This window comes from Ferruginibacter profundus (assembly GCF_054783275.1).
The window spans coordinates 560,412-618,082 of record NZ_BAAGQW010000003.1 but is presented as its reverse complement, the minus strand read 5'-3'; the positions used below and the strand labels follow the sequence as shown (position 1 = coordinate 618,082).

Below are 57,671 nucleotides of genomic sequence, written 5' to 3'. Positions count from 1 at the left end.
GCTCCATATTGCTGCAATAGCAATTAGCGAAGCAATTAACCCGTTAATAATAGCCCTTGCGTTAATCGGTTTTGCAATAAACCAACGGGTGGCTCCAACCATTTGCATGGTTTTGATTAAAAAGCGGTTGCTGTACATAGCCAGTCTTATGGTATTGTCGATAGAAAAAACAACTAAAATAGTTAGTATAATTGCAGCTATTAAAAAGATGATTGCAGCGGTTTTCACATACTTACTTACTTTAGTAATAGTTTCTGTAGGAAATTGAAATTCTTTAACAACTCCCGGGAAATTATTAATTAATTCACCGGATAAAATATTCAGGCTGTCTTTTTGAACATAATTGGCCTTTATATAAAAGTCAATACTTTCTGGTAAAGGGTTGTTATCTAAAAATTTTTTCCAGGTGGTATCATTTTCCTGGTTCCATTGTTTGGCAGCCATTTCTTTGGTGATATATTTTACATCTCTGGCATAGGGTATGGCAGTAATATAACTGGTAAGGCTGTCAATTCTTTTTTTACCGGCATCGGGGTAAAGCCATGCATGAACCTGTATATTTTCTTTAAGATAATCACCCGATTTTTGAAGATTTAGGAAAAACCATCCTACAATACCAAATAAAAATAATACCAGCGATACACCTATAATTGCATAAGCATAAGTAGGTTTACCACGTTTGCTGCTTGCTTTTCCGAATTGAGCCATACTGTTTTTAATTTATTTAATGGTGTAGGAACACGCTTGCGTCGTGTTCTATCTTGATTAGTAGACCGCAAATTAATTCAATTTGCGGGTATTATGTTATTTTTGCCCACTACAAAACGATTGCCTGCCGTAATTATTTTTATAAATAGAGAAGATATGAGGCGAATGGAGGTGAAATAACTTTTCTTTCACAATTTTATGTGTCAGGCGGTTTTAAACCGCAGGGCGCTTTGCAGGGTGAATAAAGACTTAATGTATACCGATGTATCGGAACTACCCCAATGAAGTTGAATACCACTTTGTTGGAGCAGATTAAAAAAAGAAAAAGAAACATAAATGGAGTATAAGTTCAACGAGATAGAAAAGAAGTGGCAGGATCACTGGAAAGAAAACAAAGTTTATAAAGTATCTAACGATGCTGATAAGCCCAAATATTATGTGCTGGATATGTTTCCGTACCCGAGTGGTGCAGGATTGCATGTGGGCCATCCGCTGGGCTATATTGCCAGTGATATTTACAGCCGTTACAAAAGATTGAAAGGCTTTAACGTGTTGCACCCGATGGGCTTTGACAGTTTTGGTTTACCTGCAGAACAATATGCTTTGGAGACAGGCCAACACCCGGCAGAGACCACCAAAAAAAATATTGCCACCTTTAAAAGCCAGCTGGATAAAATTGGTTTTTGTTACGATTGGGAAAGAGAAGTGCAAACCAGCGATCCCCGTTATTATAAATGGACACAATGGATCTTTTTACAGTTGTTCAATAGTTATTTCTGTAATACCCAAAAAAAGGCGAGGCCAATAACTGAGCTGGTCAAAAAATACGAAACTCAAGGCTGTGCAAAATTTACCGCTGAAGAATGGAATAACTACAGCAAAAAAGAACAGGAGGAGATTTTAATGGATCGCCGTTTAGCGTTTAGCAAATACGGCGAAGTAAACTGGTGCGAAGCATTGGGCACCGTATTGGCCAATGATGAAGTAGTGAACGGTGTGAGCGAACGTGGCGGACACCCGGTTGTAAAAAAGAAAATGCGCCAATGGTATTTGCGTATCACTGCCTATGCAGATCGTTTACTGGAAGGATTGGAAACAGTAGACTTCAGCGAAAGCATGAAAGAAATGCAGCGCAACTGGATCGGGAAATCCCAGGGAGCAGAAATAGACTTTGAAGTGGTGAGTAAAGAGCCTGCGGATTCGAACGCTCCACTCACGTCTCACCAGTCACGCCTCACGGTGTATACCACTCGTCCTGATACCATCTTTGGGGTGGACTTTATGGTAATAGCACCCGAGCTGGACCTGGTACAACAAATAAAAACACCCGAACAAACTGCAGCGGTAGACGAATACATAGCTTATGTAAAAAGCAGGAGCGATGTGGATAGAATGGCAGAGAAAAAAATCACCGGCTGTTTTACGGGTGCGTATGCTATCAATCCTTTTGATGGCAAACAAATCCCTGTCTGGATAAGCGAATATGTTTTAGCAGGTTATGGTACCGGTGCTATTATGGCCGTGCCCTGCGGCGATGAAAGGGATTTTAAATTTGCAAAACATTTTAATATTCCCATCACTAATATTATTGGTGCACATTTTAATGGCGAAGAAGCCAATTCCACTAAAGAAGCCATTTTAGAAAACAGTGGTTTTTTAAATGGTGTGAAGATGACCGAAGCAACAGAAATAGTGTTGCAAAAATTAGAAGAAAAAGGCATCGGCAAAAGAAAAGTGAATTACCGGATGAGGGATGCTGGCTTCAGCCGTCAGCGGTATTGGGGTGAACCATTTCCTGTTATCTGGAGTGATGGTATTGCTGTGCCATTAGATGCAGCAGAATTACCATTGGAATTACCGCATGTAGATAAATACGGGCCGGGAAGGGAAGGCGAAGGGCCTTTATCAAATCTGGTGGATTGGGTAAGTGTGAGCAATGGAAAAAGAGAAACTTCTACCATGCCGGGCTATGCAGGCAGCAGCTGGTATTTTTTACGCTACATGGATCCGCACAATGCTGAAACTTTTTGTGACAGAAAAGCCAGCGATTACTGGAACCAGGTAGATTTATACATTGGTGGTACCGAACATGCGGTAGGCCATTTATTGTACAGCCGTTTATGGACGAAAGTGTTGTTTGACCTGGGGCATATTGGCTATGAAGAACCGTTTAAGAGGTTGTTGAACCAGGGGATGATACAGGGGAGTAGTAGGTTTGTGTATATGGTTTCTCATTTGACTTTTAGCGGTGGCAATATAGAGGCAACAATGAGTGTTTATAATAAGAATCCGTTATTCATTTCAACAGAGTTAAATATTAAACTGTCAAAAGAAAGTAGAGATTCTGAACTTTCTAAAGCTGTCGAGAAGAAAATTTTAGAGCATGCAAATCTGCTTAGTTCAAAGGATAAATTTGTTGCATTTAGTTGTTATAAAATTCATGCAAATGTAGATTTTGTAGATGGAGTTATTCTAGATACAGAGAGATTTAAAACTCAAAAAATTGATTATAAAAACGCTGTTTTTATAACAGAGGAGAATGGACAATTTATCTGCGAAGCTGAGGTAGAGAAAATGAGCAAGAGTAAACTTAATACAGTTAATCCAAGTGACTTGTGTGTTAAATACGGCGCCGATACTTTCCGCATGTATGAAATGTTCCTTGGCCCTGTAGAAGCCAGCAAACCCTGGGACGATAAAGGCATTGAAGGCGTACATCGTTTTTTAAGAAAACTATGGCGTTTGTTTAATGATGAGTTAAAAGGCAAAGTGTGGACAGATGAAAAAGCCACGGATGCTGAATTAAAAATTTTACACCGCACCATTAAAAAAATTGAAGAAGATACCGAGAAGTTTTCTTTCAACACTGCTGTAAGTGCGTTCATGATCTGTGTGAATGATTTATTTGATGTAAAGTGTTATAAAAAAGAAGTACTGGAAAAAATACTGATCTTATTGGTGCCTTATGCACCACATATTGCCGAAGAATTGTGGCATCAGTTGGGTAATGCAGGCACTATTTTAGATGCAACGTATCCAACCTTCAATCCTGCATTGTTAGTAGAAAGCAGTAAAGAATATCCTGTGTCTGTTAACGGCAAAGTAAGAACCAATCTTTCTTTAACATTAGACCTTGATCAAAAACAAGTCGAAGAAATCATCCTTCAAAACGAAACCGTACAAAAATGGCTGGAAGGCAAACCGCCTAAAAAAATTATTTATGTAAAGAACAAGATGATTAATGTGGTGGTGTAATGCCAGGGTGGGTCACCCCATTAGGGTGGCTCACCCGATGTAAGCCAATGCTCTTGCCTATTTTGCAAGTACTCTGCTTCAATTGCAGGGTGAGCCACTCTTAAGGAGTGACCCTCCCGGTGTAAGCTAATGCTCTTGCCTATTTTGCAAGTACTCTGCTTTAATTGCCGGGTGAGCCACTCTTAAGGAGTGACCCACCCGATGTAAGCCAATGCTCTTGCCTATTTTGCAAGTACTCTGCTTTAATTGCCGGGTGAGCCACTCTTAAGGAGTGACCCACCCTGTCTAATCCAATACGCTTACCTATTTCGCAAGTACTTTACTTTATTTCCAGAGCTACCCGCCCGTTGTATGCCAGTACGTTTATCAATTTCGCAAGTACCCTGTATTTTGGCAGGGTGAGCCACCCATAAGGGGTGACCCACCCGGACATTCGAGTATTGTTACAGGAAAAGCAACCAAAGTTGATCCTGTATTCGTCTTTAGCTCAAAATATTTTTGAGATGCCTGTTTCGGAATTATTAAAATCCCCTTTTGTTGCCGGGAATCATTATCATTTAGTTTTTAAAAGTATTGACGGAGTGTTATTATTTAGAGACGAAAATGACCACACTATTTTTTTAGAACGCTTTCAAAAATTTACTGCAATAGCATTTTATAACTGGGCTTATTGCTTACTTAACAACCATGTACACTTTATCGTCAAAGTAAAGCCACTGGAAAATATTGTAATAGCTATTTCCAAAACAGATCAAACAAAACAAACGGTTGCCATGAAAGAATTATTGGCAGTACAAGACAAACCGGAAACTCTGGACGCAATGATAGAGCGACAGGTCAATAGCTTTATGGTATCGTATGCTAACTATACAAAAAATAAATATCACCATAAGGGCGGGCTATTTCAGAAACCTTTTAAAAGAATAGCAATTGATTCCGATGCGCACTTGCAAATGGCAATAATCTATGTGCATGCAAACGTGGCAAAGCATAAAGTGTTTGATAATTATAAAAAATACGTACACAGTTCATATACTGCTATTATTACAAACAATAATTTTTATTGTGCATCGGCGTCAGTAGTACAATTTTTTGGCGGTGTAGAAAAGTTTATACTATTACATGAGGAACAAATAAACTACTACTATCAAAAAGGTTTTCCAAATTCTAAACTGGAGTAGGGTGGGTCACCCCATTAGGGTGGCTCACCCGGTGTAAGTCGATGCGCTTATATATTTCTCAAGTGCTCTGTTCTAATTGCCGGGTGAGCCACTCTTAAGGAGTGACCCACCCTGCCCAATCCAATACGCTTACCTATTTTGCAAGTACTCTGCTTCAATTGCAGGGTGAGCCACTCTTAAGGAGTGACCCACCCGATGTAAGCCAATGGTCTTGCCTATTTCGCAAGTACTCTGCTCTAATTGCCGGGTGAGCCACTCTTAAGGAGTGACCCACCCGATGTAAGCCAACGCTCTTGCCTATTTTTTGCAAGTACTCTGCTTTAATTGCCGGGTGAGCCACTCTTAAGGAGTGACCCACCCCATACTTAAACAGTCGGCGTTTTATTCGCCGACTTTTTTTATTTTACACCCATGCGTTTTGAATTCAGTTTTTACAGTTCGCTGCTGCTGATATTTTTTGTACATGGTCTGGTGTATGCCGTACTGCTATTCAGAAAAGGTATAAAAAATGAATCTTCCTCTGATAAATGGCTGGCTTTTTTTTTACTGCTTTGCATTTTATACATCAGCCCCTGGATGGTAGGTTTTGCAGGCTGGTACGATAATCAGCCTTACCGGGATATTTTGTTTTATGTGCCCACGCAGCATTTGTTGTGGATGGGGCCGGTCATCTTTTTTTATGTACAAAGTTTACTCAACCCCTCTTTTAAGTTTGGTAAAAAAGAAATGCTGCATTTATTGCCGGGCATTTTATATTTACTGTACAGTCTTATAATTTTTGTAACGGATAAACTGATCGTACATCAATATTATTTTTTAGCCGACCAGGCAGACCCTGATTTTGGTTCCTGGTACCAGGCGTTTGGTTTTTTATCTATGTTTATTTATTTCCTGCTTTCTCTTCGTTATTACAACGGCTATAAAAAATTAATGCTGCAGGTAGTGAGCTATGCAGATGTGGTATTGTTTAAGTGGGTAAAGAATTTTTTATATGCTTTTTTGTTTATGCTGGTCATTCGCCTGCTATTTTATGCCGCTTCATTTTTCCCGGTATTTCAAAGGATGCGGTACATGGGCGATTGGTGGCAGTTTTTTTCTTTCGCTATTATTTTTTACTATATCGCTATTGAAGGGTTTTCCAATTCTGTTGAAACCAAAGTGCCCTTTAAATTTAATTTATTAAGCTACCAGCCGCCACGCTTATTGCAATATGCAGCCGCTACCGATGAGAATGAATTTATTGAAGATGCAGAAATAATAGACACCGACATTGAGCCGGCTGGTAAAAAAGAAGAGGGCGATTTGCTAAATGAATGGAAGCTGAAGATTTTAAAGCTGCTGGAAAAAGACAAAGTTTATGAAGACCCCGAACTGTCTTTAACCCAAATGGCCAAACAGCTGGATACCAATCCTTCCTTACTTTCAAAAATGATCAACCAGGGCTTTCAGCAAAACTTTAATGATTGTATCAATTATTACCGCATTGAAGCCGTAAAGCAAAAATTACAATCCGGCGAACAAAAAACACAAACCCTTTTAGGTATTGCGTACGATTGCGGGTTCAACAGCAAAGCTACTTTTAACCGGGCCTTTAAAAAAGCAACGGGACTTAGCCCGAAAGAATGGTTGCAAAAAATATCCACTTGATTTGAGACCAACTTAACTGGTATCAAATCCTGATTTGAGGCCTTTGGTTGTTCACCCTTGCAGAAATTTACATCAAAAACATTATGAAACACATTACTATTGCCTTGGCACTTATAGTTGCATCTGCATTTGCCCTTGCTCAAAAAAATGAATCGCTTTTGATCGCAATAAAAATTAAAAACACTTCTTTTCTTCCCAGGAAGATTACCATTATTTCTTATCAGCCCGGCGAGACAGGAAACGGTACCAATGGCATTTTTTTAATGCCGGGCATTGAAAAAAAATTACAATTCAAAGAAGGTACAAAAATCTATATCGCTAATTCCCGGCAGGTAGATACTGTAATGAGCGGGCAAAGAATAGACACAGGCGTGCCATTTTTAACTGTGAAGAAAGAAGACAATAACAAAGTATTTAACCTTTAAATATATAAAACCACATGAAGTATATCATTTCAGTATGCTCAATCTTTATACTGCTGCAAGCCACTGGCCAGGTAACGAGCCGGGGAAATAAATTTACTGATATTGTAAACCAATATGCTGCCACAAAAAACTTTAGTGGCTCAGTATTGGTGGCAGAAAATGGCAAAATAAGCTATAAGCAATATGTTGGTTTGGCCGACCGGCAGAATAACCTGCCTGTTACTACCCGTTCAAAATTTAAAATTTGCTCCATCACCAAAACCTTCACAGCAGTACTTATTTTACAACTGATGGAAGAAGGTAAGATCGGTCTCAATAAAACTATCGCAACTTATTTTCCCGGATACACAGGCGAAGCAAGAGACAAAGTAACTATACATCATTTACTTACCTACAGCAGTGGAATTGAAAATATTGATCAAAGCAGTGAAACAATGTATGCCCTGCAAATGCCTGTAGATACCATCATCAAAAAATATTGCAGCGGTAAACTGGTAACAGAACCCGGCAAAAAAATGGACTATAAAAATGCCGAGTACATCATTCTTGGAAAGATAATAGAAAAAATTACCGGCAAGCCTTATGCTGTGGTTTTACAGGAAAGAATTTTGCAGCCCTTGAAAATGACGAACTCAGGGATGCTACACAATAAAGATATTGTGCCTGGTCTGACCAGCACTTATTTAGTGGACAGTACAGGGAGCTTTTACAACGATGACCCTTATTGGATAGAAAATTTTTACAGCAGCGGTGCCATGTATTCTACTGTTGAAGACTTGTTGAAATTTGACCAGGCCTTATTCAACAATAAATTACTGAAGCAGGAAACGGTGAAACTGATGACCACATCTTATCCTGAATTATGGGGCGTAGCATATAGTTTTTGGGTAAATGAGCAAAAGTTCGGAAACATAAAAACGAGGGTAATGGACCGCAGGGGGAGTATCAGCGGTGCCAATACAGCCTGGTATCATTTCATCAATGAAAATAAAACCATCATCGTATTCAGCAACAGCAATGCGGCAGATGTGGTGGAGCTGAGAGAAAAAATTGCATCGGCGCTATTTAATTGATTGGAAGCCATTTTTTAAGCCGTCTCCTATAATTTGAGACGGCTTTTTGTTTTATGATACTTCTTTATGTAGCCTCAAATCATCATTTGCAGCGACTGCGCCCTATGGCTGAACCATCTTTGTGTTGTAAATCAACACTAATTTATGAAACAGCTTTCAGCAATTTTGATCTGCCTTTTTTCCCTGCCTGCTTTTGCCCAGCAAAAAGACAGTCTTCCCAAAACAGATACCAGCACTTTTAACCAAACCAAAAAACTGAACGAAGTAGTTATTAAAAGTAAAAAATCATTTGTAGAAATGCAGGCGGATAAAATGGTGCTTAATGTGCAAAATGATATTGTAGCATGCGGCGGCACCTTGTTTGAAGTATTGCAAAAAGCGCCTGGTGTCACCATCAGCAATGAGGAAACCATTAACATGGCTGGCAAAGCCGGAGTAAATATTTTAATTGATGGCAGGCCCACACAAATGAGTGCTAAAGACCTGGCCAATTATTTAAAAGCCACACCAGCTTCGGTAGTGGACAAAATTGAAATTATTATGAACCCTTCTGCAAAATACGACGCACAGGGTAATGCAGGTATTATCAACATCCGGCTGAAGAAAAATATTGCTAAGGGAACGAATGGTAATATCAGCACTTCTTATACCCAAAGCAATCACCCTAACTATAATTTTTCCGGCAATGTTAATCACCGCCAGGGTAAATGGAACTGGTTGGGCAATATTGCGGCACGTAAATCAAGGCAAAATACCAATGGCGCCATCAATCGTTTTGTAAATACGAATGGTACCGATAAAACATTTGCTAATAAAACGGTTGATGAGGACGCCTCAAAAAATATCAGCTTTCAAACCGGCGCAGATTATTATCTCAATAAAAAAAATACTTTTGGTTTTATTATAAAAGGAAATGAGTATTGGAGTAAATTATATACTCCGGGTACTACGTTGATCAATAGCAATAATACCACCGATTCATCATTGCATACTATTAATGACAATCATCAAAGAAACAGCCGTTACAATTTTAATACCAATTATAAATATGAAGATACCGTTGGGAATGAATTAAATATTGATGCTGATTATACTTCTTTTAAAAATAACAGCAGTGGCCTGGTAACTACTGATTTATTAAACCAACAGAATATAAAATATGGCTATACTGCTAATGACCAGGATGTAATAACGCAAATAAAAATTTACAGCATTAAAACAGATTACAGCAGACAGTTAAAACAAATACATGCAAAAATTGAAACCGGGCTAAAATATAATACTGTTGAAACCTCTAACGATTTAAAAGCATTGCTGTGGAATAACAACCAGTTTAAAGCAGATACCGGCCGCACCAATCAATTTAATTATACCGAAAAAATGTTTGCGGCTTATACAGGTTTTAATCAAACCATAAAAAAATGGGAATACCAGGTTGGTATAAGAGCAGAGCAATCCCTGATAAAAGGAAAAAGTATCGGCCTGAGAAATATTGCATTGAATTATCCTGATACATCGTATTTTAATGTATTCCCCACAGCGTTTATACGCTACACCATAAATGATAAAAACAATATCGGTATTTCTTATGGCAGAAGAATTAACCGGCCTACTTTCCAGGACCTGAATCCTTTTGAATACATCTTTGATAATTACAGTAAAGAAAGAGGTAATCCTTATTTGCTACCCGAATTCAGTAATAATTTTGAACTCAATTATTCTTACCGGGGAGCGGTGAATGTTGGTTTGGGTTATAGTCATACCAATAATTCTTTTCAAAGTATCAGTACCCTTAAAGGAGAAGTTACAGAAGTAACAGGTTATAATATCGGCAGTGAAAAAAGATGGTACCTGAGTTTAAATGTAAGCGCTCCTATTGCAAAATGGTGGGATGGCTATTTTAATTTAAATCCTTTTTATAAAGCATACAAAGGCGCCATCCCCGAAGGAAAATTAGATAATACCACCTGGGGCATGAGTTGGTACAGCAGCCAGAGTTTTACTTTACCAAAAAAATGGAAGGCACAGATCAGCAGTTGGGGTAATATCCGCACGCTGGATGGTATTTATAAAACATCCGGGCTGGGTAGCCTTGATGCAGGGGGAAGTAAGTTGATTGTAAAAGACAAATTAAATATTCGTGTATCAGTAACTGATATATTTAATACCCAGCGCTGGAAGCAGCAAGCTGATTTTGGTAACGTACATTTTAATTATTCCCGCAAATGGGAAAGCAGGACCCTCCGCATACAGCTTACCTGGAAATTTGGCAAAACCAATTTTAAATTAAGAGACAGAGAATTGGGTGCACAGGATGAAATTAACCGGATAAAGTAATACATCTATTTATTTGGGGGGCCTTTGCCCACCTATTGATAGCGGGTTAAAAATCAATACAGGCAAGGCTTTTACTTAATCTTACCATTTTATAGATTATAAAAAAATAAATACCGTAAAAATACTGTCAGGTTTTTGTTGGTTACAATTAAAAGGAATACTTTAGTTTCTTGTTGCTTGAAAAAGCAACATCACCCGCAATAAATAAAACCAAACTAAACTTTATGAGGAAGATTACCCTTCTTTGCTGTGCGCTGCTGTGCACAGTTTTTTCCCGGGCACAGGTTACAGGTGTAAAAACTATAGGTGTGGATTATCCTACGATAGCTGCAGCTGTTAATGCATTAAATACTTCCGGCGTAGGTGCCGGCGGAGCCACCATTAACGTTCCCGGAGGCTATGCCGAAACAGCTCCCGCAGGTGGCTTTGTGCTGGGAAGTACAATCTTAAATGCTTCTTTAGGTGCAGCCAATCCTCTGACTATTCAAAAAGGCGGAGCAGGCGCCAATCCATTAATTACTGCCCCGGTAGGAACCAGCACTACAGTTGATGGTATATTTAAAGTGGCAGGTGTGGACTACCTTACCATTGATGGTATTGACCTGCAGGAAAGTGCAGCCAATACTACTGCAACTACAGCTACTGAATGGGGCTATGCTTTTGTAAATTTAAATAGTGCAGCGCCTTTTGATGGTTGTAACAACAATACTATTAAAAACTGTACTATTACATTGAACAGAACTATTGCTACACCTTCTTCAGCTATTTATTTCAGCCATATTACAGCCACCAGTTCTACAGCGCTCACAATTACAGCTACTGGAGATTTACACAGTAACAACAAAGTATACAGTAATACTATAACCAATACCACAACGGGTATAAATTTCACTGGTTTTAGTGCCGCCAGCCCTTATACGCTTTACGACCAGGGTAATGATATTGGTGGTACTTCTGCAGCAACAGGCAATACCATTACGAATTTCGGAGGTACAAACTATACCAGCATTGGCGGTATTACATTTGCTAATCAGAATAATGGTAATGTTTCAAATAATACCTTAAACCAGTTGGCTAACGGCGGCGTAAACACGATTGGGGCACATTGGGGTATTTATACCTTTGGAACCAACTCCGCTTTTACTGTAAATAATAATAATATTACCTTAGGCATAGCGAGTATTAATACCGCCTACTTTACTTATGGTGTTTATTCAAACGCCGCCGGTACCAACCTTACTGTTACTAATAATACAATCACCCAATCTGATCCATCCGGATCTGCTGTAGTTAACTACGGCATATTTTTTCCCAATGGTAATAATCTTACTGCAACAGGTAATACAATTACCCAAACACAGGGAGTTAGTGGAACCACTTATGGTATTTACACAACGGCATTAGGTACTCTTAATGTTAGCAATAACGTTATTAAGCAGACAACTACGGCTGCGGTAACAAGTGGTTTTGCTTCAATTTATTGCAGTGCTACAGCCGTTGCCGAAACTATAAATGGCAACAGTTTTAATAATACGAATGTAAATACCACGGGTACTTATTACATGATCTATTCAAGCAATGGTACACCCAACATAACTGTTTCCGGTAACAGCATTAATGGCAGTTTTACAAAAGCAGGTGCAGGGGGAACTGTATACGGATACTATAATAATGGCAGTCCAACTTCAGGTACAGCTACCATTAGTAGTAACAATTTTTCAAATGTTAATTTAACAGGTGCCACCGGTTTTTATGGTACATTTTCAAATACCAGTACTTCCCAGGTTGTTATTATTACCGGTAACACTGTTTCTAATATAACTACAGGAGCTTCCACAATTTTTGGTTTGTATCATAGCTACGGAGCGGCAGGTAGTCTGTTTAATAATAATACGGTTTCGGGCCTGTCGGGTGCTTCAACAGTTAATGGTATGCAGGTAGGAAGCACTGCAGCATTAGGCATTGCGGTGTATGGCAATAGTGTGAGCAACCTGAGTACAACCGGTGCATCCACTGTTACCGGTCTTCTTTATTCCGGTGGTACAAATGGCAGCGTATATAAAAATAATATATCAGGACTAACAGCTTCCAATGCAGCGGGTATTGTAAATGGTGTAACTATTGCTGCAGCCACAACTGCATTAAATTTTTATAATAATGTTATCGGAGATCTAAAGGCTCCATTAACGTCCAGTGCCACTGATGCTGTAAGAGGTATCAATATCACCGCTACTACTGCTACTTCTAACTTAAACTTGTCGTATAATACAGTAAATATTGCCGCTTCTTCTACGGGAGCCAATTTTTCAACGTCAGCATTATTTGCTACTACCAGTGCCACAGCAACTTCAGCATCACTAACATTGAGAAACAATATTTTAATAAATACCTCTACACCTAACGGTACAGGGTATACTTCTGCTTACAGAAGGTCAAGTACAACCTTAACAAATTATAATACGGCTTCAAATAATAATCTTTATTATCCGGGTTCAGGTTGTACCAATAACGCATATCTGTATGATGGCACAACAGCTTATTTAACTCTTGCTACATTCAAAGCTGCGGTAGGTGCCAGGGAAGCTGCTTCAGTGTCAGAAATCAGTACACCATTTGTAAGCACAACAGGTGTGGGCGCAACCTTCCTGCACATTAATACCGCAACTCCTACAGTTGCAGAATCTGCTGGTATTACTGTTGCTGGTATCACGGATGATATTGATGGTGATGTGCGGAATGCAACTACACCTGATCTGGGAGCCGATGAATTTGCAGGTACTGCACCATCACCTTGTGCCGGTACACCGGCGGCTGGGGTAATTACCGGTAATGTGAATATTTGCCAGGGAAGTTCCACTATTCTCACGCTTACAGGGTATTCATCAGGTTCTGGTATCTCCATTCAATGGCAATCTTCAGCTACTTCCGGCGGCCCATATACCAACATCAACTGTGCTAATGGACCAACATTAAATACAGGTGTAATTCCTGCCGGCACTACAGTTTATTATGTAGCCGTAGTTACCTGTGCTAACGGAGGCGCTTTTGCCACAACAGCGCAATTTGCAGTTACATCTAATGCCACACCTGCAATTACACTTACACCTGCATCTGCCACTATTTGTAATAATGGCACAGGAACAAGTATCACCGCTTCGGGTGCTGCCACATACATATGGTCACCCGCTGCAGGCTTAAGTGCCACAACAGGTGCCACAGTAACTGCTAACCCGTCTGCAACTACTACTTATACCGTAACGGGCACAAGCGCTGCCGGCTGCCCTGGAATCAGTACCATTCTGGTAACTGTAAATCCTGCACCGGTTGTTACAGGTGTAACGGCATCCAGCACTAATATTTGTTCCGGAGCCGCAGTAAACTTAAATGCTACCGTTACCTCCAACTCAGCCCCATTAAGTGTATTATCTGAAGGCTTTGAAGGCGGAATTCCTGCCGGCTGGGCCATTCTCAACGGCGGTACCGGAAATAACTGGACAATCGGCCCTGTTAATGGTACAGCAAGAACCGGTACAAAATGTGCTGAATATAACTGGAATTCAACAAATGCGGCTAATACTTATCTTATCACAGGTGGTGTTACCTTAACCGCAGGCGTTACCTATACGGTATCTTCATGGTATAGAGGTACTGGTACTACGTTCCCTGAAAAATTAAAAGTAACAGTGGGTACAGCTCAAACTATTGCTGCACAAACTACCACTATTCAGGACTTAGGAACAATTACCACTGCAACTTATACACAGCAATCTGCAACATTTACCCCAGGTGTAAGTGGTGTTTATTATTTTGCCTGGAACTGTTACTCTGCAGCCAATGAGTTTTACCTGGATGTAGATGATATCTCTATTACATCTCCTGCACCTGCAGATAGCTATGCCTGGACTTCTACACCGGCAGGATTTACATCTAATGTACAAAATCCTACAGGTGTTGTTACAGCGGTTACTACCACTTATAACTTTACAATAACTAACAGTTATAGTTGTCCTGCTTCAGGTTCAGTAACGGTTACAGTAAATAACCCGATAGCTTATGCAGTAACTGGTGGTGGTGGTTATTGTAACGGAGGCACAGGTGTTAATGTTGGCCTGGCTAATTCGCAAACAGGGGTTACTTATCAATTGGTATTAAACGGAACTACAAACGTTGGTGCTCCGGTTGCAGGAACAGGCGCAGCAATTAGTTTTGGTTTGCAAACTACCATTGGCACATACACTGTTGTGGCTACCAATACAACATATCTATGTACCAGCAATATGACAGGTTCTGTATCTGTATTTAACTTTCCTGCAGTAGTTATTACCCCAACCTATACACAGCCTACAACCTGCGTTACCACTGACGGCGCTATTTCAATTGCATTGAGTGGTGCACCAGGCCCTTATAGTTTTATCTGGACAGGACCTGGCGTTGTAACAAATGCTCAAAACCAAACTAACCTGATTGCAGGTACCTATACAGTGACTGTTACTGACGGCAATGGCTGTTCGGGAAATGCTGTATTAACATTAGTTGGACCGGGAGGTTGTTCAATCTGTCCTACAATTGGCAGTGTAACTACCAATCCAACTCCTTCAGGATGTATTGGTACTCCGGTATCACTTACGGCTTCAGGTCTTACCTCTATGGGTATAACCTATGGTATAGAATTCAGGGCATTTACTACTGCTACCGCCAATCCTTATGCAGGAGGTACTGTACTGGCAACAGTACCTAATGGTAGCCTTACTGGTGGTGGAACAACTGCAACCGGTACAGGTACATTTGCCGCGGCAAATACTTACTTTGTATATGCTGTACTTTCACCAACACCACTTGACCCAACCTGCAGGCCAAGCGTAGTAACTAATTTTACTATTAACCCTACACCTACTGCAATAGCCACACCGGCATCACAAACAATTTGTTCTGGCACTGCCATTACTACAATTGCCATGAGTGGCGCAGTTGGATCTACAACTTATAACTGGACCAGAGATAATACTGCTACCGTAACCGGTATTACTGCAAATGGTTCAGGTGATATTACCGGTACATTAATTAATACCACCACGGTGCCCGTAACAGTAACCTTTACAATTACTCCAGTGGCTGGCGGATGTTCTGGTACACCAATCACTGCAACAGTGCTGGTAAATCCTACACCAACAGTTACGGCTACACCATTGTCACAAACTATCTGCTCCGGCGGAACAATTGCTACCATTGTGAACGGAGGTAGTGCAGTTGCAGCTACCACCTACAGCTGGACAAGGAATAACACGGCAACAGTAACAGGTATTCCAGCCAGCGGAACAGGAAATATCAGTGGGGCATTAACCAATACCACAGGAGCTCCTGTAACTGTAACCTTTACCATAACTCCAATAGCCAATGGCTGTTCAGGCACACCAGTAACTGCAACAGTTTTGGTAAACCCGGTTACAACAGCTATAGCTACACCGGCATCACAAACTATCTGCTCTGCAGGTACACTTACACCAATAGTATTAACAGGTGTTTCAGGTACTACATTTACCTGGACAAGAGATAACACGACTACAGTAGTAGGCGGTATACCAGCCAGTGGATCAGGGTCAAGTATCACTGGTTTCCTCACTAATCTTACAACAGCACCGGTTACTGTAACATTTACAATTACCCCATTGGCTAATGGTTGCCCGGGTACACCAATTACAGCAACAGTATTGGTAAACCCATTGGCAAGTGCAGTAGCTACTCCGGCTACACAAACAGCTTGTTCGGGATCACCTATTACTACTATCGCATTAACCAGTAATGTAACAGGGACTACCTATAGCTGGACAAGAGATAATACTGTTGCAGCAACAGGTATAGCGGCTTCCGGTACAGGTAATATTACAGGTACATTAACCACAACCGGTACAGCAGCGGTAACGGTAACGTTTACCATTACACCGTCATTTGCTGGTTGCCCCGGGCCTTCTATAACAGCAACAGTTACTATTAACCCAACACCTGTAGTAACCCAACCGGTAAACCAAACATTATGTAATGGCAGTACCACAGCGGTGGTTAATTTTAGCGGCGGCATTACCGGAACTACTTATAGCTGGACCAATAATACCACATCAATCGGTCTGGCGGCAGGCGGTACCGGAAATATTGCAGCATTCACTGCTACCAATACAGGTATTGCTCCGGTAACGGCAACAATAACGGTAACACCATCATTGAATGGCTGTACAGGTGCTCCTAAAACATTCACTATTACAGTTAACCCAACTGCAAATGTTAATGCAATTGCTAATCAAACATTATGTACCGGTGCAGCAACAACAGCGGTTACATTTGCAGGTACAGTGGCAGGTACAACTTACAGCTGGACCAACAACACACCATCTATTGGCCTGGCAGCAAGTGGTACAGGTAATATTGCATCGTTTACAGCAATCAATACCACATCAACAGCTGTAACAGCAACAATAACGGTAACACCAACAGCAGCAGGTTGTGCTGGTACACCTAAAACCTTTACCATTACCGTTAACGGGCAATCGGTAGCTCCAACAGGTGCTACAGCTAGCAATATTGCATTGTGTGGTGCAGGCACTGCCGACCTTACCGTACAGGGTGGAGCATTGGGAACAGGCGCATCATGGAAATGGTATAGCGGAAGTTGCGGCGGTACATTAATAGGTACGGGTGCAACAATTACCGGCGTTCCGGTTAACGGCACGGCTACTTTCTATGTAAGGGCAGAAGGAACATGTAATACTACAACCTGCGCCAGTGTAACGGTAACCGTTAATCCGCAGCCAACTATTACATTATCAGCGGCACCGTACACCAGCCTGATGCCACCATTAGTTACAGGCATCACGGCAAATATTACACCTGTGTCGGCAACTAATACCATTGTATGGTTTAAAGACGGTGTACTTATCAACGGAGCAAACATCAATACTTTAAGTGGTATTACTGTTGATCAGCTGGGTTCTTATACAGCAAGGGTTACAACAACAGCAGGTTGTACGGCTTTATCTGCACCATTGGTGATCCGGGATTCTGCGTCAAACAAACTATTCATTCTGCCCAATCCAAATAACGGACAGTTTAAGATCAGGTATTACACCAGTGCCCGTAATTTTGGATTCCTGCGTACCGTAACTATTTACGATAGCAAAGGAGCAAGAGTGTTTACTAAAGCCATACCTGTTACAGCGGCATACAGCACTATGGATATCGATATCAGAAATGCTGGTAAAGGATTATACATTGTTGTGGTAGGCAACAGCGAAGGCAAAGAACTGATTACCGGAAAAGTAGTGGTACAATAAACAAAATTTATCACAGTAATAAAGCTGAAGCTGCTCCTGAAAAGGGGCAGCTTTTTTTATTGCGTAACCACTGAGGTAAACCAAAACATCTGGTAAGTTTTAATTTACATTTCGCTACCTTCAATAAATGAACAGCGTATTGGAAAATGTATTACAGAAAAATCGGTCCGGCTTTCGTGCGGTAGTGGATTTTAATGCTGCAACAGAAAAAATTGCCCACATCAATTTGTCAAAATCCAATACCGAACTTACAGAAGAAGTTTACAGTAATACCAAAAGTTTTTCTGCCTGGATTGATGGTAAACGAAAAGAACAGGGCGCTAAATTTTTAATTGGCGGGTATGCCGAACTGAGGGATATGTACAAACGCAGTTTGCTTTTTGACGAAGAAAAAAAATATGGTATAGAAAAACCTGTGACTGAAGAACCCCGCCGCCTTCATATTGGTACTGATATATGGGGTGATGCCGGTACAAAAATATTTGTGCCTGTTGGCGGCACCGTACACAGTTTTGCTTTTAATAACAATTTTGGAGATTATGGTGCCACCATCATTCTGCAACATCAGTTAGATACCATTGTGTTTTATACTTTATACGGCCATTTAAGCCTTGCCGATATTCAACACCTGAAAGAAGGAAAATTCATAAGCAGGGGCGAACTGCTGGCACATTTTGGCGAGCCTAAAGATAATGGCAACTGGCCGCCGCACCTGCATTTTCAGCTCATCAGCGATATCCGTTTGTACAAAGGAGATTATCCCGGTGTATGTGCCGAAAAGGAAAGCGATAAATACCTGGCCAATTGTCCCGATCCCGATCTGATACTGAATTTGAACAAATATGCACTTTAGGCGGCAATTTGCCCGAACTTTTCCCGTTAAAGTATGTTTAATATCCTTATATCTGCAAGTAAAAAAACATAACTTTGCCCAATAAATCTCACAGTATGGAGCTAACTCCCGGTACATTACTGAAAACTATTGATAGTCCCGCTGATTTAAAAAAACTCAGCAGGGAACAATTGCACCAGGTTTGCGAAGAACTGAGGCAGTACATTGTTGATATTGTGAGTGTTCATGGCGGCCACTTTGGTGCCAGCCTGGGCGTGGTGGAGTTAAGCGTTGCCCTGCATTACGTATACAATACCCCTTACGATCAACTGGTTTGGGATGTGGGCCACCAGGCTTATGGCCATAAAATATTAACCGGCCGCAGAGATAATTTTCCCACTAACAGAAAATACAAAGGCCTTAGCGGCTTTCCAAAACGCAGCGAAAGTGAATACGATACTTTTGGTGTGGGCCACTCTTCCACCTCAATAAGTGCAGCATTGGGTATGGCAATGGCTGCCAAATACAAAGGAGAAAAACGAAAAAGTATTGCTGTAATTGGCGATGGCGCCATGACGGCAGGCCTGGCTTTTGAAGCCATGAACCATGCAGGCGTTGCAGATGCAGATATGCTGGTGATCTTAAATGATAACTGCATGAGCATTGACCCTAATGTGGGGGCATTAAAAGAATACCTTACTGATATCACTACCTCTCAAACCTATAATAAAGTAAAAGACGAGGTTTGGAATTTGCTGGGCAAATTACCGGTAGGCAAAAGTTTCAGCCGCAGTATGGCGCATAAATTGACCGAAGGTGTAAAAGGTATGGTAAACAGCAAGGCTAATTTATTTGAATCTTTAAAGTTGCGTTATTTTGGGCCTATCGACGGACATAATATTACCAAGCTGGTAGATACTTTACAGGACCTGAAAAATATTCCCGGGCCAAAGATTTTACACATTGTTACCGTAAAAGGCAAGGGTTACGATCTGGCAGAAAAAGATCAAACACTCTGGCATGCACCAGGCTTGTTTGATAAAGTGACGGGTGAAATTCAAAAGAAAAAATTCGATCTGCCACAACCCATGAAGTACCAGGACGTTTTCGGGTACACGATGATTGAACTGGCAGAAAAAAATAAAAAAATATTTGGTATCACTCCCGCTATGCCAAGTGGCTCTTCTTTAAAATACATGATGGAAAAAATGCCTGACCGTGCATTTGATGTGGGCATTGCCGAACAACATGCGGTAACAGTAAGTGCAGGCATGGCAACACAGGGTATGAAAGTCTTTTGCAACATCTATTCTTCCTTTATGCAAAGGGCATATGATATGGTGGTGCATGATGTGGCCATTCAAAAATTGCCCGTAGTATTTTGTTTGGATAGAGCAGGATTGGTGGGAGAAGACGGCCCCACACATCATGGTTGTTATGATATTGCTTTTATGCGTTGTATACCCAACCTCATTGTAAGTGCACCAATGAATGAAAGAGAATTACGTAACATGATGTATACTTCGCAATTGGATTCATTGAATCTTCCGATTGTAATTCGCTATCCGAGGGGAGAAGGTGTTATGCCTGATCTGCAGAAAGATACGATGGCTGAAAAATACCCTTTTGAAGAAATAACTGTTGGCAAGGGACGCAAATTAAAAGACGGAGAAAATATTGCTATTCTTTCTTTCGGCCACCCCGGAAATTTTGCAGCCGCAGCCATACGTGATGTAAAAGCAGATGGCATTAATCCGGCACATTACGATATGCGTTTTGCAAAACCATTGGATGAAGCATTACTGCATGAAGTGTTTGCAGAATTCGATAAAATAATTACCATAGAAGATGGTACTGTTGTTGGTGGATTTGGAACAGCGGTGTTGGAATTTATGAATGCACATGGTTATAAAGCGGATGTAAAAATATTAGGTATTCCGGATAGATTGGTGGAACATGGTTCTCCCAAACAATTGTATGATGAAATTGGAATTGATGCCAATGGTATTGCAGAAGTGCTGAGGGAGATGAGTAGTGTGAGTGTGGCACAGCTGCTGAAGTAATCTTTACTTTTAATTGAATAAATTGAAATTTTTTGATCAGATAATAGCAACTGTCTTCGCAGTTGCTATTTTATTTTCCTGCAATCAGAAGAAAAATTCCGATAAAATTATTGCAGCTACTCCGCAGATAAAAAAGGAAATAGAAGTGAGATATATAGGTGAGGTTAGAACAAGGAGATCCTTTATTGAAATCCAGTCTATTGATAACGAAAAGGAGAAAGAAAGGTATATTGAGGAGCAGGAAAAAAGCAATCCGTTTGTAGATGATATTTTTACAGCTACTGATAGCCTGGTGGTTGCCTGTTTTGAAAAAATAAATCTGATAAAAAACAATCAATTCCTGGAAGGTAGCTTTAAACCGGATACAAAAGAAGCTACTACTTTTGTAGATAGTGCAAAAAAAGAATTTCCTCTAAGGTTCTTCTACGACAGTTTAACTGGCCATACACATTTTAAAATATTCTTCTCAAATGATTCAGCTGATACCGACACAAAAGCATTTGCTCCCCAGGTTTTAAATTATGCATTTATTGATGTAATTCCCGGCGCTAATAAAGAACTCGTTTTTTTAGATGAATATTATTTCATGAACGGTTATAATTTTGATTATAAGGTCTATGAAATAAAGACTAATTAACCCGCTTTCATTTTTTATTTTCTTTAACACGCTATTAAATATTTTTATGGAAATATATGCGTTAGGCATCTCAGCCAAACACATCTCCATGAAATTTTTTATGAAACTCACTGCAACAATGCTCCTGCTGCTGGCCAGCATTTCTGCATTAGCTTATTTTCTTTGGTACACGCCAAAGTCTAACCATGTAGCAACAAAAGCAAATGTAAAGCCAAAGAAAGACGAAACGGGTAAAACCACCCTGATCAGGTTAAAACAAAAAGCTGAAACTATTGCTGCTTATGCTAAAGCACATGAATACAATACTACCTATTGCTTTATGGTGGACATGAAAATTGAATCGGGTAAGAAACGCTTCTTCGTTTATAATTTGCAAAAAGATTCTATTGAACTATCGGGGTTGGTAACACATGGCAGTGGCAGGGTGCAGAGCAGCGATGTACAATTTTCAAACGAGGCTAACAGCTTATGTACTTCGCTGGGTAAATATAAGATCGGCGGTTCGTACACCGGTAAATTCGGGCTGGCGTTTAAATTGTATGGGCTGGATAATACCAATAGCAAAGCCTTCGATCGTTTTGTGGTATTGCATTCTCACTCCTGTGTACCCAATGAAGAAATTGCGCCATTGGGTATTTGCGAAAGCTGGGGTTGCCCTACTGTGGCACCGGCATTTTTAACGCAATTGAAAACTTATATTGACAAGGCAGAAGAACCTGTTTTACTGAATATCTATTATTGAAATAGCCCGCAGATTGCACAGGTACTCCTCGGAGAAAACTTAAAAAAATTGCTGCGATATCTGCTGGCCGGCTATTTTTATTCTAGTTCCATTGTGTGGGGTTATCATCTGGCAAAAGTCCTACCACTTCTTCCTCACGGTTCTCATTCCACTCCACTATAAAATTATTTCGTCCTTCGCCAATCAGTAATGTAATGTAACGGCCCTGTGCCATTTCCAGCATATTTAAAAACAGGAATAATGCATGGATGCGGTTATCACAAACTTCAAATATTTTTTCAAACGATAAAGTTTTTTCTGTGCGGCAAATGGTCATCATATACTCCCTGCTGCCTTCCATAGTGTAATTATATTGCACCACGGTATGCACCGGTTTAAACTTGCGCTCCTGTAATTTTTGTACTACTCTTTCAAAAGCCTTCATTAACTTAAACAAGGTAACGGCCTGTATCTCGGTGCCTTCGCCGGCTTCTTCTCCAATCTGTGCTATTTCTCTCTGCACATTACCACGCTTAACAATCATCATACGTACGGCTTCCATCTCCGCCATTTGTGCAGCAGCTTCTTTAAACTTCTTGTATTCCAGTATCTTATTTACCAGCTCCTGTCTCGGGTCAATTTCATTACCCAGCGCATCCACTTCTTTGCGTGGCAACAGCATTTTTGCTTTAATACGCATCAATGTACTGATGAACAAGATAAACTCACTGCTTAATTCAATATTCAGCTTCTCACCCTGGTGAATGAAATCCAAAAAATCATTAGTGATCTTGGTAATTGGAATATTGTAAATATCCAGTTCATCCCTTTCAATAAAGAAAAGCAGCAGGTCGAAGGGCCCCTCAAAGTCCTGTAATTTTATCTGGTAACTTGGTGCGTTCACGGTGTATGAGTTGTGGTATTAAAAAAACTCCCCGATTATGTCGGGGAGGGCAAATGTATTAATTATTAGCTAAGTTAAGGCCACAACTATTCCACAATTCATTTACAATTTTAAGGTAAGGCCGATACCTAAAATTTCCTTTAACTGTGTTTTTTTAATAATATCATCATCGTATATCATATCCAGGCTGATGGTAGTGCCCAGCCATTTATTAAATTTCATAGCCAGCAGGTTGGTAAAATAGATGTCTACATTCTGCGGATTTCTTTTATAATTGCTGAAAAGGTCCAGTCTTCCGGCATAAGTGGCCCATTTGGCGAGTGCTTTATTGTATTTGGCGGTAACATAGGCGCCAATTTCATTATAACTCTTTTTAAAAGCCGGCACGCCAAATTTATCGAGGGCATAAAAATCAGGGTCTTTTTTAAATATCCAGCGGGTGGTAACAGGAGAGATGAAAAGAGAAAAATTATCATCAGGCCTGTAATCCATACCCAGTGATACCAGTAATTTTCCGGGTGCCAGGAAGTTGGATATCTTGGTATTAATGGTATCAGTATAGGCAAAACCTTCCAATGCCTGGCTATTGAAGTTGATCAATGCTGCGGCATACCATTTTTTTGATACCTGGTAGCCGTATTTACTGGTAACATCAACCAGGTCATCCGTTTTTCTGAATTTATTATAACTGGTGGCATTTTGAAAACCGAGGGCAAGATTAAAATAATTGTCCCATGTATTTTTGCCTCTCCGGAAATTAATACCATAATTGAAGATGCCATTTACGCCCAGGGTATTTTGCTCGCCACCGGCAGCCCAGTTGCTCAGGCTGCCCTGGTTAAGGTTGATGATTAAGGTACCGCCACGTTTCCAGCCATCTTTTTCGGCACTTTTAACTTCTTTATTGGCGGAGGTTTGTAAGCCTTTTACGGTGGCGTCCTGTGCGGTTGCGGAAAATGCTGTACCCAACAGGGCAGCTGCTAATAAGGTTTGTTTCATACTATCTGTTTTAATTAAAAAAGCATTGCTGCCACTAAGACAAACAATGCTTTATTAAGGTTGTATTTAAAAACGGGAATTTATTTCTTCAATGAATCCCTTATCTCCATTAACAGCGCATCTGTTGAAGATGGGCCGGCGGGGGCTGCTGCTTCCTTTTTCTTCATGGCGTTAATACCTTTAATTACCAGGAACATTACAAAAGCAACGATAATAAAATTGATGATGGCAGTTAAAAAATCACCGTACTTAAGTTCTACAGCCTCGCTGATCACTTTTCCCGACGCATCGGTAACTTTTTCTTTGAGGGTTAATGCATTTTTGCTTAGATCAGCCCCGCCAATCATACCAATCAAAGGCGAAACAACACCTTCTGTAAAAGAGGTCACTACTTTTCCAAAAGCACCACCCATTACAAATGCCACTGCAATGTCAACCAGGTTGCCCTTCATGGCAAAATCTTTAAATTCTTTGAGGAATCCCATAATTGAAAATTTTTTTAGTTAAAAAGATAAGTAGACTATCATTGGGCAAGGTGCGGCTAAGCTATATAAAAATTACAAGTAATACAAACAATGTTTACCAAATCAGGAATAGAAAAACCGTTTTCAGGTATTTTGTTGCAAATCCTGCACCTTTGCTGCTTAAATTTTGGGGCTTGAAACAAGGATTTTTAAATTGGTTCATTTTTATTATGCTCTCCATCATCTGGGGCAGCAGTTTTATTTTAATGAAAGAAGGGCTGGTAAGTTTATCTGCATACCAGGTAGCATCATTGCGTATTATTTTTTCGGGCATTGTTCTATTACCTACTGCAATAAAACACATCAGGCTGATACCTAAAGACAAAATCTTCGTGATTTTTATGAGTGGCGTGCTGGGGAGTTTATTACCGGCTTACTTATTTTGTATAGCTGAAAGCAGTAACGGCATCGACAGCGCATTGGCTGGCACTTTAAATAGTTTAACGCCCATTTTTGTTATTGTAACCGGTGCCTTATTTTTTAAAAGTAAAACTACTGCCAATAAAATTTTCGGGATACTGATCTCTTTTGCAGGGAGTATTTTATTATTACTCAGCAAGGGGCATATGCAGGAAAGCCAGAATTTGCTGTATGTTTCTTTTGTGGTACTGGCTACAATTTTTTATGGCTTCAATGTAAACATGGTGCACCGTAATTTAAAAAATATCGGCTCCCTGCAAATAGCAGCCGTAGCACTCACACTTAACGCAATACCGGCTTTAATGGTATTGGCTTTTACAGGTTATTTTAATGCAGATTTTACAGACAAAAATATTCTATGGTCAACCGGTGCTGCTGCCATACTGGGTATCTTTGGTACAGCAGTAGCTTCCATTATTTTTTATATGCTGGTAAAACGTGCCGGTGCTGTTTTTGCTTCCATGGTTACCTATGGCATACCGGTAGTAGCTATTGTTTGGGGCATTGCTTACCACGAAGAAGTAGGCTGGAAACAAGTGGCTTGTTTAGGGTTGATTTTATTCGGAGTTTATTTTGCCAATAGGAAAGGCAAGGAGTGATTATTTTACCTGCACAACGGTAAACTATGATTGCTGGCCATGTTACCGTAAGCAGCCCCTTTTTTTAGTGCATCACAGGCTTTCCTGGTAACAGCCTGGCAACAAAGCTCACTCATATAAAAGCATTCATCCAGGTTATATTGCTGTGTAATACAGGTTCTGAAATCATGGTATGCTCTTTCACTTTGATTGCCGGAGTAATAAGCCAGTCCCCTGTCGTAAAATAATTGCACTGCCCTTACAGTTAGTGCAGGCGTTGCGGTAAGCATATCGTTTTTATTCTCATCAGCAAGTAAGGGAACAATGGTGGTATCAGAAGGATCGGGAATGCCTTTGGTTACAAGTGCCTTGTTATAGGTTGCTATTGCTTCTTCAAATTTCTTTTGTTTGAATTTACAAAGCCCTGAATGGTATAATGCCATGGTATTTGCCGAATCAAAACTTAACAGGGCGGTGTAGTTATTTAAAGCAGAATCTTCATGATGAAGCTGTTCATAATACAATCCTCTTTGAATGTAGGCCTCTTTAAGTTGGGGATTTTTATCTATGGCTTTGCCGAGTAATATAATTGCCTGGTTGTAATCTCCTTTTTCTCCTGCAAGTTTTGATTCCTGTAGGTAAGTGGCGGCAGATCTCAAATCGCAACCGGTAAAAGCAGCGATAACAAAAAATAATATAAAAAAACGGGGAGTCATTATTAACCTGTCAGCCAAAAATAAGCGAAAGTTTACACAAATCATCCTGTGCAATCACAGGCCCTGCCTCATTTCCCTAGCAGTTTTAGTGCTACCGTCGTGGCTCCAGCCCGGGGGCATAAACAAATATTTCAGGCGTGTGCCCAGGGGTAATTTCTTACTGATGTCTTTGCCGATATTCTGCCACTCGTGAAAAATAATTTTTACAGGGTGGTCATGATTTTCCACCGGTTTGGTAAGGCCATATTTTACTGGTTCGCTTTCTACTTCTTCCTGGAAGCTGCCAAACAATTTATCCCAGATGATCAGGCACATGCCCATATTCTTATCCAGGTAAATCACATTGCTGGCATGATGTACCCGATGATGACTTGGACTTACAAAAATACTTTCGAACCAGCGGGGCATTTTATTAATGTACTGGGTATGCACCAGTATCCCATAGGTTTGTGTAATGGAATACATGAACACAATATCCAGCGGATCAAATCCCGCCATTGCCAATGGAATAAAATATACAAAACGATATACCGGTTGCAATACCGAAGAACGGAACCCTGTGGTAAGGTTAAACTCTTCTGATGAATGATGGGTAACATGTACGGCCCAGAAAATGCGGCAGTAATGATCGATGCGGTGTTCAATATAAAAAGCAAAATCTTCTAAAATAAACAACGCAAACCAATACAGGTACACATTTTCAATTTGAAAAAAGTGGTGATTAAAACTCCACCGGAGTACGCTGATATAAAATGCCCAGCGCAAAAACATATCCAGCCCCGCATTTACCAGGGTGAGGTAAACATTTTGCAGTGTTGCTTTTAAAGAATAGAATTTTTTGTGCTGCCAGTTACTTAATAAAATTTCTGCCCCGATAATAATGGCGTAAAAGGGAACGGAGAATATTAAAAACCATGTTTCCCTGGCAGATTGCATATAAAAAAAGTTACGGGTTATGAATTGTACGGTAGTTACGCTGTACTTTTAACTTTGTACTTCTCTAAACGGCCATTATCTCTTTTTCCTTTGCTGCCAGGTGTTTTTCTACCAATGCAATAAATTTATCAGTAGTATCCTGCACTTCTTTTTCAGCATCTTTGCAAATATCTTCGCTAAGGCCTTCTTTCTGTAATTTTTTTATAGCTTCAATATTTTCCCGGCGTATGTTGCGTACGGCTACTTTTGCATGCTCACCCTCGCCATTACAACGCTTTACCAGTTCCTTTCTTCTTTCTTCTGTAAGCGGGGGTAAAAACAAACGGATAACGGTACCATCATTTTGCGGATTGATACCAATATTAGCCATGATAATTGCCCTTTCAATTACCTGCAGCATATTTTTTTCCCAGGGCTGTACCGAAATGGTACGGGCATCCAGTACAGAAACATTAGCTATTTGATTGATAGCAGTAGGATTGCCATAGTAGTCGGCCACAATACCATCCAGCATATTGGGATTGGCTTTACCGGCACGTATCTTAACCAGTTCTGCTTCCAGGTGATTAATAGCTTTGGTCATTGAGGTTTCGGTGTCGCTGAGTATTTTATCTAATCCTTCGGCCATATAGAAATATTAAGTGGCTGCAAAGCTATAAAAAAGAACCGTGATTTACATCGCTGCATCACGGTTTATATAATTTTAAAACGGAAATAACAAAAAGGAGGTGAATATTAATCAGCTTCCACACTCTCAGGTGCCAATGTAAGTATCTTACGGGGCTTAATGATATTGGTATTAGGAATAGCATTTTGCTTGTTTACTACCGATTTGTTTTTAGGGCGGTTATAATAGATAATACCAATAAAGGCAAAAGCTGATAATAATAAAATACCTATTACAGTAGTGGGGCCTAAAAAGCGCAGGAAGTAAGCCGCAGCAATAAAAATAATATTAACACCTACACAGGTAAAGGTTATCATGCGGTGATTAAAACCTATATCTAATAAAAAATGGTGTACATGCGTCCTGTCCGGGCTGAATGGTGAGCGGCGATCCAGTATTCTTAAGGCAAAAACTCTTAGTGTATCAAATAATGGGATCATCAGAATAGCAAAGCCAATTGCAGGAGAAGATTCTAAAGCAAATTTGGTGGCTGCAGGGTTACCGGCAACATTAATGAATTTGATAACCAATATAGAATTCACCAGTCCTAACAAAAGAGAACCGGTATCACCCATAAATATTTTAGCGGGAGAGAAATTGTAGATTAAAAAGGCAATAGTGCTACCGGCAAGTGATAATGCCATAACCGCATAAGTTAACTGGCCTGCAAAAAAGAAATAAACACCAAATACCAATGTGGTTAATACGCCAAGGCTTCCGGCAAGGCCATCAACACCATCTATCAGGTTAAAAGAATTGGTAATAACGATAATGGTAAATATGGTAAGAACGATACTGGCAACACGTGGTATTTCGTAAATACCTAAAAAACCATGCATATTGCTTAAAAGAACACCTCCAAACTTAATAACGATACCTGCCGCAACTAACTGGCCTATAAATTTCTTGCTGGCCGATAAAACCAGGATGTCATCTTTAAGCCCTAAAAAGAAAATTACGGTAGTAGCTGCTGCAAAATATTGCAGTTCGGAAGTAATACCAGAAGGAACGCCCATTAACGTGGCGATAATAAAACCGGCAAAAATGCCAAGGCCTCCTAAGGTGGGGATCACAGTTTTGTGAACTTTACGTTCGTCGGGCTCGTCGAATAATTTTTTGTCTTTAGCTACCTGTATTACAATAGGTATGGCAAAAAAAGTTATCAAAAAAGCCAGGGACGCACTAAGTAAGATATGTTCCATTCAAATTATTTAATGGCAATCATTATGGTACAAAAGTATTAAATATGTTTTAAGTAAACCTAATATTTTCAGGAAATACTTTATAACACTTATTAAGACGCTGTTTAAAACCAAAAAGTTGCCTGATAAATTAATTCGGGATTTTTTTGTGAAAATTGGTTTTTCCCGGATTTTATAATGAAATAACGAATAAATTATAAACTTATTATTAACTATTTAACTTGCTGTTGTTTTTTTAATTTTTCTATCAATCGATTTAAAGTAGGTTTGCACCGGAAATATATTTTTAAAGGTTTAATTATTTAATGATAAATTAATCATTCCAATGAACAGTTTACCAGAAATAGCATCGCAAATACGCAGGGATATTGTAAGAATGGTCCATGCCGTTCAAAGTGGCCACCCCGGTGGTTCTTTAGGTTGTACAGAGTATTTCACTGCCTTGTATTTTAATATAATGAAGCGTAATCCTGGCTTTAGTATGGATGGCGTTGGAGAAGATCTTTTCTTCCTTAGCAACGGGCATATTTCTCCTGTATTTTACAGCGCATTGGCACGCAGCGGTTATTTTCCGGTATCTGAACTGGCCACTTTTCGTAAACTGAACTCCAGGCTGCAGGGCCACCCCACCACACACGAGCATTTGCCCGGAGTACGGGTTGCCAGCGGTTCATTAGGGCAGGGTATGAGTGTGGCTATTGGTGCTGCTTTGGCAAAAAAGCTGAATAATGATGACAATATTGTGTATTCCCTGCACGGCGATGGCGAATTAGACGAAGGGCAAAACTGGGAAGCAATAATGTTTGCAGCTCATAAAGGCGTGGATAACCTTATTGCAACTATCGACTGGAATGGACAACAAATTGACGGCCCGACCAAAAAAATTATGGGATTGGATAGCCTGAGAGGTAAATTTGAGGCTTTTAACTGGGAAGTACTGGAAATGGAAGGTAATGATATGGATGCCGTAGTGGCCGGATTAAATACCGCTAAATCTTTGGTAGGCAAAGGCAAGCCCATTGTGATATTAATGAAAACGAGCATGGGCAAAGGCATTGATTTTATGGAAGGCAGCCACGAATGGCACGGTATTGCACCTAACGACGAACAACTGGCCAAAGCGCTGGCACAATTACCAGAAACTTTAGGCGATTATTAATGCTTTAATTTTTTATCATAAAAGAGAGTTGATTGTTTTGCAGTCAACTCTTTTTAATTACAGAAAGATGAACAATTATTTTATTGTACCAGGCTTGGGTAATTCCGGGCCGGAACACTGGCAAACATTTTTTGAAAGTACGGGAGCTAATTTTAAACGCATTAACCAGCAGGAATGGGATGCCCCTTATTGCAACGACTGGATTGCCAATATTGATAAAGCCTTGGCTAGTTACGACCTGTCTACCGTTATTTTAATTGGCCATAGTTTGGGCTGCACCACCATTGCCCAATGGGCTAAACAATATAAGAGAATAATTAAAGGTGCATTATTAGTGGCGCCAAGTGATGTTGAAAACCCGGTATATACCTTTCCTGCAACAGGGTTTGCCCCAATACCTGCGGATAAAATTAATTTTAAAACTATTGTTGTAGCCAGTACAGATGATGTATGGGTTAGTTTGGAAAGAGCTACCCTTTTTGCAAATAACTGGGGTAGCGAGCTGGTGAATATTGGTAATGCCGGTCATATTAATTCGGCATCCGGTCATTTTGAATGGCAGGAAGGACTGGCTATTTTGAAAAGGCTTGGCTAAGCTAAATCATCTTAATTCAAAAGCCTGGCCTGCCGCTTTACGTGCAGGAAACCACGACGCAATAAATGCAATAACGGCTGCTGTTACAGCAACCAGTACAAAATCGCCTGCAATTAATTTTACCGGGTAATAATCTATTAAAAAAGAACCGCCACCCATTTTTATCAGCTTAAATTTTAATTGTGCCAGGCAAAGCAGGGTAGCCATTGCAATGCCAATGGCGGCACCAATACCACCCAATAATAAACCTTCGCTTAAAAATATTTTTAAAATAGCCGAACGGCTGGCACCCATGCTTTGCAAAACGCTGATGTCTTTTTGTTTTTCCAGCACCAGCATCGTTAAAGCGCTGATCATGGTAAAAGCAGAAACGACCAGTATTAGTGTAAACACTGCAAATATGAACCAGCGCTCCAGTTTCATGGTATTATACAAACTCATATTTTGCTGGTAAAGTGTTTGTACGGTGTAGTTATTGCCCATTAAGGCAGATAATTGCTCTTTGGCAATATCAATAGATGCGGTATTGTTTAATTTTAATTCAATGGCCGTGTACTCATTGCTATCCAACCCCATTTGTTGTTTTACAAAACCAATATTGGTAATTGCGTATTTGCTGTCAAAATCCTGCTGAATGGTAAACACCCCGGTTGGTTCCACATTACCTTCGCTTAAAGATTGTAAAGGGTCATCACTGCCACTGTTTTTTTTAGGTACAATCACAGTAAGGTGGTCTGTTTTATAAGCCGCACTTAAACTTACATTGGCGGCATATTGTATTCCTGCACCCAGCACAATGCCGGGCTCATCAACAGTGCCGGTATTAAATTTACCCTGGTTGGTTTTTGCTGCCACACCGCTTACGCTGCCATAATTATCATCAACACCTTTTAAGGAAATCACTGTTTGCGATTCGTCACCATCACTATTTTGCAACAATGCTTTTTCCTCTGCTATTAAAGAAAAATTTTGTACAAATGGTTGTTGCCTGATCTGTGCTAACTGTTGCGGTGTAAGAATAATTGTTTTGCCTTTTGAAGGAATGATTTTAATATCGGTGTAGAAAGAAGCGTATAAAGATTTTACCAAACCTTCAAAGCCATTAAAAACACTTAATACCAATACCTGGCAGCAGGTGGCAAATGCAATTACACCCACCGTTACCCATGCAATGATATTAATGGCATTGGCACTTTTTTTTGCTTTAAAATATCTCCAGGCAAATTGTAAATACATAGTTGATGGTTCACAGGTGATAGTTCATAGTTAAAAGCTCTTTAGCCAAATAAGGCGGCCTACTGGCCATGAACCATCAACTATTAACTTTTCTTGTCTTTATCGTTAATGTCTTTAAATAACTTTTCAATCTTCTCTGCATATTCCAGCGTATCATCAATATAAAAAGTAAGTTTGGGCATACTTCTTAACTGGTGCCTTACACGGGTGGTCAATTCCTTTTTTATTTCATGGGCATGCTCTTCTATTTTCTTTAATGCAGCATCATTATCCTTTACTTTAAAAAAACTTAAATAAATACGGGCATCAAAAAGATCGGGCGTAATTTTTACCCCGGCTATAGAAACCATGCCGCCATCAATCATATTCAGGCCCAATCGCTGAAAAATGTCACTCAACTCCTTATTTAACAGGCCGGCCACCTGTTTCTGCCTTTTACCTTCTAACATAATGTTTACGCTTTAATAGCTGTAAAATTAGTTACTTTGCTGCTATTTAGGTTATTTTTAAAACAATGAAGAAATACGCAAGGTTATTCAGCTATCTAAAGTCATATAAGGCAAATATTGGGTTATACTTTTTGTTCATACTGTTGTCAATCGTTTTTTCTATTATTTCAATCGGTACTTTACCCTTTTTTCTTAAAATAATTTTTAACCCCGATGCACAGGCGGTTACAAAACCTGCCCGCATTACCTCTTCTTCTGAACTTATTGACTATATCAGTTATTATTTACAGCAAATGTCGTTGGAGCATAACCCGATGTATGTTGTGGTAGTGATCTGTATCATGGTATTGGTTGCAGTGTTCTTAAAAAATCTTTTTACTTACCTGTCGTACTATATTTTAGCTCCTATGCGTAACGGCGTAATGAACAGGTTGCGGGAAGAATTATTTCAGAAAATACTGCGTATGCCCATTGGCTATTTTACAGAGCAACGCAAAGGCGATATCATGAGCAGGATGACCAATGATGTAGCAGAGCTGGAAAACTCAGTAGTGGGTACTGTGGAAGGGTTAATAAAAGACCCTTTAAATATTATTATCCTGCTGGGTGCCTTAATATTCATCAGCCCTAAATTATCCCTGTTCCTGGTTATTTTTTTACCGGCAACCGGTTTTATTATTGGAAGGATAAGCAGGTCTTTAAAAAAGCAATCGAATGATGCAGCCATTAAACAGGGGGAAGCATTGTCGGTATTGGAAGAAACATTAACCGGCTTAAGGGTGATAAAGGCTTTTACGGCAGAAAAAATTATCGGCAATAAATTTACACAAAACAACACCGACCTTTTCCATATCAAAAATAAAATGCAATACAGGCGTGACCTGGCATCGCCACTATCAGAATTTATGGGAGTTTTAGTACTTTGCGGTATTTTATATTTTGGAGGTCAATTGGTATTAGGTAAAGAAACCGGTGGCTTAACAGGCGCAGGTTTTATTATGTATATCGGGATATTTACACAAATAATCTCTCCTGCCAAATCACTATCCACCTCTTTTTACAACATGCAAAAAGGCAGTGCCGCTATTGCAAGAATTGAAGAAGTGCTGCAGGCACCGGTTACGGTAGAAGAAGCAGCGCAGCCAAAATCAATCGCTACCTTCAACCATGCCATCGAATTTAAAAATGTAGGTTTTGCCTATGACGATGTGGTCATCTTAAAAAATATCAATCTTAAAGTAGAGAAAGGAAAAACTGTTGCCCTGGTTGGTAGCAGTGGGGCAGGTAAAAGTACTTTGGCCGACCTGGTACCAAGATTTCATGATGTAAGCAGCGGCGAATTATTAATTGATGGCATTAATATAAAAGAGTATTCCCTTAACGAATTACGCAGCCTGATGGGCATAGTAACGCAGGAGCCTATACTATTTAATGATACCATTGCCAATAATATTACATTGGGTGTGGAGCATGCCACAACCGAAGCCATTGAGCATGCTGCAAAAGTGGCGAATGCGCATAACTATATTGTTCGGAAAGAAGAGGGCTACAATACTAATATCGGCGACAGGGGAAGCAAGCTAAGCGGCGGCGAAAGACAACGTTTAACTATTGCAAGGGCAGTCTTAAAAAATCCACCTATTTTAATTCTGGATGAAGCCACTTCTTCATTAGATACAGAAAGTGAAAGACTGGTACAGGATGCCATCAATAATTTAATGACTAACCGTACGTCAATTGTAATTGCACATCGGTTATCTACCATTCGCCATGCAGATGAAATTATTGTTTTGCAAAAAGGTGAAATTGTTGAAAGAGGAACGCATGACAGTTTAATTGAACAGCACGGATTTTATAAAAGGCTGGTGGATATGCAGGAAGTAAAATAAGCCTTACACTTTTGCTTTCTTCTTCCTCGTCCAACCCACAATTAAAACTACCAGCATCAATATACCAAACCCCAGGCGCCAGTACATGCGTTTCATTTGTTTGTTTTCCTGTTCTTTGCGGGCAGCCATAAAAGCATCCAGGTTACGGGCATTCTGCTCATTAAAACGAACCATATTCATAGAATCTGTTCTATGCATACTTTCATTGATGGATTCATTCAGCTTTGCTGTGGTACTTTCTATTTTAGCGGTGTTATCATGCAATTCCTTCAATTGCTTTTCAGATAGCTGTGCCTTGGCATTAACAGTACATAACAGCAATAGTAAAGTGAATAGCTTCATTTTTTTCTGTAAAAGAACAAATTGAAAGCATGCAGTACAATACCGTTGAGTGGGTATTTTTAAAATATTTTATCCATTAAGCGATTGCATCATCTGTTCGGGATAACGCATGCCTGCTGCCACATCTTTAGGTGCTATCGCATTTATCATATCCAATTCTTCTTTAGAAAAACGAACCTTCAATGCACCTGCGTTTTCTTCTAAATATTTAATGCGTTTGGTGCCGGGGATAGGAAAAATATTTTCATCCTGTGCCAGTACCCATGCTAATGCCAGTTGCGAAGTAGTACAGCCTTTTTGCAAAGCCAGCTGCTCCAGCTGATGTACAAGATCTAAATTCTTTTGAAAATTATCACCCTGGAAACGTGGTGAAAAACGGCGGTAATCGTTGGCCTCAAAATCCTCAAACTTCTTTATCTGCCCGGTTAAAAAACCTCTGCCCAGCGGGCTGTAGGCAACAAATGCAATACCCAGTTCCTTACAGGTTTGCAATACATCATTTTCGGGGTCTCTTGTCCATAAGGAGTATTCGCTTTGTATGGCAGTAAGCGGGTGAACAGCGTGCGCTTTTCGTATAGTGGCTACCGATACCTCGGATAAACCAACACCACGAACCTTGCCGGCTTTAACCAGGTCGGCCATGGCGCCAACAGTTTCTTCAATGGGCGTGGTAGGGTCTGCACGGTGCAGGTAATACAGATCAATAACATCAGTATCCAGCCTTTTTAAACTGGCTTCGCAGGAAGACTGCACATATTCCGGTTTGCCATTCAGTCCTCTTTTTGAAGGATTAGCTAGATCACGAAGTATACCAAATTTGGTGGCCAGTGTAATTTGTTGTCGTATTCCCTTTAATGCTTTGCCTAATAATATTTCATTCAGGTAGGGGCCATAAACATCAGCAGTATCCCAGAAAGTGATACCTAAATCTAAAGCCCTGTGTAAGGTTTGTAAACTTTCTGCATCATTGGTGGTGCCATAAAATTCACTCATGCCCATACAGCCCAGGCCCAATTGAGATGCCATGATACCTTGTGCACCTAATTTCTTATTCAACATTGCAAATAATTTTAAAAGTGAATAGTAAAGTTAAAACTATTGCAGCAGCTCTAATAGCGGCGTTGCAGCAACAACTATAACTTAACAATAATGTTTTACGCACCTTCAATCAGCCCCACGGCATTGCCCCAGGGGTCGATGACCGTAGCGGCTTTTATACCACCGCCTACATCAGTTACGTCTGATAAAACTGTAGCACCTTTTTTAATCAGTTGTTGTACGCATGCTTCAATATTATCTACAGCCCAATAAGCAACAGATTGATTGCCCCTGGTAACAGTTTCATCTTCGGGGTGCAAACCCAATTCGCAACCATTAAAGTCAAAACCCACATAAAAAGGTTCGTCAAAATAAGGTTGATTGCCCGTAAGATCGATATACCAGGCTTTAGCTTTTGGTACATCGCTTACATTGTAAATAACAGTTCTTAATTTTTTAAACATAATGTGCCACGGATTTCACAACTTGCCCCGTCCGCCGGCGGGGATTAACATGGATTAATACATTTGCGTACAAAATTGTAAGCCAGTTTAAAATTATAAAGAAAAAGGGAGAACGATTACTCATTCTCCCTGACTTAATTTATATACTTTTAATACTTTGCCTTATTTGGCCGATCCCATCTTAGCCTCAATGCTTAAAGTAGCATGTGGTACAGCACGTAAACGGGCTTTATCTATCAGCTTACCGGTAACGCGGCAAATGCCATAGGTTTTGTTTTCAATACGCATCAATGCCTTTTCAAGGTGATCAATAAAAGTGATCTGGCGGCTGGCCATCTGGCTTAATTGTTCTCTTTCCATGCTCATGCTGCCATCTTCCATCGTCATGTAACGGGCATCGTCGTTATCGCCACCCATTTCATCCTTACGGGTAATTAAACCTTGCAAATAAGCCAATTCTTTTTTTGCAGATTCCAGCTTACGTTGAATCAACTCCCTGAATTCTGTCAGGTCAGAATCACTGTATCTTACGATTGGAGCACCCGGATCATTTTTAGGTTGATCCAATACTGATTTAGTGAAATCAGGCTGGTACTTACGTGAGGTTTTAGTGTTTATTTTAGGTATAACAACTGGTTTAGGCGGTGCCACTTTAATATCCTTCGCTTTTACTGCAGCTGCAGAAGGTGCAGGAGTGGTAGCTTTAACAGGGGCCGGCTTCACTTCCGGTTTCTTTTCTTCAACTTTTTTTGCCATAGGTTTTTGTACCGGTTTTTTTACAGCTACCGGCTTTTTTGATACTGGTTTTGCGACTGGTTTAGCAACTTTTTTAACTGGTGCCGCTTTTTTTGCAACCGGTTTAGCTACTGGTTTTTTTGCTTTTGCAACCGGCTTTACCACCTTTTTAGGAGCAGTTTTTGCAGGCTTTTTAGCTGGTGCTACCTTTTTGGCAGCAGGTTTAACAGGTTTAGCAGGCTTTTTTGCTGCAGGTTTTGCAGCTTTCTTTTTTGTTGCCATGTTATGTTCCTTTTTTTATAACGTTCACATTTACAATGGATTCGTTAATTTCAATAGCGTTACCATCGTTAATTTCCGGCAAAAACTCTAAGGAATCAGCCAAAATTTCGGCGCAAATATAAGATTTATATTCACTAAAAGACGCTTGCAGCCCCTCATTTGCAGATACTTTCACAATAATTCTATCGGTAAGGTTAAAGCCACTTTCCTTACGGATGTTCTGGATGCGGTTCACAAATTCACGGGCATCACCTTCCTTTTTAAGTTCGTCGCTGATCACAATATCCAGGGCCACGGTTAAAGCGCCTTTGTTGGCTACTTCAAAACCAGGGATCTCATCGGTGGATACTTCCAGGTCCTCTGCACTGATATATATTTCTTCTTCTCCCTTTGTTGCATGATCGCTGTTGAGCAGGTAATTACCTTCCTGCACCTTATCGATGGTGGCATTATCAAATTTTACGATCTTATCGGCCGCCCATTTCATTTTTGCCCCCAGCTTTTTGCCCAGAGTTTTAAAATTGGCCTTGGCTTTTTTGCGGATGAAATTATTGTCTTCAGCCAGTATCTCAATTTCCTTAATATTCGTTTCGGCCTTAATGATGTCTTCCACCAGTTTTATCCTTTCCACCATTTCCTTATCAATAACCGGGATAGATACTTTTTGCAAAGGCTGGCGCACTTTAATATTCACTTTTTTGCGAAGCGACAATATTAAAGAAGAAGCATCCTGTGCCAGTTGCATTCTTTTTTCCAGGTCAGCATTAATCACCGCTTCTTTTACTTCAGGAAATAATACATGATGGACTGATTCGTTTGCAAAACGGTTGCTTACTTCATTCAGATTAACAAATAACCAATCGGCAAAAAATGGCGCAATGGGTGCAATTAACAAAGACAGGGTTTCCAGGCATTCGTACAAAGTCTGGTAGGCACATATTTTATCCTGTTCATATTCACCCTTCCAGAAACGGCGGCGGCATAAACGAACGTACCAGTTACTTAAATGCGAATCCACAAACTCTTCAATAGCACGGCCTGCCTGTGTAGGCTCGTAATCATCCATGCTTTGCTGCACTGTTTTTATTAAAGTATTTAAAGAAGATAAGATCCACTGATCTATCTCGGGCCTTTCTTTTACGGGCACATAATTTTCTTTAAATGCAAAACCATCTACATTGGCATACAATGCAAAAAACTGGTAGGTATTATAAAGTGTACCAAAGAATTTGCGTTGTACTTCCTGTATACCACCAATATCAAATTTCAAACTATCCCATGGAGATGCATTGGTGATAAGATACCAGCGTGTGGCATCGGCACCATATTTATTAATGGTTTCAAAAGGGTCTACCACATTGCCCAGGCGTTTGCTCATCTTGTTGCCATTTTTATCCAATACCAGGCCATTGCTCACTACAGTTTTGTAGGCAACAGAATCAAATAACAACACCCCTAATGCATGTAAAGTATAAAACCATCCCCTTGTCTGGTCAACCCCTTCGGCTATAAAATCTGCCGGGAAAGATTTTTTAAACTGCTCTTTATTTTCAAAAGGAAAATGCCATTGGGCATAAGGCATGGCACCGCTATCAAACCACACGTCAATTAAATCGGGTACACGTTTCATTGGTTTGCCGGTTGCAGATATCAAAACAATATCATCTACATAAGGCTTATGCAGGTCCAATATGCCTTCGTGTAAATAATGTTTGTTGGTTTCGCCACCTAATACTTCAGCCGCTTTTCTTATTTCGGTATTTAATTCCTCAATACTGCCGATACATTTTTGTTCTTCACCATCTTCAGTTTTCCAGATGGGCAAAGGTGTTCCCCAGAATCTTGAACGGCTTAAATTCCAATCCACCATATTCTCTAACCAGTTACCAAAACGACCGGTGCCGGTGGCTGCAGGTTTCCAGTTGATCGTTTTATTCAGTTCCACCATCCTGTCTTTTACAGCCGTGGTTTTAATAAACCATGCATCCAGCGGGTAATAAATAATGGGTTTATCGGTACGCCAGCAATGCGGATAATTATGTTCGTATTTTTCTACTTTAAAAGCACGGTTCTCTAATTTTAATTTTACAGCGATGTCTACATTCACATCTATATAGCCTTTCTCATCTTTATAATCTTTAACATAGCGGCCGCTGAATTCGCCCACACCATCCACAAATTTCCCTTGCTTATCCACCAGGGTTAAAATGCCCAGGTTATTTTTCTTTCCCACACGGTAATCATCCGCACCAAAAGCAGGTGCCGTATGTACAATACCGGTACCATCTTCTGTAGTAACAAAATCTCCCAGTATAACTCTGAACGGCTGTGCACCCGGAGTTATTTCCTGTATTTTTTCTAAAGTGTTTGCTTCAGAAGGTAATAATTGTTCGTATTCCACACCTTCAAGATCTTTCCCTTTAAATTCAGCAACAATTTTCCAGGGTATCAATTTTACTTCGGCAGAATAATTATCAAAGTCACCATTCTCTCCATCTGCTTTAAAGTATTTTCCTATTAATGCTTTGGCCAAAATAACATCTATCGGAAGATGCGTATAGGGATTAAAAGTCTTTACTAAAACGTAATCAATATTTGGCCCGGCAGTTAATCCTAAATTAGAGGGCAATGTCCATGGGGTGGTGGTCCATGCCATTAAATAAACATCTGCGGCAACATTGTGCAGTTTAAATTTTGAATTTTGAATTACCCTGAACATCACCGTTGCACTGGTATCCTTTACATCTTTATAAGTGCCCGGCTGGTTTAATTCATGGCTGGATAAACCTGTACCTGCAGCGGGTGAGTAAGGCTGTATACTCACGCTCTCGTACAGGTAACCTTTTTTATACAATTCGCTCAGGCACCACCACAAAGTTTCAATATAATTATTTTCAAAAGTGATGTAGGGGTTATTCAGGTCAACCCAATAGCCCATTCTTTGTGTGATATCATCCCACTTATCTTTAAAGCGCATCACTACTTCCCGGCACTTTTTATTATAATCTTCTACACTTATTTTTTTGCCGATATCTTCCTTGGTGATACCCAGTTCCTTTTCCACGCCCAGTTCAATAGGCAGGCCATGCGTATCCCATCCGCCCTTGCGTTGCACCTGGAAACCCTGCATGGTTTTATAGCGGCACACCAGGTCTTTTAAAGTACGGCTGATCACATGGTGAATGCCGGGCATGCCATTGGCACTTGGCGGCCCCTCATAAAAAACGAATGGTGTTTCGCCTTCCCTTAGCTCCACACTTTTTTCAAAGGCATGGGCCTGGTTCCACCTGGCTAAAATTTCTTCCCCTATAGAGGGTAAATTCAACTGGTTGTATTCTTTGTATTTGCCTGCCATAAAATTTCCGGTCATTGCTTGGCCAGACTGGGGCGTCTGACCAGGTTAAAAAATCGATGGTCTGACGCCCTCGTCTGACCCTGTTAAAATAAGGGTGCAAAGGTACTAAAATAGGCGGTGTATAAAATACATTATTCAAACATATCAGTCCATCTGCTGCAGATACCATTTTAAAATGGTAATGAATTCCACCACGTATTTTTCAATACTAAAATAAGTGAAATTACGAGAGCTATGTTTTTGACACACAACCTATTATCGTAAAATTCCGTGAAAGCTATATTGGTACTCACTTTTACCGCTAGTTATCCACATTTTTTAGCATTGGCATAATATTGGTAAATAATTCGGTGAAGGCAGTTTTGTGATGGCAGGGTTTTAATAAATTCCTTATTGCAAATTCCTCAAATATATAAATAGTAGTTTTCCAATACCAATGAACATACATATTTCCAATACTGTTGAAATAAAATTATTACAAACACAAAAGTGTTTTAAATTTTTGCTGGTTTAGGGTTTTATTAGGGTAAAGACGGGGGTAGTCTTACTCCCGTCACATTTTTTTTATACCATAATATGGGTCCGTTTTTAAAATCCATATCCAGAAAATGAATTGTTCAATATCCATCAAAACCGATAAGATCTGATTCCGTAAAAGGCCACTTTATTTGTGCTTGGCGAAAATTCGTACAAGAAAAAGCATCCCGTTTATTCCGGGATGCTTTTCGTTTTTAGTGCTTCGTATAATTTAAAAGTTCTTAGAGTTATTGGATTGATAGGTATAACGGAAGCGATAAATTAAACGCTGAGGTACCGGGCCGGTAAATGCCTCATAATCTACTGCCAGCAATTCCATTTTTACATAATAATTATCTGCTGTGCGAAAGATAAAAGTTTGCCCTGCTTTGGGTGAAAATGCATGTGTGGTAGGGTTGTAATCGTACCAGCTGCCGTCTTTAATTGCTTTTTGAGAAGCTGTGGTATCGTAAGCATAACCTGCATCGGGTGCAGTAGTTACATTGCTATAGATACCGCTTTGCAAAATTGCACCTGCATTACCGGGCCCGTAAGTATGGCTGTTTAAAATAAATGTGGTAAAGCGTAAACCAAAATCCCATTTGGTAGTGGCACTATCGCTGTTGGGAACGATGGCATCGTTTTTAAAACTAAAAAAAGTATAAGGTGATGCAGAACTGAAATTCACTTTTACAGAATCTGTCTTTTCAATAATGGTTACCTGCGGGGTAACGGAATCTTTTTTGCATGAACTTGCAGTGAAAATTAAAACGGTGCCTAATACCACAGTTGCTAAAATTGTTTTTTTCATTTGATTATTGTTTTTTGTTGAAAGAAAGTATATGGTTAAGATTAATGTTGCAATTGACGAAATAAGTTCTGCCATAAAGATTGGGCAGTTTATCTTTATCGCGGTGATTTAAAATATTATCACTTCCGGTTTGTAATTCAAATCCGCCTTTAAATGTTTTGGTTACTGATGCATTGATCAAAGTATAGCCGCTTACATATTCCCTGTCATCGTCTAAAATATTATCGCCATTAATATCGCTGTAACCATAGCGGCCACGGTATATTGCCCTGATGCTGGAAGAGAAATTATTTTTATGACTATTATATACCAGCTGAAGATTAGCAGCATGTTTACTGCGATTGAATAACCCACCGTAATCTTTCCTGCTCACATAAGTACTTACAAAAGTTACCGGATCTCTTTTTACTACCTGGTTGGCCTGTATTTTTTTTACAACATCTTTATCTTTCGCTTCTAAATACTGGTAGCCGCCACTGATGGAAAATTGTTTATTCAATTGCTGGCTAATATTCACATCAAAACCACGGGTAAACACTTTGTTGATATTCTGGTAACTGTAAATTGATTGATTATTTACTTTGGTAAAAGGAAGATTATACCGGTCAATTAAATTATTGATATCGTTACGGAACAGGTTTGAAGTGATTTGTGTTTTATTCGTCAATGTAAAACGCATACCGATATTGGTACCAACAGATTTTTCGGGCAATAAAGTATGGCTGCCGAGGTAGGGTGTGATATTTATGGAAGGATCAATCTGCCCTTGTTGTTGTAATTGCTGCAAACCGCTTGAAAGTTCGTTGGCACCTAATAATGTATAACCCACCAATGAATTTGTAAAATTTAAAAACTGCTGACGAAAATCGGGAGCCTTAAATCCTGTACCAATGGATGCATTAACAGTAAGTTTATTAAAAAATTTATAAGCCACTGCTAATTTAGGATTGAATTGCAGGTTGTATAAAGTGTGTTTATCTAATCTTGCACCGGCGGTTACATTTAACCTGTTGCTGAACAGCCATTCTTTTTGTGTAAAAAAATAAAAGGCATTAAAATTATGACTTTCGGCATAGCGGTTGGCGTCAATGGTTTCGTAATTATAACCGGCACCGGCAATTAATTTCTGGTTGATCTTTTCACCTGCTTCAACCTGTATTTCGGGTTTTAATAAAAACTGGTGTAAGAACGATTTATCATACAACTGTTTATTGTCCTGTAAAAAAACTTCTGCATTGTTTTGATAGCCGGTAATATATAACCTGGAGGCTAATTTTATTTTCCTGGATAGTGTAGTGAGTAATTGATTATTTACACTCCAGTCAGATTCGTTGCTGGTGCCATCTACTGCTTCAGGCTGTGTACCTGTATATACCAGGTAATTATTAAATTGTTTTTGAGTGAATACCCTTGCAGAGGTTTGTAATTGCGAATGGCTGCTGATATCATAAAACATTTTTGCAGCAAAAGAATAATTACGGTACGGGTCTGCAGTTTTACCATAAATGCTTTTATCTAAATCATAACCACTGCTGCTGTAGCGGTTGGCAAACAACTGAAAAGCGGTTTTATTTTTTTTGATAAAAGAACTGGCGGTAAATCCCCAGGTATTATTGGTAGAGTGGTGCAACTGTACACCTGCTGTGGTATTTGTTGGTTTTTCTGTAATGATATTAATAACACCAGCCAATGCATCACTGCCATATAAACTGGTAGCGGGGCCCTTTACAATTTCAATCTGCTGAATATTTCCTACTGCAACCCTGCCCAGGTTTAAAATGCCGGCATTTCTGCCGGTAAGCGGTTCTCCATCCAATAATATTAAAGTATAGGCCGGGTCAAGTCCTTGTAATTGTATACCGCTTCCGAATGGATTGGGGTACCCTTGTAATGCCTGCCCTAATGGATTATCGGCTAATACCAAACCAGTTTGCTGTTGTAAAATATCAATCAGTTTCTGGGAGCCTGTTTGCTGAATAAATTTTTTACTGATCACCTGTATGGGAACGGGGATATTACCAATACTTTTTTGTGTACGTGTAGCAGTAACTATAACTTCATCAATAGTTGTAAGTTTATTAAAGCCGGTATCTTTTACATTTTTTTGTGCAAACGAAACATTGGCTATTAATAATGCTCCAAAAAGAACACTAAAGATGCGGTTATATTTTTTTATTGCTTTCATTTTCTTAGCACAAAGTTGTTTCAGCAATAAAATAGTTTTATCACAGAATTGTCATTATGTTTTATAAAGAGTAAAAATGCGATTGTTTTACTAAGTGGTGACAGACATGCTAAGAAAGATCAGGTGGCGATATGAGCAATGTCATAAAAAACAATTTGAAATCAGTTGTGATTAACAGGAAAGAGTACACAGCTGTAAACATTCCTGGTAAAATGCAAAAAATATTCCGGCTACAGAATATTTTTTGCATTAAGAATAATACAATAAGCGGTGAGATTAAAATTTATAACTTATTGTAGAAGTAAATTGCCTTGGTGCAATAGGGTTTACACTATTATCATCATGTACATTATAACTTAACTGGTTTAAAATATTATTTACTTTAAAACGGAAGCGTACGTTCTGATAAGTATAACCAATGCTGGCTTCAAATAAAAAGTATTCGGGCACAGGCATTAATGCATAACCGGGATTGGCTTTTGTGGTGCTTCTGCCTGCTACTCTTTCCCCAACATAATAAACACCAACACCTGCATTTAAACCATTTAATTTATGCGTTGGCTTTACAGTATAATAAATATGTGTATTGGCAGTATGATTTGGAGTATATAAAATTCTGCTACCCGGCACATACAGCGTACTTTTTTTGTACCGGATATCATTGTAACTATAACCTGCATTGATATTAAAACCATTAATGCTTTTAGTTACTACATCCACTTCCACACCTTTGCTTTGAGTTTGCCCGCCAATTTCCCTGCGGCTGTCGGTAGGCGAAAGATTAGGGTAACTCTGCACTGCATTGTTGTTGTTGATAATATAACCGGTAGCATTTAATGAAACAAGGTTATTGAACAACAATGTTTTTACACCTAACTCATACTGGTTAATGATGGAGGGTTTCAATATCACGCCAAAAGTATCAACGGCAGTATTTAACTCGTAGGTATTAGTATAACTGGTAAATACTGAAATGTTTTTAGCGGGCTGATATACCAGCCCCACTCTTGGGCTGAAAGCATCGGTAGCTCTTTTTTCGCTGTGCATTTTTTCAATACCGGTTGCGTAAATACTATCCAGTGTTTCCGTTTTGGAAACAGAATACCTTATACCGGCCAGCATTTTTATTTTGGAAGAGATCTCAACAAAATCCTGAACATAAACACCCAGGCGGCTTACAGGGGCATTGGTATAAAATGCCCAGGGTACATTGGGTATATCATTTCTTTGGGTGTATTGTTTGGTGCCAAAAATATTTATGGTATCGTAAATATTTTTTTTGTCGGCCCTGAACTGTGTAAGGTCATAAGTATAAGCGCTAGTTTTAATCATATCAGCATCAATGCCTGCTAATAAAGTGTGTGCTATTTTCCCGGTTAAAAATTTTCCGGTTACATCAGCTGATGCAAAATTATATTGTTCAATATTTTTATTTCTCACCAGGCCCCTTACCCATCTGCCATAATTTGCAGCAGAAGAATCAATAAACTGGCTGTTGGCATTGGGCCTGGCAGCGCCAAATAATTCATTGTTATATTTCCTGGTGCTGAATACTGCTTTTATTTGCCAGTTATCATTCAGCTTGTGCGTAAGTGTTGATGTGGCGGCAAGTTGTTCTGCATTGTTATAACTCCAGGGCAGGTTCAAATAAAGGCTTCTTGGCGTATTGGCTACCTTGTAATAAATAGCGCCGGTACCAAAATCAAGGTTACGGTTGTCTTGTGTATAATCACCTTCCAGCAGCAATTCTGTTCCGGCACCTATTTTTATTAATAAAGAGGGGTTGATATAAAAACGTTGCGATTCTACATCGTCCCTGTAACTGCCGGCTTTGGTAAAACTGCTGTTAACCCTGTAGGCCACATGTTTACTGTTGTTAATTGCGCCATATACATCAATGGCGGGTTTATAATAATCGTAGCTGCCTGTTTGAAAACTTACGCTGCCACCGTTGTTAAACAAGGGTTTTTTGGTAACAATATTTAATACGCCACCTGCACCAACAGTACCAAATAAAATAGCATTACCTCCTTTTAATACTTCAATATTTTCCAGGCCGCTTACTTCAGGCATTATACTGTTATTATAGCGTACGCCGTTTTTAAAAGTATTGTTGCTGTTAAATGCAAAACCTCTTGATGCCAGTTCTTCCTGGTAACCACCGGTAGTACCCATTACATAAACGCCATTTAAATTTTGTACTGCATCTCCTAATGTTTGTACCTGCTGGCGTTCTATAACCTGGCGCTCAATAACAGCGGTGGCCTGGGGCAGGTCCATCGGTTTTATAGGTAATTTACCAATGGTAGCTATGCGGTCTAATTTGGTTTTAGACGCAGCAATAATGATCTCTGTAAGTTCTGTGTAATTTTCTACCAATATAAAATTGATGGTTTCCTCACCGGTTTCTTTTGTAACTGTAAAATGTTTTGCCTGTGTGGCAAGGCCGGTATACGAAACTACTACATTATATTTACCGGGGCTGAGTTTTGCAAAATGATAGCTGCCATCTTCACCTGTGATGGCTGTTTGGCTGGTTTCGGTAAGCTGCACATTTACTTTAGCGGCAGGTTTGCCGTCGCTGGTAGTGATCTTTCCCTTTAATAAAAAATTTTGTGCCCCGGCAGTTATAAATAAAAAAGAACTTAAAGAAAGTACGAGTAGTTTTTTAAGCAGTGTATTGTTCATAATTAAAATTTCTGTTGGTTGATTTGATAATGAACGCAAAGAAAGTTTAACTGAACAGTCCGGTTGTTACGCAATCGGTAACTCGGTTTACATAAAACGGAAAACTAAAAATTAATGGAGTAACAATTCGCAAGGCTTGATGCCCGTGTGCTTTTTAAATGCAGTACTAAAATGAGAAATGGAAGAATAGCCTAATAAAGATGATACTTCAGTTACACTCAGGCCTTTATCGTACAATAAATATTTTGCATGTTCCATTCTTTGTGTCTGGTAAAAATCAAAGATGGTGGTACCGAATAATTCTTTAAAGCCTTTTTTAAGATAACATTCGTTGATGGCTACTTTGCGGCTTAAAGCTTTAATGGTTAAAGGCTCGCCGATATGCTGCAATAAAATAGCTCTTGCATTGGTGATCTTTTCCCTGTCATCGGCATTGGCCAGAAATTTACAACTGAATTTTTCTTCGTGGTTATGGTCACCCATCATACAATCCATGCTGTACAACAACAGTATCTGCGTCTGGGCATTTAAGAAGATATTCTCTAAACTTTCTGTATACGTATGATTCAGTAAAGCTTCAATGGCCATTCTTGTTTTACCGCACAAAGGCAATGTTTTGGTAAAAGAAGTGGTATGATCAAAAGAAAGCACATCATCCGAAAGGGTGGCATTCTTTTTACCGCTGGTAAATTGTTTTAAATAAGAAGGAGAGAAACTAAAACTCAAAACATCCACACTATCTACTTTTTCCACGCAGGTTTTGGAAGAGTTGAATTTACAATAATCACATTCCGTCTTTTTTTCACGGCAGTATACATTACCGCTAACGCAAAATTTAAGCTGGATATAATTTTCTGACGGATTATTCTTTTCAGTGTGGTAAATAAGCATGCCGGTATCATCAATATTCCACTGAGGTTCTTTGGCGTACCTTTTAATGGAATAATTTACACTACCCGGAATCTGCTTTTCCTTATGCATTAATAACTGCATCTGGTTCTGCATCAATGGCTGACGGTAGGCTAATTCTAATATGTCTGCGTGCTCTGGCATCTTTGTATATGCAAATATAATACATCCTGCATTAACCTGCAAACTGATATTGATCAGGCCATGAAATTTCCGCTTTTCGCTAATTAAAATTTTGTGGAAAAGTTATCGATAATTAACAGTTTTAAAGCCGTTTTGCAGCACCAAAACCCCTTTATTTTTAGTATATTTGCCGATAATCGTTTTTATAAAAAAATAAAGCCAGATTAACCCATTTATGAGCACAGAAACAGTAGAAAGAACCGAAGCCCAGAAAGCCAGTTATGGCGCCGACAGTATCCAGGTTTTAGAAGGTTTGGAAGCAGTACGTAAACGCCCCGCCATGTATATCGGCGATATTGGTGTAAAAGGTTTGCACCATCTTGTTTACGAAGTAGTAGATAACTCCATTGATGAAGCATTAGCAGGCCATTGTAAAAATATCAGCGTAACCATTAATGAAGATAATTCCATTACCGTGGAAGATGATGGTCGTGGTATCCCTACCGGAATGCACACCAAAGAAAACCGTAGTGCACTGGAAGTGGTGATGACCGTTTTGCATGCCGGCGGTAAATTTGATAAAGATTCTTACAAAGTATCCGGTGGTTTGCATGGCGTAGGTGTAAGTTGCGTAAACGCATTAAGTACCAAATTGCATGTTACCGTAAACCGTGATGGTAAAATATTTGAACAGGAATATGCCACAGGTATACCTCAATATCCTGTAAGGGAAATCGGTACTTCTGATACACATGGCACCAAAGTGCAATTCTGGCCCGATCTTACCATCTTTACCTCAGGTGTGTACAACCGTGAAATATTAGAAGGCAGGTTAAGGGAATTATCTTTTTTAAACAGGAAGATCACTATCCATATTGCTGATTTACGTGAAAAAGATGACGATGGAAATGTATACAGCAAAACTTTTTACAGCGAAGGTGGTATTGTGGAGTTTGTGGCATTGATTGATAAAAATGCCAACCGCCTGCCTTTAATACCACAGGCAATTTATTGCGAAGGTTTAGATACCAACAGTAATGTAATGGTGGAAGTAGCCATGATGTACAACGCAGGGTACCAGGAAAATCTTTTCAGTTATGTAAATAATATCAATACCATTGAAGGAGGTACGCATGTAGCAGGTTTCCGCCGCAGTATTACCAGGGTATTTAAAAGCTATGGCGAAAAGCAGGGTTTGTTTGAAAAAGCCAAAGTGGTAATTGAAGGAGATGATTTCAGGGAAGGGTTATCAGCCATTATTTCTGTAAAAGTACCCGAGCCTCAGTTTGAAGGGCAAACAAAAACCAAATTGGGTAATAACGAAGTGATGGGTGTGGTGGATACTACTTTAAGCCGTGTTTTAGAAGCCTACCTCGAAGAAAATCCTAAAGAGGCCAAGACCATCATCCAGAAAGTGATACTGGCTGCACAGGCAAGAGCAGCAGCCCGTAAGGCAAGAGAAATGGTGCAACGTAAAAGTGTACTTACCGGCGGTGGCTTGCCCGGTAAACTGGCCGATTGCAGCGATAAAGATCCCGGAAAATGTGAGTTATTCCTTGTGGAAGGAGACTCGGCGGGTGGTACAGCCAAGCAGGGGCGTGACAGAAGCTTCCAGGCCATTCTGCCTTTGCGTGGTAAAATTCTTAATGTGGAAAAAGCGATGGAGCATAAGATATACGATAATGAGGAGATAAGAAATATGTTTACCGCTTTAGGTGTGAAGATTGGCACTGTGGATGACCCTAAAGCATTGGACACTTCCAAACTGCGTTATCACAAACTGATCATTATGACGGATGCGGATGTGGATGGAAGTCATATCGCTACTTTGATCCTTACTTTCATTTTCCGTTATATGAAAGAATTAGTAGAACAGGGTAATGTATACATCGCACAACCGCCGCTGTATTTAATTAAAAAAGGTAAAGAACAGGAATATGCCTGGACGGATGAAGAACGTAAAGGCCTGATACAATTATTCGGACAGGGAAAAGATGAAAGCGTAAATACACAACGCTATAAAGGTTTGGGAGAAATGAACGCCGAACAATTATGGGAAACCACCATGAACCCTGTAACAAGAACATTGAAACAGGTTACCATTGAAAGTGCCGCAGAAGCTGATCGTGTATTCAGTATGTTGATGGGTGATGAAGTGCCGCCACGCAGGGAGTTTATTGAAACCCACGCCAAGTATGCAAAAATTGACGTGTAGTTAGTTTTGAAAATAATTTTAAAGGGTTGAATTTTCAACCCTTTTTTATGTGTACTACCCTGGCTAAGCCGCTTACCATAATTCCTGCTCCCGGATATTTCCGGCATTATGCCCGGGTAAATAGCTAACCACCTAACGTGGTACAACAGCCGTATCAAAGCCATAGCAAAGCCGGGATTACTCCGTACCACAGCCAGCTTTACCCGCTATCATCTTTGCCATAATCACAGGCCGCATTTTATACAATCTCTGCAAATACACATTCCGGCGTCAACCCTGTTGCCCGTTAATAAAAGCCACAAACCAAATGTTAAAGTCGGCTTTTTAACAAGTGCCGATGTAACATTTAAGTAACTTCATCGTACGAATAAAAAAATACCTTTTATGAAATGGAATAAAAAAGTTGGGTTTGCCATTGTAACCCTTGTATTGGTAATTGCATTAAGCAATGATGTATCAGCACAGCGTCGTCATTACGACCGTGGTGGTTACCGAAACAATTATTATGCTTACAATTACAGGCCATCACGTCCTTATATTTCCGTGAATATCGGAAGGCCTTATAATTATAATTACCGTCCTTATGCTTACGCCAGGCCGGTTTACAGGGCACCTTACTCTTATGTGCATTTTGGCCCTTCATTCGGCGTACGTATAAATGTGTTGCCGTTTGGCTATTATCCTTTTTATGTTGGCGGCAATCCGTATTATTATAATGATGGTGTGTATTACCGTCCTTACAGTGGTGGTGGTTACGAAGTAACAGCACCGCCTTTGGGTGCTACTGTTAAGCGCCTGCCTTCGGGAGCTAAGGTAACCGTGATAGACGGCGTGAAATATTATGAACTGGGCGGTACTTTTTACCAGGAAGAAATTACCGACAAAAATAAATTGCGTTACAAGGTAGTGGGCACCGATGGTGTTTTAAATACCGGTGCAGGTGAAGACAGTGACGCAGATATTGCTCCGGCACCCGGCAACAATACCCCTGCTCCAAACAAAAACGCAGTTGCTCCCCAGAATAATACCAGTACCGAACAGCTACCTGAAGTGGGAACAAGATTTGATAAATTACCTGAAGGATCTAAAACAGTAGTGCTTAAAAAAGAAAAATATTACGTGTCGCCGGCAGGTGTTTATTACCAGGAAGTAATTGACGGTAATAACGTTCGTTACGAGGTAACCGGCAATGCTGAAACAGAAAAATAGCTTAAAACACCGCTTTTTGGGGGTGAAAAATGAGAAAAGTTATTAAGATTTTCAATCACATAAATGAGATAAACAAATGGAGCTGTACAGCTCCATTTGTTTTAAATATCGCTTGTAGTAAGCTTAGGCCGGCTATGTAAAAGCCTGTAAGCAAGAGGATTTGAGCTGCTATACAAGTTTCTGCAGGCGGGGTATAAAGTAAAAATTAATTAAATGTAAATTTCAGCAAACCGCCTTAATGCCGGGGCTATACTGTGGAAAATCAGCCAGTTCAATACGGGCGGGTTTTGGTAAATGCGCTATTTTCTGTAGCTTGTACCCTGAAGCCAACTACTTCATTCATTATTTCTAACTATAAATTCTACAAAAATGAGTAACATGATTACAGCCTACTGCATGAAAACCAAAGAAAAGAACGTTCCTATGCAGGATGCAGTTATTACAAAAACTTCACGTGGCGGTTATATGGCGCAGGGCCACGATGGTAAAGGTAACAAAATGACCACCATGCTGGGCGAAGCAGCTGCATTAAAAGCAGTAGCTGACGGTGTAGCTAAAAAAGGCTGGGACTAATAAATTATTTTTAAAAAATTGCTGAGGCTATCCTATTTTTGGATAGCCTTATTTTTTTTCGCTTGCTATAATTCAAACAAATAAATTTATTTTTATAGCATGAGAAAATTACACTTCAAAAGATATTTATCTTTTATAATATTTATATTCTTAGCTCCACATCTTATTGCTCAATACACAGTTAATGGCAGTTCTTCACAAGACGCATGTAATGTTTATACGCTAACACCTGCAGCAAGTGGTAAAAGCGGCTCTGTATGGAATAATAATAAAATTAACCTCAACCAACCAATCGATTTTATATTTGATATCTTTTTAGGAAGTGGCGATAGTCCCGGTGCTGATGGAATTGCCTTTGTGCTACAGCCCATAAGTACCAGTGTAGGTTCGCAGGGAAGTGGTTTGGGCTACCAGGGAATTACTCCTGCTGTAGGGGTTACTATAGATACTTATCAAAACAGTTCTCCGGATAATGATCCGTTTTATGATCACATAGCCATCCAGTTAAACGGGGATTTAAATCACAGTAATGCCAATAATATTGCCGGGCCGGTTACTGCTATTAGCGGCAATAATAACATTGAGGACGGACAATGGCATTCCTTGCGTATTCTTTGGAATCCGGTTACAACAACTTTTTCTGCTTATATAGACGGGACATTAAGAGTGAGTGCAGTTAGAGATTTTGTAAACACCGTATTTGGGGGAAACCCAATGGTATACTGGGGTTTTACCGGTAGCACGGGACAGGAATTTAATTTGCAAAGATTTAGAACCACCTTAAACCCTGCTTATACTTTCAGCCCGACTCAAAAAAGATGTGTGAACGAACCCATCGTTTTTAATAACACTACCGTTTCATTTTCTACCATAGCAAAATTTTATTGGGATTTTGGTGATGGCAGTCCTATAGATTCTGTTAACTACAGCCCCACACATATCTATGCAACCGGAGGTACTTTTACCGTTAAACAAAGAGTAATAGGAGCGGACGGCTGCGAAGCTACCAATACACAGGATGTTTTTATCGGCAGCAAACCGGTTGCCGGTTTTACGTTTAGTGATAATTGTGTGGCCGGCACCATACAGTTTACTGATACCTCTAAAGTAGGCTTTGGCACTATCAATAACTGGTACTGGGATTTAGGCAATACAGTTACTGCCACCACTCAAAATACTTCCACCAGTTACCCCACTCCGGGAGATAAAATGATCAAATTTGCAGTTAAAACAGCAGAAGGCTGCGAATCGGATACGTTATACAAAACGATACATATTTTTGCAAAACCTGTTCTGGATTTTACTTTTACAGATTCTGTTTGTTTAGCAACCACTACCAGCTTTTTCGGGACCATGGTGTCGGGGTCAGACCCGGTAACAGATTGGTTGTGGTCAATCAACAGTACTTCTCCCGTAACCCAGAATACCACTTACACTTTTCCCGGGCCTGGTAGTTATTCAGTTACACTAAGTGCCACCAGCAATGGCAGCATGGGATGCTCGGGCTCTGTTACCAAAACTGTTTTTGTTGTTAACAAACCTACAGCCTATTTTAAATTCAATACTATCTGCCAGGCCACCACAACTACATTTACCGATTCTTCCTATACCTCAGATGGCACACCTGTTAATCAATGGTGGTGGAGTTTAGGCAATAGTGGTACATCAGTACTGCAAAACCCTTCCGGTAGTTACCCTGTTTCGGGTAATGATACTATTAAGCTGGTGGTACATAATAGCAAAGGTTGTGTATCCGACACTTTAAAACAACCCATTGTAATTAACAGCAAGCCTGTTGCAAATTTCGGTTACAGTACACCGGTATGTAATGGTTTGCCGGTATTGTTTTCTGATTCATCTAAAACAACATCGGGTTCCGTAAACAAATGGTCATGGGTATATGCAGGAACTGAATTCAGCACACAGCAGAATCCTACCCATAGTTTTACTCCGGGCTTACAGACAGTAAAACTGGTAGCAACAAGTAGTTTGGGGTGCGTGAGCGATACGGCTATTAAAACACTCCTGGTAAACCCCAGCCCCAGTGTTACCATGAATTTTAAAGATGCCTGCAAAAATGCATTGGTTGATTTTACAACTGTTGATAATTCGGCAACAGTAACACAATGGAAATGGGTATTTGGCGATGGTGGTACAGCGCTTACACAAAATGCACAGCATGCTTATAGCGCCAATGGTACTTACAAAGTAAAACTTTATGCCTCAGCAGCTAATGGTTGTTACTCTGATTCTCTTACAAAAGATATTGTTATTTACAGCACCAATGTATTTGCCGGTAATGATACCATTGCAGCAGCAGGGCAGCCGGTGCAGTTAAATGCAACAGGCGGACTAAGTTATAGCTGGACACCTGCCACACCACTCAACAATCCTAATATTGCTAATCCTGTTGCTATACTAAATGCCACACAAACATTTACTGTAAGGGCATTTACTCCCGAAGGCTGCGAAAGCTTTGATGATATAACCGTAAATATTTATAAGGGGCCGGATATTTATCTGCCTACAGCATTTACGCCCAATGGCGATGGCAGGAATGATCTGTTCAGGGGTATACCTGTGGGAATAAAACAATTCAACTACTTAAGGGTATTCAACCGCTGGGGGCAATTGATATTTGCCACTTCTGATTACAACAGGGGCTGGGATGGTACCTGGAAGGGGCAGCAACAACCTACTGGTGTATATGTGATAACCGCCAATGGCATTGATTTCAGGGGCAATGAAATTGATAAGAAACAAACCGTGATGCTGATCAGGTAGGCGTTTTATTCTTCAACAAAATCTAAATCTTTACCATAGGTTTCTTTGGTAAAATACAGTGCTGTTAAAGAAATAAGCATTACGGCAATGCCAATGATCCATGCACCTTTTACATAGCCGATAACATTTATCTCTCTAACTTGTGCAAAGATCAATAGCAGCAATGGTGTAAAACCTCTTACAAAATTGGTGATGGAGGTAGCTGCGGATGCCCGCAGGTTGGTGCCAAACTGTTCGGCACTGCTGATAATATATAACACAGAAATGCCCGAGCCAAACCCAAGGCCAGCACATATAAAATAAAACCATGCCGAAGAACTGTTTTGCTGCATGAAAAATAAAATCATAAAAACTATAAAGACCGAATAAAAAATATACAATGCTTTTTTCCGGCTTTTTAATTTGTGGCTTATTAGTCCTGCAGCAACATCGCCAAACCCAAGGCCGATATACTGGAACAGAATTGCATTGCCGGGTGTGATACCGGTGATGCCCATTCGCTTTGCAAATTCATCTGCAAAAAATATCAGTATGCCAATGCAATACCAAACGGGCATGCCGATAAGTATACCTTTGGCGTATCGGTAAAACCGGCTTTTATTATTAAAGAATTGTAAGTAATTACCCCGTTGCACCGTTGATTTTTCTAACGAGGAGAACATGGTGCTTTCTGCAACGGATACCCGTAATGCCAGCAATACCAAACCAATACCACCGCCAATAAAATATAAAGTCCGCCAATCGGTAATGATCTTTGAAAGCAATGCCGCAGTGATACCACCCAGCACACCACAGGTGGCAATGATGGTTCCGGCAAGGCCACGTTTTTCTTTGGGTAAAATTTCAGCAGTTAATGTAATGCCAGCACCTAGTTCTCCTGCTAAACCAATGCCTGCAATAAAACGGATGACAATATACCAGTTAATATCATGTACAAAACCATTGGCAATATTGGCAATGGAGTATAAAAGTATGGAGCCGAATAATACTTTTAACCTGCCGAATTTATCACCGATGATGCCCCAGATGATACCACCTATCACCATGCCAATTAATTGAATACTGATGGTCAATTCTCCTTTTGATAATACTTCTGCAGAGGTTAGTCCTGTACCTAATTCGGCAAAGCTGCTTTTACGTACCACGCCAAATAATAGCAGGTCAAAAATGTCAACAAAGAATCCGAGGGCAGCAACAATTACAGGTAGCGACAGGAGGCCGTATTGTTTTTTAGTCATGTAATCAGGTTATAGCAAGGAAAAAGTAGTTGATAACAAATGTAAGGAGAAAAATATTCTGTATACAACTAAGATTTTATACCGGAATACTTTCCATCATCCGCTTTAAAAACAAATGCAGGCTGTTCATTGTTTTTACATCTTCTACTACCAATATACCGTTTTTGCCTACCTGTTTTAATTTGGCTTTATTGGTACCTTTTTGTAAAAATTGCAGAATACCGTTAAAAGTCGTGCTGGTAAAATACGGGCTGTCGGGGTTGCTTACAAAAAAGCATTTCAGGCTTTCATTTTTCAGGAACATTTTTTCAAAGCCTAATTCAATGGCTAGTTTACGGCAGCGTACTGTAGTAAACAGGTCTTCCACCTGTGGCGGTATGGGGCCAAAGCGGTCTGTCATTTCTTTATGAAAATCCTGCAGGTCTTTTTCATTCTCACAATTATCCAATCTTGAATATAGCGAAAGCCTTTCAGTAATACTTTCTACATAACTATCAGGGATAAGAATTTCCAGGTCGGTATCAATGCTGCAATCACTTACAAAATCATCCTGCTGCTGAATTTCTTCCTTGTATAATTCCTTAAACTCGGTTCTTTTTAATTCACGTATCGCTTCATCTAAAATTTTCTGGTACATTTCAAACCCGATCTCTGCTATGAAACCACTTTGCTCCCCACCCAGCATATTACCTGCGCCACGGATATCAAGGTCTCTCATGGCTATCTGGAAACCACTGCCCAGGTCGCTGTATTGTTCTAAAGTAGATAAACGTTTCCTGCTATCAGGCGGCAAGGTGCTCATGGGCGGCGCCAGTAAATAACAGAACGCTTTTTTATTGCTGCGGCCTACACGCCCTCTTAACTGGTGCAGATCACTCAAACCAAACTGATGGGCATTATTTACAATGATGGTATTTACATTGGGAATATCCACACCACTTTCTACAATGTTGGTGCAAACCAATACATCGTACCTCTTATCCATGAAATCGAGAATGGTATCTTCCAGTTCGTCACCATCCATCTGGCCGTGTGCAAAGGCAATGCTCAAATCGGGGCAAAGGCCTTGTATCAACCCTTTCATTTCGGATAAGCCATTTACACGATTGTGTATGAAAAAAACCTGTCCGCCTCTTTCGGTTTCATAATAAATAGTATCCCGGATGGCATCTTCATTAAATACCATTACTTCAGTTTGTATCGGCTGCCTGTTGGGCGGCGGCGTATTAATGATACTCAGGTCTCTTGCCCCCATTAAACTGAATTGCAAAGTTCTTGGGATAGGAGTTGCCGTTAGTGTAAGCGAATCAACCGTTGCTCTTAATTGTTTTAATTTTTCCTTTGCGGCCACACCAAATTTCTGTTCTTCATCAATGATCATCACCCCCAGGTCTTTAAATTTTACATCTTTGCCCAGTAAAGCATGTGTACCAATGATGATATCCACTTTTCCTTCTGCTAACCTGGCCAACGTTTCTTTTTTTTCTTTAGAAGATTTAAAACGGTTGATAAAATCAACAGTAACCGGGAAGTCTTTTAATCTTTCGCCAAATGTTTTATAATGCTGGTAAGCCAAAATAGTTGTAGGTACTAAAACAGCAGCCTGCTTACCATCGCAGCACGCTTTAAATGCGGCACGAATGGCAATTTCTGTTTTGCCAAAACCCACATCACCACAAACCAGCCGGTCCATCGGTGATGGTTTTTCCATATCACGTTTTACATCTTC

Annotated in this window: 40 protein-coding genes (2 of these 40 cut by a window edge); 19 read left to right on the top strand and 21 right to left on the bottom strand. The window is 39.9% G+C overall.

Annotated features, from left to right (window positions below; genetic code table 11):
* Positions 1–708, bottom strand: the 5' portion of a protein-coding gene (locus ACYVM0_RS22360) for a cell division protein FtsX (protein ID WP_460560835.1). Its footprint begins 171 nt before the window's first position; the window shows 708 of its 879 coding nt (coding positions 1–708); the start codon lies at positions 706–708; its stop codon lies beyond the left edge, outside the window.
* Between the two features lie 336 nt (positions 709–1,044).
* Between ACYVM0_RS22360 and ACYVM0_RS22355 the strand changes: the two genes are divergently transcribed.
* The 11 genes from ACYVM0_RS22355 (at position 1,045) to ACYVM0_RS22305 (ending at position 22,222) form a co-directional block, all read left to right on the top strand.
* Positions 1,045–3,963: a leucine--tRNA ligase gene (locus ACYVM0_RS22355; RefSeq protein ID WP_460560833.1), complete on the top strand. Its 2,919-nt coding sequence runs from the start codon at positions 1,045–1,047 to the stop codon at positions 3,961–3,963.
* A gap of 503 nt (positions 3,964–4,466) precedes the next feature.
* Complete coding sequence (locus ACYVM0_RS22350; RefSeq protein WP_460560831.1) at positions 4,467–5,144, top strand: transposase; 678 nt, start codon at positions 4,467–4,469, stop codon at positions 5,142–5,144.
* Positions 5,145–5,555: 411 nt separating this feature from the next.
* Positions 5,556–6,791 carry a helix-turn-helix domain-containing protein gene (locus ACYVM0_RS22345; protein ID WP_460560829.1) on the top strand — a complete coding sequence of 412 codons (1,236 nt, stop codon included), beginning with the start codon at positions 5,556–5,558 and terminating at the stop codon, positions 6,789–6,791.
* 83 nt (positions 6,792–6,874) lie between these two features.
* Complete coding sequence (locus ACYVM0_RS22340; protein WP_460560827.1) at positions 6,875–7,216, top strand: hypothetical protein; 342 nt, start codon at positions 6,875–6,877, stop codon at positions 7,214–7,216.
* Positions 7,217–7,230: 14 nt separating this feature from the next.
* Positions 7,231–8,289 (top strand): serine hydrolase domain-containing protein, encoded by a 1,059-nt coding sequence (locus tag ACYVM0_RS22335; protein ID WP_460560825.1) that lies wholly within the window; start codon positions 7,231–7,233, stop codon positions 8,287–8,289.
* A gap of 144 nt (positions 8,290–8,433) precedes the next feature.
* Positions 8,434–10,626, top strand: coding sequence for a TonB-dependent receptor domain-containing protein (locus tag ACYVM0_RS22330; protein ID WP_460560823.1), 2,193 nt, complete (start codon positions 8,434–8,436; stop codon positions 10,624–10,626).
* A gap of 224 nt (positions 10,627–10,850) precedes the next feature.
* Positions 10,851–17,948, top strand: a complete 7,098-nt coding sequence (locus ACYVM0_RS22325; protein WP_460560821.1) for a PKD-like domain-containing protein — start codon at positions 10,851–10,853, stop codon at positions 17,946–17,948.
* 127 nt (positions 17,949–18,075) lie between these two features.
* Positions 18,076–18,801, top strand: a complete 726-nt coding sequence (locus ACYVM0_RS22320; protein WP_460560820.1) for an aminotransferase class III-fold pyridoxal phosphate-dependent enzyme — start codon at positions 18,076–18,078, stop codon at positions 18,799–18,801.
* Between the two features lie 95 nt (positions 18,802–18,896).
* The gene (dxs, locus tag ACYVM0_RS22315) at positions 18,897–20,843 is read left to right on the top strand and encodes a 1-deoxy-D-xylulose-5-phosphate synthase (protein ID WP_460560819.1); all 1,947 of its coding nucleotides are present in this window, start codon (positions 18,897–18,899) and stop codon (positions 20,841–20,843) included.
* 22 nt (positions 20,844–20,865) lie between these two features.
* Positions 20,866–21,480, top strand: a complete 615-nt coding sequence (locus ACYVM0_RS22310; protein WP_460560818.1) for a hypothetical protein — start codon at positions 20,866–20,868, stop codon at positions 21,478–21,480.
* A 46-nt stretch (positions 21,481–21,526) separates the two neighbouring features.
* Entirely contained in the window at positions 21,527–22,222 is a 696-nt protein-coding gene (locus ACYVM0_RS22305; RefSeq protein ID WP_460560816.1) for a murein L,D-transpeptidase catalytic domain-containing protein, read from the top strand.
* A gap of 82 nt (positions 22,223–22,304) precedes the next feature.
* On the opposite strand, the gene ACYVM0_RS22300 is transcribed toward ACYVM0_RS22305, so the two are convergent.
* The 3 genes from ACYVM0_RS22300 to mscL all read right to left on the bottom strand — a co-directional run bounded on the left by ACYVM0_RS22300 (position 22,305) and on the right by mscL (position 24,589).
* Positions 22,305–23,105 (bottom strand): segregation and condensation protein A, encoded by an 801-nt coding sequence (locus ACYVM0_RS22300; protein WP_460560814.1) that lies wholly within the window; start codon positions 23,103–23,105, stop codon positions 22,305–22,307.
* Between the two features lie 102 nt (positions 23,106–23,207).
* The gene (locus ACYVM0_RS22295; RefSeq protein WP_460560812.1) at positions 23,208–24,104 is read right to left on the bottom strand and encodes a DUF3078 domain-containing protein; all 897 of its coding nucleotides are present in this window, start codon (positions 24,102–24,104) and stop codon (positions 23,208–23,210) included.
* Positions 24,105–24,184: 80 nt separating this feature from the next.
* Positions 24,185–24,589: an MscL family protein gene (gene mscL / locus ACYVM0_RS22290; RefSeq protein ID WP_460560810.1), complete on the bottom strand. Its 405-nt coding sequence runs from the start codon at positions 24,587–24,589 to the stop codon at positions 24,185–24,187.
* A gap of 173 nt (positions 24,590–24,762) precedes the next feature.
* On the opposite strand from mscL, the gene ACYVM0_RS22285 reads away from it, so the two are divergent.
* On the top strand, positions 24,763–25,647 hold the full coding sequence (locus tag ACYVM0_RS22285; RefSeq protein ID WP_460560808.1) for a DMT family transporter: 885 nt from the start codon (positions 24,763–24,765) through the stop codon (positions 25,645–25,647).
* Between the two features lie 5 nt (positions 25,648–25,652).
* Here ACYVM0_RS22285 and ACYVM0_RS22280 read toward each other — a convergent pair whose 3' ends face one another.
* The 4 genes from ACYVM0_RS22280 to ACYVM0_RS22265 form a co-directional block, all read right to left on the bottom strand.
* A complete protein-coding gene (locus ACYVM0_RS22280) occupies positions 25,653–26,342 on the bottom strand; it encodes a tetratricopeptide repeat protein (RefSeq protein WP_460560806.1) in 690 nt (229 codons plus the stop codon).
* Positions 26,343–26,396: 54 nt separating this feature from the next.
* The gene (locus ACYVM0_RS22275; protein WP_460560804.1) at positions 26,397–27,278 is read right to left on the bottom strand and encodes a sterol desaturase family protein; all 882 of its coding nucleotides are present in this window, start codon (positions 27,276–27,278) and stop codon (positions 26,397–26,399) included.
* Positions 27,279–27,342: 64 nt separating this feature from the next.
* A complete protein-coding gene (gene frr, locus ACYVM0_RS22270) occupies positions 27,343–27,906 on the bottom strand; it encodes a ribosome recycling factor (protein WP_430987766.1) in 564 nt (187 codons plus the stop codon).
* A gap of 107 nt (positions 27,907–28,013) precedes the next feature.
* Entirely contained in the window at positions 28,014–29,147 is a 1,134-nt protein-coding gene (locus ACYVM0_RS22265; RefSeq protein WP_460560802.1) for a glycosyltransferase family 4 protein, read from the bottom strand.
* A gap of 325 nt (positions 29,148–29,472) precedes the next feature.
* Between ACYVM0_RS22265 and ACYVM0_RS22260 the strand changes: the two genes are divergently transcribed.
* Together ACYVM0_RS22260 and ACYVM0_RS22255 are read left to right on the top strand one after the other, a co-directional pair.
* Complete coding sequence (locus ACYVM0_RS22260) at positions 29,473–30,306, top strand: transketolase (protein WP_460560800.1); 834 nt, start codon at positions 29,473–29,475, stop codon at positions 30,304–30,306.
* Between the two features lie 67 nt (positions 30,307–30,373).
* A complete protein-coding gene (locus ACYVM0_RS22255; protein WP_460560799.1) occupies positions 30,374–30,901 on the top strand; it encodes an RBBP9/YdeN family alpha/beta hydrolase in 528 nt (175 codons plus the stop codon).
* A gap of 6 nt (positions 30,902–30,907) precedes the next feature.
* Here ACYVM0_RS22255 and ACYVM0_RS22250 read toward each other — a convergent pair whose 3' ends face one another.
* Together ACYVM0_RS22250 and rbfA are read right to left on the bottom strand one after the other, a co-directional pair.
* Positions 30,908–32,137, bottom strand: a complete 1,230-nt coding sequence (locus ACYVM0_RS22250) for an FtsX-like permease family protein (protein WP_460560797.1) — start codon at positions 32,135–32,137, stop codon at positions 30,908–30,910.
* A gap of 83 nt (positions 32,138–32,220) precedes the next feature.
* Positions 32,221–32,586 carry a ribosome-binding factor A gene (gene rbfA / locus ACYVM0_RS22245; RefSeq protein WP_460560796.1) on the bottom strand — a complete coding sequence of 122 codons (366 nt, stop codon included), beginning with the start codon at positions 32,584–32,586 and terminating at the stop codon, positions 32,221–32,223.
* A gap of 65 nt (positions 32,587–32,651) precedes the next feature.
* Here rbfA and ACYVM0_RS22240 point away from each other — a divergent pair, with 65 nt between their 5' ends.
* Positions 32,652–34,475: an ABC transporter ATP-binding protein gene (locus tag ACYVM0_RS22240; RefSeq protein ID WP_460560794.1), complete on the top strand. Its 1,824-nt coding sequence runs from the start codon at positions 32,652–32,654 to the stop codon at positions 34,473–34,475.
* A 3-nt stretch (positions 34,476–34,478) separates the two neighbouring features.
* Here ACYVM0_RS22240 and ACYVM0_RS22235 read toward each other — a convergent pair whose 3' ends face one another.
* From ACYVM0_RS22235 to ACYVM0_RS22195, 9 genes are all read right to left on the bottom strand, one after another.
* Positions 34,479–34,817: a hypothetical protein gene (locus tag ACYVM0_RS22235; RefSeq protein WP_460560792.1), complete on the bottom strand. Its 339-nt coding sequence runs from the start codon at positions 34,815–34,817 to the stop codon at positions 34,479–34,481.
* Positions 34,818–34,886: 69 nt separating this feature from the next.
* On the bottom strand, positions 34,887–35,876 hold the full coding sequence (locus tag ACYVM0_RS22230; protein WP_460560791.1) for an aldo/keto reductase: 990 nt from the start codon (positions 35,874–35,876) through the stop codon (positions 34,887–34,889).
* Between the two features lie 95 nt (positions 35,877–35,971).
* On the bottom strand, positions 35,972–36,319 hold the full coding sequence (locus tag ACYVM0_RS22225) for a VOC family protein (RefSeq protein ID WP_460560789.1): 348 nt from the start codon (positions 36,317–36,319) through the stop codon (positions 35,972–35,974).
* Positions 36,320–36,481: 162 nt separating this feature from the next.
* Positions 36,482–37,336 carry a TraR/DksA family transcriptional regulator gene (locus ACYVM0_RS22220; protein WP_460560787.1) on the bottom strand — a complete coding sequence of 285 codons (855 nt, stop codon included), beginning with the start codon at positions 37,334–37,336 and terminating at the stop codon, positions 36,482–36,484.
* A gap of 1 nt (position 37,337) precedes the next feature.
* Complete coding sequence (gene ileS, locus ACYVM0_RS22215; RefSeq protein ID WP_460560786.1) at positions 37,338–40,691, bottom strand: isoleucine--tRNA ligase; 3,354 nt, start codon at positions 40,689–40,691, stop codon at positions 37,338–37,340.
* 748 nt (positions 40,692–41,439) lie between these two features.
* Entirely contained in the window at positions 41,440–42,018 is a 579-nt protein-coding gene (locus ACYVM0_RS22210; protein WP_460560785.1) for an HmuY family protein, read from the bottom strand.
* A gap of 4 nt (positions 42,019–42,022) precedes the next feature.
* Entirely contained in the window at positions 42,023–44,203 is a 2,181-nt protein-coding gene (locus ACYVM0_RS22205; RefSeq protein WP_460560783.1) for a TonB-dependent receptor plug domain-containing protein, read from the bottom strand.
* A gap of 276 nt (positions 44,204–44,479) precedes the next feature.
* The gene (locus tag ACYVM0_RS22200) at positions 44,480–46,891 is read right to left on the bottom strand and encodes a TonB-dependent siderophore receptor (RefSeq protein ID WP_460560782.1); all 2,412 of its coding nucleotides are present in this window, start codon (positions 46,889–46,891) and stop codon (positions 44,480–44,482) included.
* 111 nt (positions 46,892–47,002) lie between these two features.
* Complete coding sequence (locus ACYVM0_RS22195) at positions 47,003–47,944, bottom strand: helix-turn-helix domain-containing protein (RefSeq protein ID WP_430987746.1); 942 nt, start codon at positions 47,942–47,944, stop codon at positions 47,003–47,005.
* 214 nt (positions 47,945–48,158) lie between these two features.
* On the opposite strand from ACYVM0_RS22195, the gene gyrB reads away from it, so the two are divergent.
* The 4 genes from gyrB to ACYVM0_RS22175 all read left to right on the top strand — a co-directional run bounded on the left by gyrB (position 48,159) and on the right by ACYVM0_RS22175 (position 54,704).
* The gene (gyrB, locus tag ACYVM0_RS22190) at positions 48,159–50,138 is read left to right on the top strand and encodes a DNA topoisomerase subunit B (RefSeq protein ID WP_460560780.1); all 1,980 of its coding nucleotides are present in this window, start codon (positions 48,159–48,161) and stop codon (positions 50,136–50,138) included.
* A 384-nt stretch (positions 50,139–50,522) separates the two neighbouring features.
* Entirely contained in the window at positions 50,523–51,347 is an 825-nt protein-coding gene (locus tag ACYVM0_RS22185) for a DUF6515 family protein (RefSeq protein ID WP_460560778.1), read from the top strand.
* 378 nt (positions 51,348–51,725) lie between these two features.
* Positions 51,726–51,920 (top strand): hypothetical protein, encoded by a 195-nt coding sequence (locus tag ACYVM0_RS22180; protein ID WP_430987743.1) that lies wholly within the window; start codon positions 51,726–51,728, stop codon positions 51,918–51,920.
* A 99-nt stretch (positions 51,921–52,019) separates the two neighbouring features.
* Positions 52,020–54,704: a lectin-like domain-containing protein gene (locus tag ACYVM0_RS22175; RefSeq protein ID WP_460560776.1), complete on the top strand. Its 2,685-nt coding sequence runs from the start codon at positions 52,020–52,022 to the stop codon at positions 54,702–54,704.
* Between the two features lie 5 nt (positions 54,705–54,709).
* On the opposite strand, the gene ACYVM0_RS22170 is transcribed toward ACYVM0_RS22175, so the two are convergent.
* Entirely contained in the window at positions 54,710–55,942 is a 1,233-nt protein-coding gene (locus ACYVM0_RS22170; RefSeq protein ID WP_460560774.1) for an MFS transporter, read from the bottom strand.
* Positions 55,943–56,018: 76 nt separating this feature from the next.
* On the bottom strand, positions 56,019–57,671 hold the end of the coding sequence (gene mfd / locus ACYVM0_RS22165) for a transcription-repair coupling factor (RefSeq protein WP_460560773.1). Its footprint extends 1,776 nt past the window's final position; only the last 1,653 of its 3,429 coding nucleotides appear in the window; its start codon lies beyond the right edge, outside the window; it ends in the stop codon at positions 56,019–56,021.

Coding starts and splice junctions, on each gene's coding strand:
- ACYVM0_RS22225 (WP_460560789.1), bottom strand. CDS start 36,319: ATGTTTAAAAAATTAAGAACTGTTATTTACAATGTAAGCGATGTACCA.
- ACYVM0_RS22170 (WP_460560774.1), bottom strand. CDS start 55,942: ATGACTAAAAAACAATACGGCCTCCTGTCGCTACCTGTAATTGTTGCT.
- ACYVM0_RS22175 (WP_460560776.1), top strand. CDS start 52,020: ATGAGAAAATTACACTTCAAAAGATATTTATCTTTTATAATATTTATA.
- ACYVM0_RS22325 (WP_460560821.1), top strand. CDS start 10,851: ATGAGGAAGATTACCCTTCTTTGCTGTGCGCTGCTGTGCACAGTTTTT.
- ACYVM0_RS22250 (WP_460560797.1), bottom strand. CDS start 32,137: ATGTATTTACAATTTGCCTGGAGATATTTTAAAGCAAAAAAAAGTGCC.
- ACYVM0_RS22180 (WP_430987743.1), top strand. CDS start 51,726: ATGATTACAGCCTACTGCATGAAAACCAAAGAAAAGAACGTTCCTATG.
- ACYVM0_RS22210 (WP_460560785.1), bottom strand. CDS start 42,018: ATGAAAAAAACAATTTTAGCAACTGTGGTATTAGGCACCGTTTTAATT.
- ACYVM0_RS22330 (WP_460560823.1), top strand. CDS start 8,434: ATGAAACAGCTTTCAGCAATTTTGATCTGCCTTTTTTCCCTGCCTGCT.
- ACYVM0_RS22265 (WP_460560802.1), bottom strand. CDS start 29,147: ATGGAACATATCTTACTTAGTGCGTCCCTGGCTTTTTTGATAACTTTT.
- ACYVM0_RS22240 (WP_460560794.1), top strand. CDS start 32,652: ATGAAGAAATACGCAAGGTTATTCAGCTATCTAAAGTCATATAAGGCA.
- ACYVM0_RS22195 (WP_430987746.1), bottom strand. CDS start 47,944: ATGCCAGAGCACGCAGACATATTAGAATTAGCCTACCGTCAGCCATTG.
- ACYVM0_RS22200 (WP_460560782.1), bottom strand. CDS start 46,891: ATGAACAATACACTGCTTAAAAAACTACTCGTACTTTCTTTAAGTTCT.
- ACYVM0_RS22295 (WP_460560812.1), bottom strand. CDS start 24,104: ATGAAACAAACCTTATTAGCAGCTGCCCTGTTGGGTACAGCATTTTCC.
- ileS (WP_460560786.1), bottom strand. CDS start 40,691: ATGGCAGGCAAATACAAAGAATACAACCAGTTGAATTTACCCTCTATA.
- ACYVM0_RS22345 (WP_460560829.1), top strand. CDS start 5,556: ATGCGTTTTGAATTCAGTTTTTACAGTTCGCTGCTGCTGATATTTTTT.
- frr (WP_430987766.1), bottom strand. CDS start 27,906: ATGGCCGAAGGATTAGATAAAATACTCAGCGACACCGAAACCTCAATG.
- dxs (WP_460560819.1), top strand. CDS start 18,897: ATGGAGCTAACTCCCGGTACATTACTGAAAACTATTGATAGTCCCGCT.
- ACYVM0_RS22335 (WP_460560825.1), top strand. CDS start 7,231: ATGAAGTATATCATTTCAGTATGCTCAATCTTTATACTGCTGCAAGCC.
- mscL (WP_460560810.1), bottom strand. CDS start 24,589: ATGGGATTCCTCAAAGAATTTAAAGATTTTGCCATGAAGGGCAACCTG.
- ACYVM0_RS22260 (WP_460560800.1), top strand. CDS start 29,473: ATGAACAGTTTACCAGAAATAGCATCGCAAATACGCAGGGATATTGTA.
- ACYVM0_RS22320 (WP_460560820.1), top strand. CDS start 18,076: ATGAACAGCGTATTGGAAAATGTATTACAGAAAAATCGGTCCGGCTTT.
- ACYVM0_RS22355 (WP_460560833.1), top strand. CDS start 1,045: ATGGAGTATAAGTTCAACGAGATAGAAAAGAAGTGGCAGGATCACTGG.
- ACYVM0_RS22220 (WP_460560787.1), bottom strand. CDS start 37,336: ATGGCAACAAAAAAGAAAGCTGCAAAACCTGCAGCAAAAAAGCCTGCT.
- ACYVM0_RS22350 (WP_460560831.1), top strand. CDS start 4,467: ATGCCTGTTTCGGAATTATTAAAATCCCCTTTTGTTGCCGGGAATCAT.
- gyrB (WP_460560780.1), top strand. CDS start 48,159: ATGAGCACAGAAACAGTAGAAAGAACCGAAGCCCAGAAAGCCAGTTAT.
- rbfA (WP_460560796.1), bottom strand. CDS start 32,586: ATGTTAGAAGGTAAAAGGCAGAAACAGGTGGCCGGCCTGTTAAATAAG.
- ACYVM0_RS22340 (WP_460560827.1), top strand. CDS start 6,875: ATGAAACACATTACTATTGCCTTGGCACTTATAGTTGCATCTGCATTT.
- ACYVM0_RS22230 (WP_460560791.1), bottom strand. CDS start 35,876: ATGTTGAATAAGAAATTAGGTGCACAAGGTATCATGGCATCTCAATTG.
- ACYVM0_RS22185 (WP_460560778.1), top strand. CDS start 50,523: ATGAAATGGAATAAAAAAGTTGGGTTTGCCATTGTAACCCTTGTATTG.
- ACYVM0_RS22235 (WP_460560792.1), bottom strand. CDS start 34,817: ATGAAGCTATTCACTTTACTATTGCTGTTATGTACTGTTAATGCCAAG.
- ACYVM0_RS22305 (WP_460560816.1), top strand. CDS start 21,527: ATGGAAATATATGCGTTAGGCATCTCAGCCAAACACATCTCCATGAAA.
- ACYVM0_RS22280 (WP_460560806.1), bottom strand. CDS start 26,342: ATGACTCCCCGTTTTTTTATATTATTTTTTGTTATCGCTGCTTTTACC.
- ACYVM0_RS22205 (WP_460560783.1), bottom strand. CDS start 44,203: ATGAAAGCAATAAAAAAATATAACCGCATCTTTAGTGTTCTTTTTGGA.
- ACYVM0_RS22275 (WP_460560804.1), bottom strand. CDS start 27,278: ATGCAATCTGCCAGGGAAACATGGTTTTTAATATTCTCCGTTCCCTTT.
- ACYVM0_RS22255 (WP_460560799.1), top strand. CDS start 30,374: ATGAACAATTATTTTATTGTACCAGGCTTGGGTAATTCCGGGCCGGAA.